General features: G+C 51.1%; 57 protein-coding genes and 2 riboswitches (2 of these 59 cut by a window edge). Of the genes, 18 read left to right on the top strand and 39 right to left on the bottom strand.

The genetic code is table 11. The annotated features are described in order from the left end of the window. The 4 genes from AK95_RS24140 to AK95_RS24125 all read right to left on the bottom strand — a co-directional run. Window positions 1-1,384: the 5' portion of a phage tail sheath family protein gene (locus tag AK95_RS24140; protein WP_071222450.1), read on the bottom strand. It extends 83 nt beyond the left edge of the window; the window shows 1,384 of its 1,467 coding nt (coding positions 1-1,384); the start codon lies at window positions 1,382-1,384; the stop codon falls past the left edge of the window. A gap of 2 nt (window positions 1,385-1,386) precedes the next feature. Then, window positions 1,387-1,596, bottom strand: a complete 210-nt coding sequence (locus AK95_RS24135) for a YqzN/YkzM domain-containing protein (RefSeq protein ID WP_071222449.1) — start codon at window positions 1,594-1,596, stop codon at window positions 1,387-1,389. 10 nt (window positions 1,597-1,606) lie between these two features. Continuing rightward, window positions 1,607-2,446 (bottom strand): hypothetical protein, encoded by an 840-nt coding sequence (locus tag AK95_RS24130; RefSeq protein ID WP_071222448.1) that lies wholly within the window; start codon window positions 2,444-2,446, stop codon window positions 1,607-1,609. Window positions 2,447-2,909: 463 nt separating this feature from the next. Then, a complete protein-coding gene (locus AK95_RS24125) occupies window positions 2,910-3,386 on the bottom strand; it encodes an ArpU family phage packaging/lysis transcriptional regulator (RefSeq protein ID WP_071222447.1) in 477 nt (158 codons plus the stop codon). Window positions 3,387-3,683: 297 nt separating this feature from the next. Between AK95_RS24125 and AK95_RS24120 the strand changes: the two genes are divergently transcribed. After that, on the top strand, window positions 3,684-4,103 hold the full coding sequence (locus tag AK95_RS24120) for a transcriptional regulator (protein WP_071222446.1): 420 nt from the start codon (window positions 3,684-3,686) through the stop codon (window positions 4,101-4,103). A 71-nt stretch (window positions 4,104-4,174) separates the two neighbouring features. Further along, on the top strand, window positions 4,175-4,600 hold the full coding sequence (locus tag AK95_RS24115) for an ImmA/IrrE family metallo-endopeptidase (RefSeq protein WP_071222445.1): 426 nt from the start codon (window positions 4,175-4,177) through the stop codon (window positions 4,598-4,600). Between the two features lie 184 nt (window positions 4,601-4,784). On the opposite strand, the gene AK95_RS24110 is transcribed toward AK95_RS24115, so the two are convergent. Next, complete coding sequence (locus AK95_RS24110) at window positions 4,785-5,516, bottom strand: hypothetical protein (RefSeq protein ID WP_071222444.1); 732 nt, start codon at window positions 5,514-5,516, stop codon at window positions 4,785-4,787. A 113-nt stretch (window positions 5,517-5,629) separates the two neighbouring features. On the opposite strand from AK95_RS24110, the gene AK95_RS35385 reads away from it, so the two are divergent. Beyond that, the gene (locus tag AK95_RS35385; RefSeq protein ID WP_071222443.1) at window positions 5,630-5,827 is read left to right on the top strand and encodes a putative holin-like toxin; all 198 of its coding nucleotides are present in this window, start codon (window positions 5,630-5,632) and stop codon (window positions 5,825-5,827) included. Between the two features lie 194 nt (window positions 5,828-6,021). On the opposite strand, the gene AK95_RS24100 is transcribed toward AK95_RS35385, so the two are convergent. The 7 genes from AK95_RS24100 to AK95_RS24070 form a co-directional block, all read right to left on the bottom strand. Then, on the bottom strand, window positions 6,022-6,801 hold the full coding sequence (locus AK95_RS24100; protein ID WP_071222442.1) for an AraC family transcriptional regulator: 780 nt from the start codon (window positions 6,799-6,801) through the stop codon (window positions 6,022-6,024). A gap of 6 nt (window positions 6,802-6,807) precedes the next feature. Next, window positions 6,808-7,404 carry a LysE family translocator gene (locus tag AK95_RS24095; protein ID WP_071222441.1) on the bottom strand — a complete coding sequence of 199 codons (597 nt, stop codon included), beginning with the start codon at window positions 7,402-7,404 and terminating at the stop codon, window positions 6,808-6,810. A 138-nt stretch (window positions 7,405-7,542) separates the two neighbouring features. After that, on the bottom strand, window positions 7,543-7,902 hold the full coding sequence (locus AK95_RS24090; RefSeq protein ID WP_071222440.1) for a DMT family transporter: 360 nt from the start codon (window positions 7,900-7,902) through the stop codon (window positions 7,543-7,545). A gap of 4 nt (window positions 7,903-7,906) precedes the next feature. Further along, window positions 7,907-8,476, bottom strand: coding sequence for a TetR/AcrR family transcriptional regulator (locus AK95_RS24085; RefSeq protein ID WP_071222439.1), 570 nt, complete (start codon window positions 8,474-8,476; stop codon window positions 7,907-7,909). Window positions 8,477-8,784: 308 nt separating this feature from the next. After that, the gene (locus tag AK95_RS24080) at window positions 8,785-9,591 is read right to left on the bottom strand and encodes an energy-coupling factor transporter transmembrane component T family protein (RefSeq protein ID WP_071222438.1); all 807 of its coding nucleotides are present in this window, start codon (window positions 9,589-9,591) and stop codon (window positions 8,785-8,787) included. After that, window positions 9,588-11,270 carry an ABC transporter ATP-binding protein gene (locus tag AK95_RS24075; protein ID WP_071222718.1) on the bottom strand — a complete coding sequence of 561 codons (1,683 nt, stop codon included), beginning with the start codon at window positions 11,268-11,270 and terminating at the stop codon, window positions 9,588-9,590. Before AK95_RS24075 ends, AK95_RS24080 begins: the two co-directional genes overlap by 4 nt. Next, window positions 11,263-11,892, bottom strand: a complete 630-nt coding sequence (locus AK95_RS24070; RefSeq protein ID WP_071222437.1) for an ECF transporter S component — start codon at window positions 11,890-11,892, stop codon at window positions 11,263-11,265. Before AK95_RS24070 ends, AK95_RS24075 begins: the two co-directional genes overlap by 8 nt. A gap of 91 nt (window positions 11,893-11,983) precedes the next feature. After that, window positions 11,984-12,096: riboswitch (TPP riboswitch) on the bottom strand. Window positions 12,097-12,260: 164 nt separating this feature from the next. Between AK95_RS24070 and asd the strand changes: the two genes are divergently transcribed. Beyond that, entirely contained in the window at window positions 12,261-13,064 is an 804-nt protein-coding gene (gene asd, locus AK95_RS24065) for an archaetidylserine decarboxylase (RefSeq protein ID WP_071222436.1), read from the top strand. Window positions 13,065-13,139: 75 nt separating this feature from the next. Here asd and AK95_RS24060 read toward each other — a convergent pair whose 3' ends face one another. The 3 genes from AK95_RS24060 to pdxR all read right to left on the bottom strand — a co-directional run bounded on the left by AK95_RS24060 (window position 13,140) and on the right by pdxR (window position 17,101). After that, window positions 13,140-13,973 (bottom strand): SDR family oxidoreductase, encoded by an 834-nt coding sequence (locus tag AK95_RS24060; protein WP_071222717.1) that lies wholly within the window; start codon window positions 13,971-13,973, stop codon window positions 13,140-13,142. 816 nt (window positions 13,974-14,789) lie between these two features. Beyond that, window positions 14,790-15,575 carry a helix-turn-helix domain-containing protein gene (locus AK95_RS24055; protein ID WP_071222435.1) on the bottom strand — a complete coding sequence of 262 codons (786 nt, stop codon included), beginning with the start codon at window positions 15,573-15,575 and terminating at the stop codon, window positions 14,790-14,792. 59 nt (window positions 15,576-15,634) lie between these two features. Next, entirely contained in the window at window positions 15,635-17,101 is a 1,467-nt protein-coding gene (pdxR, locus tag AK95_RS24050; protein WP_071222434.1) for a MocR-like pyridoxine biosynthesis transcription factor PdxR, read from the bottom strand. Between the two features lie 124 nt (window positions 17,102-17,225). On the opposite strand from pdxR, the gene AK95_RS24045 reads away from it, so the two are divergent. Both AK95_RS24045 and AK95_RS24040 read left to right on the top strand, forming a co-directional pair. Further along, the gene (locus AK95_RS24045) at window positions 17,226-17,840 is read left to right on the top strand and encodes a pyridoxamine 5'-phosphate oxidase family protein (RefSeq protein ID WP_071222433.1); all 615 of its coding nucleotides are present in this window, start codon (window positions 17,226-17,228) and stop codon (window positions 17,838-17,840) included. Between the two features lie 125 nt (window positions 17,841-17,965). Next, window positions 17,966-19,264 carry an aminotransferase class I/II-fold pyridoxal phosphate-dependent enzyme gene (locus tag AK95_RS24040; RefSeq protein WP_071222432.1) on the top strand — a complete coding sequence of 433 codons (1,299 nt, stop codon included), beginning with the start codon at window positions 17,966-17,968 and terminating at the stop codon, window positions 19,262-19,264. An 81-nt stretch (window positions 19,265-19,345) separates the two neighbouring features. Here the strand turns inward: AK95_RS24040 and AK95_RS24035 are convergent, their stop codons facing one another. Next, a complete protein-coding gene (locus tag AK95_RS24035) occupies window positions 19,346-20,020 on the bottom strand; it encodes a hypothetical protein (RefSeq protein ID WP_071222431.1) in 675 nt (224 codons plus the stop codon). A 262-nt stretch (window positions 20,021-20,282) separates the two neighbouring features. Here AK95_RS24035 and AK95_RS33910 point away from each other — a divergent pair, with 262 nt between their 5' ends. Continuing rightward, window positions 20,283-20,399: a sporulation protein YjcZ gene (locus AK95_RS33910; protein ID WP_083397722.1), complete on the top strand. Its 117-nt coding sequence runs from the start codon at window positions 20,283-20,285 to the stop codon at window positions 20,397-20,399. Window positions 20,400-20,529: 130 nt separating this feature from the next. Here the strand turns inward: AK95_RS33910 and AK95_RS24030 are convergent, their stop codons facing one another. The 4 genes from AK95_RS24030 to AK95_RS24015 all read right to left on the bottom strand — a co-directional run bounded on the left by AK95_RS24030 (window position 20,530) and on the right by AK95_RS24015 (window position 25,106). Beyond that, window positions 20,530-21,750 carry an ABC transporter permease gene (locus tag AK95_RS24030; protein WP_071222430.1) on the bottom strand — a complete coding sequence of 407 codons (1,221 nt, stop codon included), beginning with the start codon at window positions 21,748-21,750 and terminating at the stop codon, window positions 20,530-20,532. Continuing rightward, window positions 21,747-22,499, bottom strand: coding sequence for an ABC transporter ATP-binding protein (locus AK95_RS24025; protein WP_071222429.1), 753 nt, complete (start codon window positions 22,497-22,499; stop codon window positions 21,747-21,749). Before AK95_RS24025 ends, AK95_RS24030 begins: the two co-directional genes overlap by 4 nt. A 118-nt stretch (window positions 22,500-22,617) precedes the next feature. Next, the gene (locus tag AK95_RS24020; RefSeq protein WP_071222428.1) at window positions 22,618-23,964 is read right to left on the bottom strand and encodes a DEAD/DEAH box helicase; all 1,347 of its coding nucleotides are present in this window, start codon (window positions 23,962-23,964) and stop codon (window positions 22,618-22,620) included. A 257-nt stretch (window positions 23,965-24,221) separates the two neighbouring features. After that, the gene (locus AK95_RS24015; RefSeq protein ID WP_071222427.1) at window positions 24,222-25,106 is read right to left on the bottom strand and encodes a LysR family transcriptional regulator; all 885 of its coding nucleotides are present in this window, start codon (window positions 25,104-25,106) and stop codon (window positions 24,222-24,224) included. A 207-nt stretch (window positions 25,107-25,313) separates the two neighbouring features. On the opposite strand from AK95_RS24015, the gene AK95_RS24010 reads away from it, so the two are divergent. After that, window positions 25,314-26,594, top strand: coding sequence for an adenylosuccinate synthase (locus AK95_RS24010; RefSeq protein WP_071222426.1), 1,281 nt, complete (start codon window positions 25,314-25,316; stop codon window positions 26,592-26,594). Here the strand turns inward: AK95_RS24010 and AK95_RS24005 are convergent. After that, entirely contained in the window at window positions 26,581-27,333 is a 753-nt protein-coding gene (locus AK95_RS24005) for an alpha/beta fold hydrolase (protein ID WP_071222425.1), read from the bottom strand. The two genes, AK95_RS24010 and AK95_RS24005, sit on opposite strands and share 14 nt — an antisense overlap. 147 nt (window positions 27,334-27,480) lie before the next feature. Here AK95_RS24005 and AK95_RS24000 point away from each other — a divergent pair, with 147 nt between their 5' ends. Together AK95_RS24000 and AK95_RS23995 are read left to right on the top strand one after the other, a co-directional pair. After that, a complete protein-coding gene (locus AK95_RS24000; protein WP_071222424.1) occupies window positions 27,481-28,422 on the top strand; it encodes a helix-turn-helix transcriptional regulator in 942 nt (313 codons plus the stop codon). A gap of 44 nt (window positions 28,423-28,466) precedes the next feature. After that, a complete protein-coding gene (locus AK95_RS23995) occupies window positions 28,467-29,300 on the top strand; it encodes a nucleotidyltransferase domain-containing protein (RefSeq protein ID WP_071222423.1) in 834 nt (277 codons plus the stop codon). A gap of 11 nt (window positions 29,301-29,311) precedes the next feature. Here AK95_RS23995 and AK95_RS23990 read toward each other — a convergent pair whose 3' ends face one another. Further along, the gene (locus AK95_RS23990) at window positions 29,312-30,085 is read right to left on the bottom strand and encodes an SDR family NAD(P)-dependent oxidoreductase (RefSeq protein ID WP_071222716.1); all 774 of its coding nucleotides are present in this window, start codon (window positions 30,083-30,085) and stop codon (window positions 29,312-29,314) included. Between the two features lie 94 nt (window positions 30,086-30,179). Further along, window positions 30,180-30,638 (bottom strand): chemotaxis protein CheX, encoded by a 459-nt coding sequence (locus AK95_RS23985; RefSeq protein WP_071222422.1) that lies wholly within the window; start codon window positions 30,636-30,638, stop codon window positions 30,180-30,182. Between the two features lie 418 nt (window positions 30,639-31,056). On the opposite strand from AK95_RS23985, the gene AK95_RS23980 reads away from it, so the two are divergent. Together AK95_RS23980 and AK95_RS23975 are read left to right on the top strand one after the other, a co-directional pair. Beyond that, a complete protein-coding gene (locus AK95_RS23980) occupies window positions 31,057-31,959 on the top strand; it encodes a LysR family transcriptional regulator (RefSeq protein WP_071222421.1) in 903 nt (300 codons plus the stop codon). A gap of 53 nt (window positions 31,960-32,012) precedes the next feature. Then, the gene (locus AK95_RS23975) at window positions 32,013-32,822 is read left to right on the top strand and encodes a histidinol-phosphatase (RefSeq protein ID WP_071222420.1); all 810 of its coding nucleotides are present in this window, start codon (window positions 32,013-32,015) and stop codon (window positions 32,820-32,822) included. Window positions 32,823-33,054: 232 nt separating this feature from the next. Here the strand turns inward: AK95_RS23975 and AK95_RS23970 are convergent, their stop codons facing one another. Next, window positions 33,055-33,963, bottom strand: coding sequence for a metallophosphoesterase (locus tag AK95_RS23970; RefSeq protein WP_071222419.1), 909 nt, complete (start codon window positions 33,961-33,963; stop codon window positions 33,055-33,057). 96 nt (window positions 33,964-34,059) lie between these two features. Between AK95_RS23970 and AK95_RS23965 the strand changes: the two genes are divergently transcribed. Then, window positions 34,060-35,439 (top strand): aldehyde dehydrogenase, encoded by a 1,380-nt coding sequence (locus AK95_RS23965; RefSeq protein WP_071222418.1) that lies wholly within the window; start codon window positions 34,060-34,062, stop codon window positions 35,437-35,439. A 71-nt stretch (window positions 35,440-35,510) separates the two neighbouring features. On the opposite strand, the gene AK95_RS23960 is transcribed toward AK95_RS23965, so the two are convergent. The 5 genes from AK95_RS23960 to AK95_RS23940 all read right to left on the bottom strand — a co-directional run bounded on the left by AK95_RS23960 (window position 35,511) and on the right by AK95_RS23940 (window position 40,543). Continuing rightward, entirely contained in the window at window positions 35,511-36,197 is a 687-nt protein-coding gene (locus AK95_RS23960) for a potassium channel family protein (RefSeq protein ID WP_071222417.1), read from the bottom strand. Between the two features lie 217 nt (window positions 36,198-36,414). Then, entirely contained in the window at window positions 36,415-37,215 is an 801-nt protein-coding gene (locus AK95_RS23955; protein WP_071222416.1) for an AAC(3) family N-acetyltransferase, read from the bottom strand. Between the two features lie 116 nt (window positions 37,216-37,331). After that, window positions 37,332-38,096 (bottom strand): succinate dehydrogenase iron-sulfur subunit, encoded by a 765-nt coding sequence (sdhB, locus tag AK95_RS23950; RefSeq protein WP_071222415.1) that lies wholly within the window; start codon window positions 38,094-38,096, stop codon window positions 37,332-37,334. Window positions 38,097-38,115: 19 nt separating this feature from the next. Then, on the bottom strand, window positions 38,116-39,858 hold the full coding sequence (gene sdhA, locus AK95_RS23945) for a succinate dehydrogenase flavoprotein subunit (protein ID WP_071222414.1): 1,743 nt from the start codon (window positions 39,856-39,858) through the stop codon (window positions 38,116-38,118). 16 nt (window positions 39,859-39,874) lie between these two features. Beyond that, window positions 39,875-40,543, bottom strand: coding sequence for a succinate dehydrogenase cytochrome b558 subunit (locus tag AK95_RS23940; RefSeq protein ID WP_071222413.1), 669 nt, complete (start codon window positions 40,541-40,543; stop codon window positions 39,875-39,877). Window positions 40,544-40,891: 348 nt separating this feature from the next. Here AK95_RS23940 and AK95_RS23935 point away from each other — a divergent pair, with 348 nt between their 5' ends. Beyond that, window positions 40,892-41,809: a LysR family transcriptional regulator gene (locus AK95_RS23935; RefSeq protein WP_071222412.1), complete on the top strand. Its 918-nt coding sequence runs from the start codon at window positions 40,892-40,894 to the stop codon at window positions 41,807-41,809. 36 nt (window positions 41,810-41,845) lie between these two features. Here the strand turns inward: AK95_RS23935 and AK95_RS23930 are convergent, their stop codons facing one another. Both AK95_RS23930 and AK95_RS23925 read right to left on the bottom strand, forming a co-directional pair. Beyond that, window positions 41,846-42,520: a potassium channel family protein gene (locus AK95_RS23930; RefSeq protein WP_009592874.1), complete on the bottom strand. Its 675-nt coding sequence runs from the start codon at window positions 42,518-42,520 to the stop codon at window positions 41,846-41,848. A gap of 16 nt (window positions 42,521-42,536) precedes the next feature. Beyond that, window positions 42,537-43,877 (bottom strand): TrkH family potassium uptake protein, encoded by a 1,341-nt coding sequence (locus AK95_RS23925; RefSeq protein ID WP_071222411.1) that lies wholly within the window; start codon window positions 43,875-43,877, stop codon window positions 42,537-42,539. A 65-nt stretch (window positions 43,878-43,942) separates the two neighbouring features. After that, a riboswitch (cyclic di-AMP (ydaO/yuaA leader) is annotated at window positions 43,943-44,087 on the bottom strand. Between the two features lie 291 nt (window positions 44,088-44,378). On the opposite strand from AK95_RS23925, the gene AK95_RS23920 reads away from it, so the two are divergent. Further along, entirely contained in the window at window positions 44,379-46,067 is a 1,689-nt protein-coding gene (locus AK95_RS23920; RefSeq protein ID WP_071222410.1) for a CPBP family intramembrane glutamic endopeptidase, read from the top strand. Here AK95_RS23920 and uvrC read toward each other — a convergent pair. Together uvrC and trxA are read right to left on the bottom strand one after the other, a co-directional pair. Beyond that, window positions 46,039-48,042, bottom strand: coding sequence for an excinuclease ABC subunit UvrC (uvrC, locus tag AK95_RS23915; protein ID WP_071222409.1), 2,004 nt, complete (start codon window positions 48,040-48,042; stop codon window positions 46,039-46,041). The genes AK95_RS23920 and uvrC overlap by 29 nt on opposite strands. Window positions 48,043-48,177: 135 nt before the next feature. After that, window positions 48,178-48,495, bottom strand: a complete 318-nt coding sequence (trxA, locus tag AK95_RS23910; RefSeq protein WP_009592891.1) for a thioredoxin — start codon at window positions 48,493-48,495, stop codon at window positions 48,178-48,180. A 253-nt stretch (window positions 48,496-48,748) separates the two neighbouring features. On the opposite strand from trxA, the gene AK95_RS34300 reads away from it, so the two are divergent. After that, the gene (locus AK95_RS34300) at window positions 48,749-48,904 is read left to right on the top strand and encodes a hypothetical protein (RefSeq protein ID WP_006212594.1); all 156 of its coding nucleotides are present in this window, start codon (window positions 48,749-48,751) and stop codon (window positions 48,902-48,904) included. A gap of 117 nt (window positions 48,905-49,021) precedes the next feature. Here the strand turns inward: AK95_RS34300 and dnaI are convergent, their stop codons facing one another. The 3 genes from dnaI to AK95_RS23895 form a co-directional block, all read right to left on the bottom strand. Then, the gene (gene dnaI, locus AK95_RS23905; RefSeq protein WP_071222408.1) at window positions 49,022-49,975 is read right to left on the bottom strand and encodes a primosomal protein DnaI; all 954 of its coding nucleotides are present in this window, start codon (window positions 49,973-49,975) and stop codon (window positions 49,022-49,024) included. A 32-nt stretch (window positions 49,976-50,007) separates the two neighbouring features. After that, a complete protein-coding gene (locus AK95_RS23900; RefSeq protein WP_071222407.1) occupies window positions 50,008-51,513 on the bottom strand; it encodes a replication initiation and membrane attachment family protein in 1,506 nt (501 codons plus the stop codon). Window positions 51,514-51,711: 198 nt separating this feature from the next. Further along, window positions 51,712-52,011 (bottom strand): YuiB family protein, encoded by a 300-nt coding sequence (locus tag AK95_RS23895; RefSeq protein ID WP_015737411.1) that lies wholly within the window; start codon window positions 52,009-52,011, stop codon window positions 51,712-51,714. A 250-nt stretch (window positions 52,012-52,261) separates the two neighbouring features. On the opposite strand from AK95_RS23895, the gene hemQ reads away from it, so the two are divergent. Further along, complete coding sequence (gene hemQ / locus AK95_RS23890) at window positions 52,262-53,011, top strand: hydrogen peroxide-dependent heme synthase (RefSeq protein WP_071222406.1); 750 nt, start codon at window positions 52,262-52,264, stop codon at window positions 53,009-53,011. Between the two features lie 147 nt (window positions 53,012-53,158). On the opposite strand, the gene AK95_RS23885 is transcribed toward hemQ, so the two are convergent. After that, the gene (locus AK95_RS23885; protein ID WP_071222405.1) at window positions 53,159-53,422 is read right to left on the bottom strand and encodes a hypothetical protein; all 264 of its coding nucleotides are present in this window, start codon (window positions 53,420-53,422) and stop codon (window positions 53,159-53,161) included. Next, a complete protein-coding gene (locus AK95_RS23880) occupies window positions 53,422-54,615 on the bottom strand; it encodes an NAD(P)/FAD-dependent oxidoreductase (protein ID WP_071222404.1) in 1,194 nt (397 codons plus the stop codon). The genes AK95_RS23885 and AK95_RS23880 overlap by 1 nt, the downstream gene beginning before the upstream one ends. Window positions 54,616-55,094: 479 nt before the next feature. Between AK95_RS23880 and AK95_RS23875 the strand changes: the two genes are divergently transcribed. Beyond that, window positions 55,095-56,096, top strand: coding sequence for an NAD(P)/FAD-dependent oxidoreductase (locus tag AK95_RS23875; protein WP_071222403.1), 1,002 nt, complete (start codon window positions 55,095-55,097; stop codon window positions 56,094-56,096). Between the two features lie 199 nt (window positions 56,097-56,295). Here AK95_RS23875 and sda read toward each other — a convergent pair whose 3' ends face one another. After that, window positions 56,296-56,322 carry the end of a sporulation histidine kinase inhibitor Sda gene (gene sda, locus AK95_RS23870; RefSeq protein ID WP_006212600.1) on the bottom strand. The gene runs 117 nt beyond the window's last position, so the window shows 27 of its 144 coding nt (coding positions 118-144); its start codon lies off the right edge, out of view; it ends in the stop codon at window positions 56,296-56,298.

The following is a 56,322-nucleotide window of genomic DNA, read 5'->3' as shown; positions in this document are numbered from 1 at the left end:
CCGGCGTGTTCACGGCAGAATCGCCATAGTACGCTGGATCGAGAATGACGTCATAGCCGTCCGGCTCGATGACATTGCTCATCGACAACGAAGCGAGATATTCCTTTACGGCACCGATCAGCGCCAGACGGCCTTCCTCCGTATTGTTCACCTTGCCGATGTAAGTCTGCTCTGCAGCCAGCTGCAAATCCGCATGGATCGCGTCCATCACGCGGATGGAACGGATTTTTTTCCAGGCATTGTTTTGGCCTTCAGCCGGATTCACCAACGTGTTAATACCGCGCAGCGCCTTCACCTGACGTCCGTCGTAGAAAAGCACGAATACGCCATTGCGTACGGCCTGCTCCTGCTCGGAACGCGTCCAGCGGCGGGTCACATCCTCGAATGGCGTTACCGCATATGTAGCGGATTGATTCAAGCGTTGACCCGCAATAAGCCCGGCAACATAAGCAGCCGTCAGGGCAGAACTGTAGTTCACGCCGGACAGACGCACGCCCGTACCTACATTGATAATCCCTTCATGGTTCAATGCAAGCGAACGGGCCGCCGCCAGTTTGGCTGCATCCTTGGAGGTATCGTCCGCAGCGCTTCCGCCGAATACGGCCATCACGCCGCGTCCTTCTTGTCGAAGACGCTTCACCCAGGCCGCAAAGCTCTGCAGCAAAGCCATATCCGCAGCATAATCCAGGGCAAGTACGTTGAATTCCTGGCCTTCGACCGCATCCTGCATTTCGATATAATCTGCATTCGTCAGGCCGCCGTTGCCGCTCTTGCCTCCGGACAGCACAGCTCCGTTCACATCAGCAGGAACGCCGGCCTCCTCTAGTGCAGTAGCCGTTACCCAGAGATTCTCATCGTCTTCATTGATCTGCGCCGCAATCGACGCTGCTGTCCCGTCCAGGCTTGTATAGGTGCCAAGCAGCTTGGCGCCTTCATAGAGGCGAAGCTCGCGTGCAGTCGGGTCGATCAGCGATGGCTGCACGGTTACGGAAAAGCCGTTGCCACGACTGCCCGGATATTTCGCCTGCAGCTTCAGCACGTCCGAAGGCGTAGCTTCCTCATTTTGCAGCGTTACGCTAGCCGCTGCCGCGGTGTTATCTGCCAGGCGATAAGCCAGCAGTTTCTTCGGCCCGCCAAGCAAGGCCAGATAAAGCGTTTCGTAAGCCGTAGCTCCATCCTGGCTATCCGCGGAATACAGCTCGGAAATCGCGAACTCGCTGCCGATTTCCACGAACTCGCGCATCGGCCCCCAGTTGGCTTTAACCGGTACGACAACCGTACCGCGGGATCCGCCTTGGATAGCCGACGCGGCGGCCGCCTTGAAATTCATATACAAACCCGGAAGTACCGGTTTATTTGTGCTTTCCCATGTTCCACCTGCCATGATTAGTCCACCTTCGCTTTCATAAATTGTTGGATTCTTTCTTTGACTTCGGTTACCGTGAACAGCTCTCCGTCTGCCCCATACATGGCACCCGCGAGCACTTCCGCCCGAACCTCGAACAGTTCCTTGGCGTGTGTTACGAGTTCATCTAGCGCATATCGCGGAGCGCTGATACTGCGGGCTTCTGTCTTGAGTGTTTTTTTTACAGCCATTGTGACCACCTCACTTTAAAATTGGATGTACGTTAATGCGCCTGATCAATGCAGCTTCCTCAGGTGAACGCATCTTCCGGTGCACCAGAGTCAGCTTCAGCTGCCCGTCCAGAATGGGATCGGCCTGCATATCGGAGGAAATCTCCGCAACGGATAAATAGCGGCGATTCTGTGAATCCAGCATCAGCTGGACCTGGGTACCAAGCTCCTCCACCAGCCTTGCAGCCGTGAGCTGCTCGTCCGCGGAATCAAGGGCGGCAATATGCCCGGTAAAGGTTTTGCGAACCTCGAACATCGAAGCTCCCGCCATCTTGGTCTCGCAGCCCGTCATCCGCCATAATACGGCGTGATCTTCCCGTCCTGCCGGCCATGCCGAATGATAGATTCTCCAAGGATCACCCAGTACTTCTCCTGTCCAAGCTGTCAAGGTATGCAGCCACTCGTCGGGTTGTCCGGTCGAACCGGCCCCGGATGCCTGAGGCACATAGACGCCGAATCGCATGATCCGGATCATTTTGCCTGAAACAGAATCGAACTTGTCGGCTTCCGGCACACCCAAATAATGAAGCTTGAATGCTTTCCCATCGGCTCCGATCACCCGCTTGCGATGTAGTCCCGGGATTAGAAGCTCCACCCAGCGATCCAACTGATGCAATTCGGAACGATCCGCATACAGCTTCAATCGCACCACCTGCCGGTATCCTGCCCATGAAGATTTCCAAACGTCCTCTCCCAGCGTCATGACGCCATAAAAAGGCTCGCTAACCCCATCCGGCGGATGTACGTCATATATTCGGCCTTCAAGCTCAGGTACGATAGCTAGAGCGACCTGCTTGATCGCCCCTCTCATTCCGCAGATGGCCGGGTGGCTTCCGGTCGGTTATGGGATAGCCAGCTTCTTGCGGCGCTCACATGCTTGCGCAACACGGCCCCCTCCTTTCCTTCATATATAGAGAATCGAAAACGAAGCAATCGAAGCCTAAGGCCGCAGCAAAAAACCGGTCCTTCATAAGGCCGGCTCACATCTACACTGTGTGTGTTCGGTATGCTCTGTTTAACTTCATTTCCGATAATACAATCTTACACCCCTAAATTGGATGCGCTGACGTCTTATGGGACGGATAATGCGGAACTAAAAGTGGAATGTTGGCGGAAAATAGTACGAATCTATGTTCGTATTTATTGCTGTTTTCCCCATTTCATTTTAGGTTCTGCCTCATGGTGCGGTATCTTCATCTTGAAATAGAAAAAACCGGAGGGCCTCATTGAGGTCCTCCGGTTTAGACTCGGTTTAATTATCCATCTCGGCATTATCAGTTCATTTTACTCTTTGCGGACTTGTCCAACTCTTGCAGCTTCAGCAGCCCCCTGTCTGCTAAAGCCAGCGCCAGTTTATAGAAGGCCCGGGTGCGGATCTTGGTATACGTATCCTTGCTGACCGGCGGTTCGAGGATATGGTTGTACACCTTGTAATCGAATACGTCGTCCTGCTTCATATAACGTTCCCGAATCAAAGTCTGTTCCCTCTCGCCAAGCCGTTCCACGATTGACTCGATGATCTCGCAATACTGCTTCCTGGCCGCAGGCATATCTACATTATATATGGCAACCGATGCCGTTTGGTCCGAGGTGACGTTGGTCGGTCCATGAAATCGTTCCGTGTAGGATGCCGTGACGCTCGCCTCCCTGACTTCGAATGTAATGGTTTTATAGATACGATATTTCTCGAATATCGCTTCAACAGCACTTTGGGTCTTTCTGCGATCCAATTCCGGTAAAAATGGATTCATTCGAAAAACACTCCCTTTTGATTGTCATTGTCGAGGTTTGCTTTGCCATTTGGCAGAAGTTAGTCTCACCTTAAGTGTTCGCATTTTGTTCGTATTTTTCATTAATATACCACTATTTGGAGACCCACGTAAACCTTCAAAAGGGTGAACTATTCACGAGAATTTGGAGCGTACCTTTCATATTCTTGCCTTTTGGCAATAATGCTCTCTTTTGTTTTACCTGTTGGCAAAGGTAGGGGATGTGTTTATACTATAAGTAGATGTTTCAGATGGACTATGGTGAGGAGTGGCCGGAACGTGGATCACATATTTGGATCATACTTGAAAGAGATGAGGGAGAACAAAGGCTGGAGCATCAATCAGCTGGCCCAAGCCGCCGATATCAGCGGATCGCAAATCTCCCGGATCGAGAATGGGCTAAGGGGCATCCCCAAGCCGCAAACACTTCGCAAAATGGCAGAGGCACTCGAAGTTCCCTATGAAGAGCTGATGAATAAAGCAGGTTATCTGCAGCAGGATGCTGCCAAGCACGAGAATATCTCGGCTCCCGCTTGGGCAACCTCCAGGGATAAACGGGATTTCAAGAAAATGCTTGAGGATGACGGTGAGCTCATGTTTGACGGCGTCCCTCTGAACGAGGAGGACAAGCAGCGCATCAAGGACGTTCTGACCGGACTGTTCTGGGAAGCCAAGCAAATGAACAAACGCAAGAAATAAATCTACATGGATAAGGAGATACATACCGATTACAACGATTCAACCAATCCCAATATTGCAGGTGAACCGGCATGGATGATCATTTACAACCCTTAATCCGTCAGCTGATCAAAAAACATCATACCAACTGCCCTTTTGAAATCGCGACTTCCTTGGGCATACATATTCGATTCGCAGATTTAGGCCAAACGACCAAAGGGCTGTATTTCCGTAAGCTGAGGCGGAGATTCATCGTCATCCACAATCAGCTGCCGTCGCCATGGCAGCGCTTCGTATGCGCGCATGAGCTCGGGCATGACCGGCTCCATAAGGGAATCAGCCGCTTTTTTCTGGAGGAGCATTCTTATTTCAGTCCGGGCAAGCTGGAGCGGCAAGCGAACCGCTTTGCCATTGCCCTATTGACGGCGGGGTTGGCTCCCGGACCGGGCGAGTCCTTACACGAGTTCTATCTACGAGCTGGCATTCCACAAGAAATGCTATATTTTTTTAGATTTTAAACGAACATATGTTCCTTATTTGAGTGAAGGATTCCAGATGGCCCTCCTACGAACAAAAAAACAACCCGCTCTTGACATGACGTCAAAAGCGAGTTGTTATGGAAGCGACGCCTCCCTTGGATAAGAGGGTTAGCAGCTAAGGACGGCAGCAGGTCTCTTCTATATTCCGTCCGTTTTACTCCGTTCAAATCGGTTCAAAGATGGCTACCTGTCGTTTGCCCACCTTCATATGCTGAATCCTTTGAAACCGGTCATGCTTTAATTTTTGCCCTTTGTCGGATATGACCGCAACCACGGAGCGGCCAGGATCCAGGATGGAATGAATGCCATTAAAGAAATCCTTCACCGGCTCATCGCTTCCGCCGCCCCAGCTAACCAGGTCACCATAAGGGAGATCGGTCATGACGATATGGGTTCCCTTGCAGGAGGCCAAGCTTTCCTCCGGTTGGGTTATATCAGCTTGAAAACAAGCCGTCTCTTCCACACGCGACGACCTTAACAGCTCCCTCAATCGGCCAGCGCTTTGCAGCGCATCCTGGTGAGACGGCTTATGATACAACGCCAACAGTTCTTTCAGCTGTTCGGTGCGTTGTTCCAGCCCCTCCTCGCGGAGCAACGACAGGTTTTTCGTGGCTATTCCGAGCACCTCTGCGTTAATGTCAGAGCCGATGACGCGATGAATGCGCTGCCCGTGCAGCAGCCCAACCACCGTTAACAGATACGCCCCGCCGCAGCAGGGATCGAACAAGGTATACGGCCCCTGTACCCCTTTTTTCTCCAATAGTTGAAAGCACCGCTGGGCAATCTCGCTGGCTAGTCTGACAGGAAACGAAGTCGTTCCCTGCGCATTATACAGAACCCGGCCGCTGGCGAAATCCTCGTAGCTGCGCTGGGCTGATTCATAGATATATTCCATTCGAATGATTCCTTCCATCCGGCTAAAGCCTGAGTAATTTCAAATAATCCAAATACAGATTAACATCTCTTGGACCTATCTCAAAATCCGGTTCCAGCTTGGGAGGCGATGCCATGGAAGTATACCAAACATTGACGCTAATGATTTCGTTCGCGACGCTGGTGTTGTTAATACTTTCGTTCCATAAGAAAAAACGTCTATCGACGTACATTCACAGAAGACAGACCGCGTTTAGAGGACGTTTTTCTTGCGATTATCGAATGAGTTCAGCTTCGCTGAAAACTTATAAATTCTATCTTAAAAAGAAATAGACCGCCCTTGGTCAGGATCACGGTCTATTTCTGATCGGATTTCCTATAGCCGACCGCTCTTATAGCGGTACGTTGTACGCCGGGATCGTGTTCGCGCACGGTCCCTTTTACATTCTATACACATTATAACGGAGTTTATTCACAAATGCCAAGCCTGGCTTGAAAAATCGCGCGAATGATCGGCACCTGCCGCCTCACTTATCCAGATGGGACATATAATCAAACGCCGTCGTGCCGTACACATTCTTGAAATGCCGGTTCAAGTGGGCAAGATCCGTGAAGCCGCACTGGGTAACGGCCTGATATACATCCCGGCTGTCCTCGATCAGATGCTTGGCGCGCTCCACTTTGCAGTTCAGATAATACTGATAAGGCGACAGCCCCGTATTTGCTTTAAAGTAACGAATGAATTGATACTTCGACATCCCGAACTCCCCGCTTAATTCATCCAGACGGAGAACATGATCCAGATGATCCTGCATCATTTCTTTGGCCTTCCGCGTAAATATGCTGTCCTTCCGGCTATCCGGGTTCAGAATACTCTCGTTAAAATGCCCTGCCAGACCCAGAAGCAGCTCGCTGCTTCTAGCCTCCGGCTGACCCGTGAAGATCGACCTCGTCACATCCAGAATGCTCTTCCGCAGCCCGGCGTGATATACAATCGGGGATTGGAACCGGACGATATCCTTTTTCTGAATCAATTCCAGAAATAGCTCCGGATGAATATAGATCATCACATAATCGATGCCCGTTCGTTCCTGCGACCAGCCATCATGATTCTGCTCGGGATGGAACAGCATAACCCCGCTTTGGTAAGAAGCCTGCTGACTGCCGTCCAGCGAGTACTTCTGAATGCCGCGCAGCGTGACGCCGAGGGCGTACTCCTCGTGATAATGCTTTTTATATTTGAAATCCGTCAGGCTCGCGGACAGCGCCGTAATGCCCAACGCTTTTTTATAGATAAACTGCTCCATCTTCCATCACCCCTTTATGAGCTCCGGTATGCCGGATACGACGATTGCCGAGTACAGCAGAAACAAAGCCAGGATCGTGTTGGTCGTTCTCCGATATTTTTGCATAATTCCTTGAAAAAGGCTACCGCACACGGCCCAGGTCATATACGCGGACAGCCCGATTAACGATACCGCGACAACAAACGCCGAGATGACAGGACCTGCCGTATAATACGGCATGACGTAGCTTGGAATGACCGTCAGCGTAAACAATACCACCTTCGGATTGAGAAACTGCATCAGAAAGCCGGACGTGAAGGACGCCGTTTGATTCGTGCCGGACTTGGATACGTCCATGGTATACACCTGATACGTGAGATACAGCATGAACAAGCAGCCTACGATCCGCAAGATTGGCAGTACGATTGGCATGCCTGTTGACAGAAGCTGGCCCAATACCACGGAAGCAGCGATTAATAAGAAAAAAGCGATGGAGGCTCCGGCAATGTAGCGCAAGGTCTTCTTCATGCCGGAATTCTGAACCGAAGACAAAATGACGATGTTGGATGGCCCCGGCGAGAAAGCCACGATAAAACAGTAAATAAAAAAAGAAGACAGGTTCATGATGATAGCTCCTAACAAAGGAATTTCCTTTGTCATTATAGAGCTGGAGGCGAAGCAGGGCATAGTACATTATTGCAGCAGAACTAGAGCCGCACAAATACGGCTCTTCACCGCAGATTTCGGTTTCTTCTATCGCCCTTAGTGACCGGACTGGTGCGTCTTCGGTTGTTCCTGCGCATGCGCGCTGCCGGATAGATTCAGCAGAACGACCCCTGCGATGATCAGCAGGATCGAGAATATTTTCAGACCGTTAATCTGCTCCGCAAAGAACATATAACCGATGACGGTAATGATCATGATGCCAAGTCCCGACCAGATCGCGTAAGCCACGGATATTTCAATCTGCTTCAAGCTCAGCGTCAGGAAGCTCAAGCTGCAAATATAGAATACCACCAGCAGCACGCTGGGCAGCGGTTTGCTGAACCCCTCCGACAGCTTCATGTTCAGCGTCCCCGCCACTTCAAACAGAATCGCCAAACTTAAATAGAACCAATGCATAATCTCAAGACTCCTCCCGTTTCTCTGCGGCAATCCCGAACAGCAAGATGTCCATAACGGACTGCAGCAGCTCCCCTAGCGGCAATTGATGCTTCACCGTCGCCCTCGAATCGTAAATCTGATGGAGCGATCCGAGATACAGATCGATGAACAGTGGCATATGAATTCGTTTGATGCTTCCCTCGGCCATGCCTCGCTCCATAAGCTCGGTGACAATGCCCCATTCCTCTCGGAAAAAGGTGTCCAGCTTCTCCCATTGCGCATAATGCGTGCGCTTCAGATCCGGCAGCATCCCCAAATCCATCTGCTCCATCTCCTGGGGCAGACAGATTAGAATCTGGTGTATCTTCTCCAGAACGGTAAGCCCCTCATCCTCCGCAATTTCACGTTCGCGCTGCTGGATGTGCCGGATCATCCCGTCAATGATATGTTCGACAATCTCTTCCTTGGATGAGAAGTGCTCATAGATCGTCCGTTTACTAATGGCAAGGACGCGGGCCAGATCACTGACCGTAAACGTAAATCCTTGCCGCTGAATTAAGCGGATCGTTTCATTCAATATTCGCTCGCGCAACTGACTAACTCCCCTTCTGGTACCATAAATACTGTATCGGTACCACTAGTATTATAACTCCTTGATCAGCATGAAATCCAGACATGATTTTTTAAATATAGCGGGGCAGAAGATAGCTAAACGTACTAGGAACGCCGGATACATATGATAAAAAACGTTCATAGACCGTACTTTCTCAGAAGGCAGACTGCTCATAACAGATGTTTTTCTTGCGATAGAAGGATGGTTAGCATTTGAAGTTTGAATCTCATAACAAAAAGAGCCCGCTTACGTATCGTAAGCAGACTCTTTTCGATTTCACCAATCCTTTAATCAAACCGCACGTCGCCAATGCCGAACCATGGAAAATATCCGGCTGCGGCATAAGCGAAAGCGGCCGCAACTGCAAGTAATCCTATAACCAGAAGATCATAGCGTGAATAACGCGACGGGTAATAATACGTTCGGGACTTCGCCTGATCGCCATCGAATTGCTTGGCCTCCATCGCGGCGGCCACCCGATGGGCCCGGCGGATGCTCTGTGCCAGCAGCGGCACCACATACAGTCCTGCGCGGTTCACCATGCCGCGAATTCCGCGGATCGGGCGGACTCCTCGTACCTTCAAGGCTTGGCGGCGGATCACATATTCCTCCCACACCATGGGCAGCAGCCGGATCGAAGCCATGAAGCTGTAAGCATACTTGGGTGCAAGCCTCAACTTCTGCATCAGGCTGTAGAATAAATCCACCGAGGACGTTGTCGTCACGAGCAGCAGCCCCTCCGAGGCAAAGGCAATTCCCTTAAAGCCCAAATGCAGCCCTCGGTAGAAGCTTTCTTCCGATACCCGGAACAACCCCCACTCCCACCAGATCGTTTCTCCCTTACCGAACAGCATCATGGAAGAGGCGGACGATATGAAGGCAAGCAGAAACGGAATGAAGAACAACAGCATTTTCCACGGCTTCACCCCGCTGAGCACCACGAGACAGACCATAAAGATCAACGCCTGGTACAAAACAAAATCAAGATCATGGGTTAACACCGTCATGAAAAACAGCGCACAGATCAGACCCAGCTTCACCACCGGATTCGCCCGGTGCAGCCAAGTGATCCGTACGGGGTTCCATATGTTCATGCATTCACCCCCGTGAGGCGATGATCGGCCGTGGTTAGATTTTCGCGAGTCTCATCAGTGCCATTCACTCCGCCCGCCTCCCGTCCGGATTCCGTCCCGGTACACCAGCGCGGGGAAGGCATGCTCGAGGTCAGTTGTCCCTCGCGGATTTCCCATATATGCGTGGCGACCCGCTGGGCGACCTCCATTTCATGCGTCACCATGAGAATGGCGGTTCCCGCACGGCGCAGCTTCTCGCACATCTCCAGAATCGCGAATGTATTCCGCGCATCCTGTCCGAAGGTCGGCTCATCCAGAAGCAGGACGAACGGCTGTCTTGCCATGGCCGTAGCCACGCTCAAGCGGCGCTTTTGGCCTGTCGACAGCTGGTACGGATGCCTGGCCTCCAAGCCATTCAATCCGAAACGTTCAAGACAGCGCTCGGCCTGCGCCTTCGCTTCCTCCGGCGGCACATGATCCACCAGCAGCGAGTAAACCACCTCATCGCCGATGCGCTCCGTCAGGAATTGAAGCTCCGGATTCTGAAACACGAATCCGATTTGGCGCAGCTGCTGCTCTCTCTTCTTCCGCACCTTCCTGCGCTTGCCCTGAATGACCTCTTCCCGGCAGAGCATGTAGGTCCCTTCGGCGCGAAGCAGCCCCATCAAACTGAGCAGCAGCGAGCTTTTGCCTGCTCCGTTCGGACCTACCACCGCAATGAATTGTCCCGGAAACACCTCGGCCGAAGGGAGGCTAATGACCGGTTTATCCCATCTCATTCCCCTGAAATTCGCCAGGTGAATGACAGGCTCCCCACGTTGAGCATACGGCGGAGCAGCCTCATGCAGGAGATTACGATTACCCTGCTCATCGCCAAGCGCATCGACCGGAGCAAACAGCTCTCTGCCCGCCCGGGTCTGCGCATAATCTTCCCATACGCCGGGATACCAGATTCCATAAGCTTGGAGTTCCCGCTCGTATTCTGCGAATATCGCTGCTGGAGGACCTTCGCCCAGAATCACGCCATCCGGGCTGAACAGCACGACACGATCCACGTATCTGGCCATTTCTTCGATCCGGTGCTCCACGATGATCAGTGTCCGCCCATCCGATACGGCCTTCACCGCGGACCAGATTTGCTCCCTTCCTTCCGGGTCGAGCAAGGCAGATGGCTCGTCTAGGAACAGCACCTCCGGCTCCAGCAGCAGAGCCGAAGCCAGCGCTAACCTTTGCTTCATGCCTTGGGACAGATGCCCGATCGGCATATGAAGCTCCTCAAGATCAAGCCCCACCTCGCGGAGCGCCGCTTGCATCCTCTCCTTCATCTCATCGCGCGGAACACTTAGATTTTCCAGTACGAAAGCCAGCTCTTCATCCACGTACGGCATGCAGAACTGGGTATCCGGATCTTGAAATACATACCCCCAAGAGCGCGGAACCAGCTGCGACTCGCATTTCATCGGCACCTCCGTTGCGCGGGGAATCATCCCGCTAAGCACCTGCAGCAGCGTGGATTTGCCGCAGCCGCTCGGACCGAGCAGCAGCACCTTCTCCCCGCGGACAGCCGAGAAGGAGAGGTCTTTGAACATCAGTCGTTCCTCGCCCGGATACTTCAGACGCAATCCCTCCACATACACGGCCGGTTCCGGAACCATCTCAGCGGACTGAGCCGGAACCAGGCTAACCGTGGCATTAGACATGGCGCGGATCATCCAGTGCTTCGTAATCCTTCTTCGACGCAGGACGCAGCAGGGATGTGACGCCCGTGCGGTCCAAGGCTTTGGCCAGCAAGAGCATGAGCAGGCCTGCAATGACGGCACCGCTGAGTACCCGCATACCGTATTTGGCCAGGAACATCCACGTCTGCAGGTCATCGGTATAGCTGTAATAGAAGTCCATGATCATCGATCCGATGGCTGCGCCTGCTCCGGCAATCGCCAGCGTCCACGCCGAGGTGCTCCGATAACGGAACGCCGCGAATACCAGTTCTGCCCCAAGTCCTTGAATGAGCCCATACAGCAGCAGAGTCAATCCCCAGCCGCTGCCAAACAGCACTTCCACGTGGGCAGCCGCCACTTCCGCAATGATGGCCACTCCCGGCTTACGGATTAGCAAGTAAGCAAGCGTGGCTGCAGCGAACCACATTCCGTATAACAACTCATCCGCTTCAAAGAACAGCGGTTTTAACAGATTGTAAACCGAACCCCAGAAGTGATAAATGACGCCAAGCACCAGCGATACCAGCACCGTCACCAAAATATCGCTTAACCGCAGCCCTTTTCGGGGCTGAACCCCCAACTTCTCTTGCATAGATGTTCCCATAACCACACATTCCCCTCTCCACCTCTATTTTTGTGTAAAAACAACAAAAAACCGTCTGGAAAAACGCGCAGACGGAAAAATAGGCCCTATGTAGGCAGGGTCGGATATTCTCTACGCTGGCATTACCCAGTTCAGATTAACGGTCAACAGCGGATAACAGCTGCAATCTCAGCCTGATTCACTCAAGCCCCCGTATTCCCTATTCGGTTTCATGTTAATCTTAAAATACACATTCGTTCTCCAATTAGCAAGAACCTTTTTTCAAAAATGGCTATTTATTGATTTCCAGCTCATTCTATGTCAATATCAGAGTGATTGGCTTTTCCACCAACGTTTATTGCTGACACCTATGCACAAAGGAGAATGACATGGCTAAACAATTGCTGCGTCTGATGACTGAGCTGTCCTCCCGCAAGTGGCTGTCCCGAATCATGGGGCATTGTTCCCACAGCCGGCTGAGCCGTCATCTAATACCTGCATTCATACGAATTTATCAAATTCCGGCCCATGAAGCGGAGAAAGAAATCCACGAATACCGCTCACTGAACGAATTCTTTTCCCGCCGGTTAAAAATAGGCCTGCGCGCCATAGATGACACCGCCGATGCCATGGTAAGCCCCGTCGATGCCACGATATCGGCGATGTGCGCCGTCAACGCCGGCACCATTCTGAGCGTCAAGGGACAGGATTATACCCTGAGCGAGCTGCTCGCCAAATCACCGAGAATGGAAAACTACATCAACGGTTATGCATTTGTATTGTATTTAAGCCCAACCGACTATCATCGCATTCATTCCCCTGTAACCGGTGTTCAGGCGGAAAGCGAGCATTTAAAGGGACGCGTTTACCCCGTGAACGATTTTGCGATGACCCATATCCGGCATGTGCTCAGCCGTAATGAGCGCCTCATTACCTATATTGCGCATGAGTTCGGCGAAGTTGCCGTCGTGAAGGTCGGAGCCATGAACGTAAGCAGCATCCGTTATGCCGACGAGAACGTGAAGAAATACGAGATCGGCGATGAACTCGCGTACTTTGAATTCGGCTCTACCGTCGTGCTTCTGACAGAGAACGGCACGTTTACTCCGCGCGGTGACCTGGAACCCGGCTCCAAGGTGAAGATGGGAGAGCTGCTTGGTTTGCTTCACCCGTCCCCGACCAGAAAAGGGTAACTCCATTCACCTTACCAAGCTTCACCAAGCATCGCATGACAAGTTAAGGCCATGAATCATTCGCTGCATGAATGATTAACGCCGGTCCAGCATCCGATAAACGATCCGCTGAAACAGCCGATCCGGCAGTACGCCCTTGATCCATGCGGTCAGCCGCGTACCTCTGGGCAGCGTATAGCGGAACCTCGGTTTGGACATGGACGCAATGTTTGCCACAAGCCTGGCTACCTCCTGCGGATCTCCGCTTCCCCTGGCTGTCCGCTCGGAATAGTCCAGCACGCCCTTCAGCAGACCGCTGTAGGGTGATCCTTCCTTTACCGTAAGCTCCCCAAAACTTTTATTCCAGATCGGCGTGCCATAGGCACCGGGCTGAATCAGTACGACATCGATGCCAAAGGGCATCAACTCCATGGACAGGCTCTCGCCGAACCCCTCCAGCGCAAATTTGGATGCCGCATAGGGACCATAACCCGGAAAGCCGACCACGCCGCTAATGCTGCTCATGAGAATGATTTTGGATCGTCCGGTCTTGCGCAGCAGCGGGAGCATATGCTGCGTTACCGATACGGTCCCGAAAAAATTCGTCTCCAACTGCTTGCGCCAGCCGCTGAGCGGTACTTCCTCCACCATGCCGCCTACCGCTTCGCCGGCGTTGTTCACCAGCACGTCCAAGCGGCCGAACTTCTGCTCTAACTCCCAAGCAGCAGCCTTGACATGTTCCTCTGAGCATATATCCAGCTGGAATACGTGAATGCGTTCGACAACATCTGCTTTTTCGGCTCGGGTCAACAGCTCTGCAGCCGCCTCCGGCCTGCGCAGACCCGCTGCCACGTCATAGCCCGCTTTTGCCAGCTCCAAGCTGATGAGCAGTCCGAACCCGCTCGACGCGCCCGTGATCAGCGCAACCATTCCTGCTCCCGCCGTTACCACCGAAACACCGCTTGGTCCGCCATTGCCACTTTACCCTTCACACCCTTCACCCTTCCGTTATCCGAACTGCCTGTCCGGTCCATTACAACCCTACGATTCGCGCTTTATACATATCCCTAATATAACAAATTTCCGTAATGCCAACAGAGTCCCTATCCGTATATGCATCCTTTTACAACGTAATCAGACATACTCCCTATTCCCATGTGCATCCATTAAATAGAACCACAAAGTGGAGCCTATGCTTCGATGCTTATTCCAAATACTTTGCGGGGACCCCAATACAAAATGCCCCACAAAGTGGAGCCTATGCTTCGATGCTTATTCCAAATACTTTGCGGGGACCCCAATACATATCAAAAAAGGGAGCCATTTAGCTCCCTTCGTTCATCCAGAAAAAAGCGTATATGATAACGGGATTCCACGTCCCCGTATGTAGGCCTAAGTCTCGTTAAAACCACACATTCTGATGATCCTGAGTCGTTGTCTTCATGCGGCGCAAGCGATTTCTGAAAATACCGCAGCCACCGCGACTGAAGAAACGTCCACGCACCCGTCTTCTTGGGCTCATTCCTCTCTCCCCCCTTCATAAGAAAAACGTCTATCGACGTACTCGCATAGAAGACAGACCGCATTTAGCGGAAGTTTTTCTTGCGATATCAGGAAGGCTCATGCTTCGAATTTATACTTTCTGATATCTTAAAATGAAGCTGTATGTCGTTTTTACCCTAAATCGCTTGCTATGAAACCCATTTGCCCTTCGACCCACCAGGTAAGTTATGGAAGGGCGGGAAATCACCGAATCTCGGATGGGCTCTTGCCCGTATACTGCTTAAATTGCCGGCTGAAAAAGAATATATCCCGGTAACCCAGCGCGTCGGCTACCTCCGTTACGTTCATCCCTTGATGCAGCAGCAGATGCTGCGCCCGCTCGATCCGCATCTGAATAATGTAGGATTGTACCGGCGTGCCGATCAGCTCCTTGAACTTGATCGAGAAGTAACGGGGGGACAACCCCGCTCTGGCCGCCAAATCCTCGACCCGATGGGGAACACCCGGGTGCTGGCGGACGTAATTCGCGATTTCATGGATCGCCTCGGACAGCTGATTGCTTGCTTTTTTGACCACCGGCTCAGCGAGATCTGCACGCAGCAGATGAATCATCAGCTGTTTCAGAATTAGCTGCCCCTCCTCCAATGATCCATAGGGCTTGTCCAGATACAAACGCACATAGCGTGCAAGCAAATATTCGAAATCCATCGTTTCCGTCAGCTTGCGATAAGATGCCGGAATCTGTTGGACCGGGTCAGTCACGTCAAAATGGATATATGTCAATACGAGCGGCTTCTGCGGATTGTGCGTCGCGCTCGTATGATCTCCTGGACGGAACAGGAAGCAGCTTCCTTTTCCCACGGCAAAGGGCTCGTCATTAAGCTCGACCGTGCCTTCGCCGCTCCATACATAGAACAAATCGTAGTTCTGCATGGGCCTTTCGCGTTTTTGCCATTTCCAGCCCGGCTCGCACACGATTTTGGCAAGCGCAGGCATGATTATAAACGAAGACGGCGATGCATTCAGCATCTCGTCATAACCCCCTCATCTCATTCAAAAATTGACCTCTTTTCCATCATACCCGTTTTTTATGTTTTTTGCATGTCCCGCCATGCCTGCGCCATCCGGGCAACCCCTTCTTCGATGCTGGATATGCCGAGATGCGAGAAGCCGAAGCAGGCGGCAGGCGGTCCGGGCGTACGATGATAGGCCGCTACATCCCGAAACATGACGCCGCGCTTGCGGGCAGCTTCCTGGAACAGGGCATAATCTTCCGCGGAGCGCAGCCAATTCGCGTAAACATGCAGGCCGGCATCGCCGGGATGAAGACGAAACAGTTCGGAGGCATGGGTATCCATCGCCTGGCGAAGCGCCCCATATCGTGCGCCGTACAGCCGGGTCATTCTTCTAAGATGCCGACCGTATCCTCCCCGTACAATAAAGCGCGCCAGCGCGCGCTGCTCCAATACGGATGGTGAGATCGGCTCATACAGAGCCTTGGCCTGCACGACCGCCTCAACCAGGCTTGGGGGCAGCACGGCATACCCGATGCGGAGCCCGGTGAACATCGTTTTGGAGAACGAACCGACGAAGATGACACGTCCCTCGTTATCCAGCATCCGCAGGGGCTCAATCGGCTTGCCGCCCCACCGGAACTCGCTGTCGTAATCATCCTCGATAATAAAGGCCTGTCGGCTTCGTGCCCAATTCAGCAGCGCCCTTCTTCGCTCCAGCGGCAGGACCGCGCCCGTCGGGTATTGACGGCTGGGGCTTACGACAAGCAGGCCGGCGTCCCAGTCACGCGGTATCAATCCAGCATCGTCGACGGGGGACGGCAGCGGAATCCCGCCGCTCAGGCTTATGCCCCGGTGGATTCCCTGATACCCCGGATCCTCCATCACCACGTGATCGCCGGGATCAACCAGCAGCTGAAACATCAGGACAAGCCCCTGCATGGAACCGCTGAAGATCACGATATGCTCGGGATCGGCCTGTATGCCCCGCGTAAAGCGCAGGTGTCCGGCTATCGCCTGACGCAGTTCGATATCCCCTTCCGGCGGCGCGCCGTTCCGCAGTTCGGCTCCCCCGCTTCCGCCTGCGTAGGATAACGCGCTACGCCACTCCGAATAGGGGAAATCCTCCATGGGCATCCTCGCATTCGCGAAAGAGATCGTACCCGGGGGAGGCTCCTCCAGCAGCTGCTGTGCCGAGACATATTCCCCGCTCTGACTCATCAGGCGTTGTCCCCAAGCGGAGAGCACCGGCGCTCGCTCGGCCAATGGCTGCTGGTCTGCCATGGCAGCAATCCCTTCGGCCACGTAAGTTCCGCTGCCCTGCCGGGATACGACGTAACCCTCGGCCATCAGCATGTCATAACACTGCGCGGCCGATCCCCTGGACACGCCGTACAGCTTTGCAAGCTCCCGCGTAGCGGGAAGTCGGGTTCCTTCCGGCAGCTTGCCACTATGAATGGCCGCGCGAATTGCGTGGTATAGAGCCAAATATTTATATCGATATTGTTCCACATAGCTCTCGAAAGGCAATCCCAGCTCCATAATGACGGCTCCTCTATTGTTATACTTTAAAATTGGACTATATAAATTACTCTAAATTGGCGCTTTTTACTTGTCAATGTTCATCGTATGCTGTTAATCAAAATGATAGGGGGAGCGTTTAACCATGAGAAGAGACGAATTTACGATGGAGGATCAACAAGAAATCGAGGACTTCCTTAGCGGCATGAGCTTTGGTTTCCTTGGAACAGCCGATGAAGAGGGAATTCCGCGTGTAACGCCATTGAACTACGCGTATGTTAACGGCGCGTTTTATTTTCATGGCAGCCGGATGGGGGAAAAAATGGACCATCTGCGCCGGACGCCCGCCGTGTGCTTTACCATCGCCGATGAGTATGCCCTGATCCCTTCCTATTTCTCCGATCCGGAGATGGCCTGCCCGGCCACGGCCTACTTTAAAAGCGTAACGGCTGTCGGCGAAGTGGTAATCGTGGATGATCTGGAGGAAAAAGCCCTTGCGATGGAGGCCCTAATGACTAAACTGCAGCCTGAAGGCGGATACCGCGCCATCGACGCGAATGACCGGGCTTATATCCCCAGACTGAAAGGGGTAGCCGTCATCAAGCTCGCTCCGCAGCGAATGAGCGCCAAATTCAAGTTCGGCCAGAACCTGAAGCCGGATCGGCTCCAGGCCGTAGTCGAAGGGCTTGAATGCCGCGGCAAGCAGCGGGATGGAGAAACCGCCGGACTGATATGCAAGTATCACCCTGGACCGCGTTAAAGCATTACAATTATCCGTGACGGTTCCTGGGGTAGGTGGTATAATGTTAGGCAATGAAAACGTAAAGGCATCTTGTCACCTGCACTTACCTTAACCAAAAGTATTCGGAAGGAAGGAATCAGTTCATGAACCCATTGGTTGGTCAATTGAATGGAAAAATGCAAGCCGGCAATCCGCATGTGTACGACATGCTCTCCACACTCGGCAAAGAAATCTATTTCCCGAAAGAAGGCATACTGAGCCAATCTGCGGAAGCGACGAGCCATGCGAAAAAATATAACGCTACGATCGGTATTGCAACCGAAGGAGGAGTCCCGATGCATCTGGGCGTCATCCAGGACAAACTTTCGGCTTACCAGCCGAAGGATCTGTACCCGTATGCCCCACCGGCAGGCAAGCCGGAGCTGCGCTCCGTATGGCGAAACAAGATGATTCAGGAGAACCCTTCGCTTGAAGGCAAGAGCTTCAGCAATCCGATCGTTACGAATGCGCTGACGCATGGTCTTAGCATCGTAGCCGATTTGTTCGTGGATGAAGGGGACGCCGTTATTTATCCCGATAAGAATTGGGAGAATTACGAGCTGACATTCGGCATTCGCCGCCATGGCATTCATGTAACCTATCCTCTCTTCACAGACGATATGAAATTTAACGCCGAAGGACTTCGTCAGGCTCTGCTGAGCCAGAAGGATAAAGGCAAAGCGGTCGTTCTGCTGAACTTCCCGAACAACCCGACGGGTTATACGCCTGGCGCTCAGGAAGGGGCCGCCATCGTGTCCGCAATCCAGGAAGCGGCCGAAGCCGGCATGAATATTGTGGTTGTTACGGATGATGCGTATTTCGGATTGTTCTTTGAAGATTCGCTGAAGGAATCGCTCTTTGGACGTCTGGCAGGCCTTCACCCTCGCGTGCTTCCTGTGAAGGTTGACGGAGCGACCAAGGAAGAATTCGTATGGGGATTCCGTGTTGGCTTTATCACGTATGCGGCAGAAGATAAAGACGTGCTGGACGCATTGGAGCAGAAGACGCTCGGCATTATTCGCGCTACGATATCCAGCGCCTCCCACCCTTCGCAAACCTTTGTGCTGGAGGCGCTGAAGGCGCCGGAATTCCATGAACAGAAGGAAGAGAAATTCGCCATCATGAAAGGCCGCGCCAACAAAGTGAAATCCATTCTCGACAGCGGCAAATACGGCGATGTGTGGGAATACTATCCGTTCAACTCCGGCTACTTCATGTGCCTGAAGCTGAACACGGTAAATGCCGAGGAGCTCCGTTCCCATCTCATCCATGAGTATGGCGTAGGAACCATTGCTCTTGGCGAGCATGATCTCCGGATCGCCTTCTCTTGTATTGATGAGGAGTATTTGGAGGATCTGTTCGACCTGGTCTATAAAGGGATTCAAGACCTGCAGAAGGCTTGATGATCCGCAAAGCAAACTCTTCAGCCCTCTCACTTCCCTGTAGGAAGTTGGGAGGGCATTTATTAATATTCAGGGACACTCCTACAATACACCGTTCATTCCGCCAAATATCCGACCTAAAACATTAAAATATATCATGATCAAAGACAATATAAGAGCTATAGGCAGAACGACTACTAATTGTATTTTATTTTTAGGAATGATAAACAATAAAACCAAGATTATGATTAGATATATTCCCATAAGCAACGGAATTAAATAGTAATGAGTGTGAATGGGTAAGTAAGCGTGACGTAATTCAAACCCTTCCGACAGCAAGACTGTAATTGGAAGGGCCGAAACAATATAAGAAAACAATCCATTTCCACGCGCATACCACATAGTATAAGCACACACGGGAGATACCACTGCGCACATTCCCCAAAACACAATTTCTCTCATTGGGAAGAAATGCAGAAAAACCACGGTGTAAGCATAATTCACGGTAAGCATCGATCCAAAAAAGACGAATATTTTTACAGCTGCTAATTTGGGCGAATAGCTGAAAACCGATAAAAGTGTTGCTACAAATACCCAAATACCAAGACGTCCACCGATATCGTCAAATATGGGGTTGATACCCGGGGTATCCACAAGTTTTGCTGCTAAACCCAAAATAACTCCGATCATCATTGCACTTACTATTGAAAAGATTTTTTGTTTTGTAGTTGATTTGTACCCTACTCTAATCTGATTCAACCTATTATGAATTTTCATTTCCCCCTCCATTTTTGTTATGATTAATTTATTTCCTAACACAAGTTAAAATCATTTTAGATTCGGTATGGTTAGGTGACTTATCCGACTGCCCCCGCCACAAATGGCGCCCATGCTAAGCGCACTCATTAAGACCGGAGAGAATCAATCCCCGGTCTTCATTTTTTCTTCTGCCACAAATAAACGCTCGCCCATACACATAGACCATTAGCTACATACAATACCGTGTACTACAAATCAACGAACTGAAAGGGGAATGAACATGGGTGCAGTTGAAGAAGTAAGATACGGCGGCGGATACGGCGGTGGATACGGAGTTGGAGCAATCCTGGTTCTCTTTATCCTGCTCGTTATCATCACTCGTTCTTTCTGGGTGTAACGACAACTAGATAACAGCCTAACAGAAATCGCAGGTCGCCACACCACGCACTGCGATTTCTGCAACCGGAATAACCCATACTATAATTACAATAGAAGGCCGGGACGTTAACGTCCCGGCCTCTTCCCGTTTATTCGTCGTCATCATCTTCACGTCGGCTCTTCCGGGCAGCAGCGCTTCGGAACAGAAATACAAGCACGATCCCTGCAGCCAGCGTACCCAATATACGTCCGGGGGCACTCAGGATGTCCGGAATGAGTGGGAGCCACAGGAGGACAGCCCAGAACAGCTGCACCTGGAAGATCAGCTTCCCTTCATTGACGCGGCGCGTACCTTCCGGAAGCGGGTAGACATGCAGCCAGAACGATTCCGGGTGAAGCTTTCGCAGTGCAGACAGTTGGAGTCCGATAATCATCAGGCTGACCAGATACACAATCGCCGATACCAGACTCTCCCGGGTTGCCATCACCAGAAAGGCTCCCAACAGTCCGACCCGAATCAGTATGCCCAGAATATCACTGCGCGTCAGGCTCTTAATCAGAAGAAAGCGATAGGCGCTTTCCTTCTTCCACGCCAAGCCCTTGCCCCATCCGGACAGCCATTTCCGCGCATGGACACGCTGCCCGCGCTGAGGCACATTCACGAACCAGCTCAACACCATCATCACCCGGCTCGCTTGTCGCTCCTCAACGGCGATTAATCGTTCCCAAGCGACCAGGTGCTTGCCGGGTACCGACAAGGCGGCAATATACGTGAGGCCGAGCAGCGCCATGAACAAGAGGGCGCGGCCCGTTGGATGCCATAACCAGGCGGCTAAGCTCAGCGCCGGAATGATCCAGCGGAGTGCCCGGTAGGCTGCTGCCGCGTTCCTTGACACCATAAGCTGCTCCTTCCAGCTGCCGAAGCTGGAGAGCAGTTTAAACAGCGTCAAAACAACAAACGTAGCCAGCAGCGGTTTTGGTGAAACATCGCTGCGTATGTATAGAGGCCATAGGATTAACATCACCAGTCCCAAACCGATGATTTTATAAATGACGCCGCTGAACCATGCTGTACTGAAGTATTTCTTCATCCGGGATTCCTGCGGAATGAGAAACACCGTATCCGCCGGACGCAGATAGGTACGGATGCTGCTGTTGATCATAAGGGGCACAAGGAAAATCATCATGATCCAGCGAATCGGCAGATCTGGCGGAATCTGCTGCAGTAGTGCAGTATACCAGGCAGCGAATGCAATCAGCAGAAACAGAAATACGACGGCTACCCCGCTCTGTATGACATAACCCAGATAGGGGAGAACTTCACCCCAAAACTGCCCGCGTCGTTTGACATACAGCTCACGCAGGTTCATTCGCCTTTACCGTCCTGAATCAACACATTAAACAGCTCCTCCAGCGACATCCCCGGCCTTCCGGCTTGGTCCTGAATTTCCTTCAGCGTTCCCTGAGCAATGATGCTGCCGCGGTGCAGCACGATGAACCGGTCGCAATAATTCTCAATCGTGGAGAGAATATGGGAGCTGAGCAATACCGAAGCGCCGGACGCCTTCAGCTCCAGCATGAAGTCAAGCAGCGAACGTATCCCGAGCGGATCAAGCCCAAGGAAGGGCTCGTCAATAATGTACAGCGACGGTCTGGCGACAAACGCGCACATGATCATCACTTTTTGGCGCATACCCTTGGATAAATGCGTGGACAGGCTGTCCATCTTCTCTTCCATGCGGAACATCTTGGACAGCTGCTCCGAACGCGACTCATAATCTTCACGGGATACGCCATAGGAGCGCGCCGTAAATTCCAGATGCTCGCGTACCGTCATCTCCTCATACAGCAGCGGGGATTCGGGAACAAACGCCAAAGCGCCGTGATAAGCTTCGGAATGCTCTGCCCGGCTCTTCCCTTGCACCTGAATGCTCCCTTTTTGCGGGTTCATCAGTCCGAGAATATGCTTCATCGTGGTGCTCTTGCCCGCCCCGTTCAGGCCGATCAATCCTACCATCTCACCCGGTTCAACCTGAAAGGTTACATCGTGCAGAACCGGTCGGTTCATGCTATACCCGCCGCTTAATCCTTGAACAGACAATACCGGCTGTTCACTCATTATCGATCACCTCTTATTCTGAAAAGTCCGGTCCCTGTGGATGTCGACCACATCCGTTGAATCGGACCCGAAAACAACATACCGGTTGCAAGCTCCGCATGGATGGAGCTTGCAGCCATTAGCTCCGTGGAGGCTTATTCTTCAGCCATTTCGGAGCGCCCTTGTTCTTGCGGTCCCGCTCCCTTTCACTCTGACGCTCACCCGAAGCCTTACCGCTTCCCGCCTTACCATTGGCGCTGGTGGAAGCAGGCTTTCGGGCCGGTTTCTCTTTTCGGGCAGTACCTCCGGCTGACCCACGTGGACCATGTCCTCGATCGGCTGGTGTAGCACGAGGAGATCTAACCTTCCCGCCATACAGAGCGCGTTCTTCAATCGATATGCCCAGCTCGCGATTGAACTTGCGCATGATGAACGTCTGACGGTCCGTTACGAGCGTTATCGCCATGCCGCTCCGACCCATGCGTCCAGTACGTCCTGCGCGGTGTGTATAATGCTCGGCGTCAATAGGCGGATCGTAATTGATGACCATGCCGAGTCCTTCAATATCAAGTCCGCGGGCAGCGACATCGCTAGCCACCAAGAGCTTGGTACGCCCTTCTCTAAACGCATTCAAAACCCGGCTTCTGGTCATCTTGTCGGCATCACCATAGATGGCAGCCGCATTTAAGCCGAGGTAGTTCAGCTTCGCTTCAACCTCTGCCAAATTCTCCGTGGCATTGACGAAGACAATCGCACGGTCGGGATTGTAATGCCGGACCACGCGGCGCAGCATGTCCAACTTGTCACGCTCTTCGGTCACAAAATAATAATGCTCCAGCGCGGACGGCGTCCGCTGCTCGGGATCAATCCCGATTTCGACCGGCTGATCCATCTCCTTCTTAACGAGCTCTGCCGTCTCCGGACTCACCGTGGCGGATAAGAATACCAATTGACGGTCGCGTAATGCACTGCGCAGAATGCGATCCACATCGCCGGCGCCGCCCAGATTAAACACCTGATCCACCTCGTCCACTACGATCGTGCTTACTTGGTGCATCTTCAATTTCCGGATTTCGATCAGCTCCCGCACACGTCCCGGCGTCCCGACGATCAGCTGAGGATGCAGCTTCAGCTTCTCAATCTGACGCTTGGCCGCGGCGCCCCCGATGAGACCGAGCACACCGATTCCGCGGGCTTCCCCGTAACGCTCGCTCTCTCTCACAATCTGTACGGCAAGCTCTTGTGTCGGAGCAAGAATCAATTTCTGTGTTCCCTTGATCTCCGGATCGATGCCCTGAAGAACAGGCAGCAAATAAGCAAGCGTCTTGCCTGTGCCTGTCTGGGAAGTCGCAAGCACGTCCTTGCCTTCGAGTATGGGTGGTATAGCCTCAGCCTGAACGGGAGAAGGCGTGACAATGCCAAACTCCGTTAATCTGGAGGACAAATCCTCGGCTATTCCTAATGTATGAAATGTAGTTGCAGTCATATGTTAGTCCATCCTTTTTTTTAGATATCAGAAGTCTATAATTCCAAAGCGCGTCTGCCTGATATCGCTAGAAAAAATCTTCCGATACATGTGGTTTGTTTACTTCATACGGTGGTAGCAGTCGTGTTTCCTACCAAGTTTTGATCACTCTGTTTCATTATATGCCAAAACAGGAGTCCTCACCAAATCAAACATCCTAAACGGCAATGAACAGCACTTTCAAATATGGCATTCGAATGGCTCGATTACCGACCTGGCTAAGGCAAAAGAGAAAGAAATGACTTGGCGGCAGCAGATAACGGAATGCCTCGAAGCGTTGCAATTCCTATGCTGCGCTCGGGAATCGGAGGATGGAGCGGCACCTCGATCAGCTGTCCTCCTTGCAGTTCCTCGTTAGCATAGTCGCGAATGACAAAAGCCAGTCCAAAGCCGCTCCGGGCAAACTGAACCAGCAGCTCAATGCTGCCAAGCTCGAACTCGGGTTTCAGCGTCACTCCCTGCCGCTCGGCATATTGATCGACATAGTTTCTTGTGCTCCCGCCCCTCTCCAGCATAAGCAGCGGGTAGTTCCCGATATCGCGAAGGGACAAGGGGTGCTGTAACTGTGCCCGCTCCACAAATGACTTGCCGGCAACTAAACAATCATGGATCGGCGAACTCGCGCGAAAATCGATTTGTTTATCGATGGCCGGTAAATGAACGATGCCAAAATCAATCTTCCCTTCCTTGAGAAGGGACAGCGTTTCCGGGGTTGTGCGGTTGGAGATGCGGATGCGTATATCCGGATAAGTGGCGTGGAAATACTCCAAATGCGGCAGCAAATAATACTTGCACAGCGTATCGCTTGCTCCAATATTAATTTCGCCGCTATGCAAGTTATGCATATCCGCAATCGCCTTTTCGCCGATCTCGATAAAGCTGAAGGCCTGCTCGATATAGCGAAACAGCACATCACCCTCCGACGTGAGTTTAACCCCCTTGGTTGTACGAAAGAACAGCGGCCCTCCGATCGTTCCCTCCAAATGCTTAATGGTATGGCTGACGGCCGGCTGGGTGATATGGAGATGCTCCGCTGCCCGCGATAAACTGCCAAGCCGGGCGGTCCAATAAAAGACACGATACCACTCCATATTGATTTCCATTATGATTACCTCGATTTTATCCTATGATAACGGGAATTCTTAACGAAAGATCAGCTTAGAATTCACCTGTTATCCGTATTCTTCTCTACAGAATCGTATAACATAAATGAAACTAATGTCTACTATTACTAATATCAATTTTATTTATGATAATTCAGCTCATATAATGAGCCCTGTAAAGAAAAAGACCGTAGGAGGCGAATATGCTTGACAGTTACAGCCATAGTAGGAGCCAATTGGGGAGATGAAGGCAAAGGAAAAATGACGGATGTTCTTGCGGCGCAATCGTCGTATGTCGTCCGATTTCAGGGAGGGAGCAATGCAGGACATACCATTATTAACGATTATGGGAAGTTTTCGCTGCACATGCTGCCGTCAGGTGTATTCTATCCAAACGTAACAAATATCATCGGTCCGGGAACGGCTTTGGATATGGAGGTATTGATCAAGGAGCTGCAGGAGCTGGAAGCAAGGAACGTCCCCGCCCCCAAACTGTTTATATCGGAGCGCGCCCAAGTCGTGCTTCCTATTCATCGGCTGCTGGATGAACTGGAAGAAGAACGGCTCGGTGCCCGGGGATTCGGTTCTACGAAACGCGGGATCGCGCCATTCTATGCTGATAAATATGCAAAGCTGGGCATTCAGGTAGCTGATCTGTTCCATCCCCAGCGGCTTCGTGAACGGCTCGAGCAGATGCTTGCCATCAAGAACGTGCAGCTGCAGCATCTGTACGGGAGAGAGCCGCTAAACGTTGATGAGATGACCAAGCAACTGCTGGAGTCCTTCCGGCTCCTGTCTCCATATATCGAGGATACCACCACGATGCTGCAGCAAGCTTATATGAAAGGCGACCCTATTCTCGTGGAGGGCCAATTAGGTGCACTGCGGGACCCGGATCACGGGATTTACCCGTTCTCCACCTCCTCCTCCACGCTGGCAGGCTATGCACCGGTCGGAGCTGGACTGCCGCCGTACGCCATCAGCCAAGTCATTGCTGTAGTTAAGGCTTATTCAAGCTGTGTCGGCGCCGGCCCGTTCGTGACCGAACTGCATGGGGATGAAGCGGATGAGCTCCGCCGCCGTGGCGGCGATGCAGGCGAATACGGGGCAACGACCGGCCGGCCAAGACGAATGGGATGGTTTGATACGGTAGCCACCCGTTACGGCTGCATGGTGCAGGGCGCTACCGAAGCCGTTCTCACCAACCTTGACGTCCTGGGGTACCTGGATGACATCCCCGTATGCGTTGGCTACGAATTAGAGGACGGAAGCATCATTGACCATTTTCCGGTAACGGCCGATCTCCAGTCTGCAAAGCCTGTTCTGAGAACACTGAAGGGCTGGAAATGCGACCTGTCGCATATCCGATCCTTTGACGAGCTCCCGGAAGCCGCACAGCAATATGTGCAGTTCATTGAATCGTCCATTGGCGTTCCTATCAAGACGATATCCGTCGGCCCGAGACGGGATCAGATTATGATGAGATAACCGGGTGACGGCCTTCGTTCACTTGATTTGCGAAGCCATCCAGTATCCGCTGGACTCCACGGGGATCGCTCAGCATTGGCAAATGGCCGGTGCTGAGGCTTTCCACCCCATCTGCAGACAGATTGGCTATCATGCTTTCCTGCGTGGATAATCCGAACTCTTTGTCTTGGGTGAGCTTCACATAAAGCTTTGGCACATCGGGAACAGACGCTTGAACGCGATCCGTATAGACTCTGCGGGATTCCGGAACAAACTCCGCTGCGATTCGGGAAGCCTGCTCCTCCGGCAGATCACTGCACAGCCCATTACGGATTGCGGATTCAGGCGGCTTCGTGCCAGCCGTTTTCAGGATGATCGGCATGATGGCCCTCAGAGGAAACGGAAGCACCGAAACAAATGAACCTCCGCGCTTAGGAATCGCGGCACCGATGGCTACAAAACCGGCAACACGGCCTGTGAACCGGGAGGCCAGCTCCATAGCCAATACCCCGCCCAGGGAATGCGCCACAATGACAAACTTGTTCGTCCCCCACGTTCTCACCTGCTCCGCCATATGGTCTACGTATTCCGCCAGCCCCAAATGATGTCCCGAAACCACATTCCGATCCCGCAATGGGTATTCCACTTTCAAATACGGATGACCCAGCCCTTCCACAACGCAATCCCATACTCCTCCGTTCAATCCTGCTCCGTGTATAAAAACAAATCCCAGCTCTTCTTTAGTCATGTCTTGTTTCATTCTATATTCTCCTCCCTTAATGGACCCTGCTCCAAGGATTCAGCGTGAACCCTTGCTTCTTGAGAACATCATATCTTTTAAATAAGACAAATATTGTCTTATTTAAAGAATAAGATAAAATAAATGATATGAGACGGAGGTATTCCTATGCAGAAATCCCAGCGCCTGATTCAATTAATGATGATGATCAATGCAAAAAAATCGTTTACGGTAAAAGAGCTGGCCGATGAATTCGGGCTCTCCGTCAGGACCCTGTCAAGAGATTTGGATGAGCTGAGCGGGCTCGGCGTTCCCATCTACTCCGTGCAAGGCCGAGGGGGCGGATACAGATTGCTGCAGGAGCGGATGCTGCCGCCGATCAGTTTCACGGAAAGCGAGGCGACCGCCATCTTTTTTGCGTGCCAATCCTTAAGCTATTTCAGCACGCTCCCGTTCGGTGACGGAGCCGCCACGGCCCTCCACAAGTTCTATCATTATTTGCCGGCAGATACCAAGGAGCAGATTGACCGTCTTAAGGATCGCGTTATGATCCACAGTCCATTCCGTGCGATGTCCAGCGAGATTTTACAAACGCTAATGGAAGCCATCATGGTTCGGCAAGCGGTCACCATCTCCTATCGTTCATCCGCAGGAAGCAGTCAGCGGCATATTCAGCCTATCGGCTTGTATGCAAGCTCGGGCTACTGGTATTGTCCGGCCTACTGTTTTACTCAAGAGGATATCAGACAGTTCAGAGTCGACCGGATCATTGCTGCCAGCCTCAATGAGTCCATAACGATCCGTCAAGATATCGCCAGCCAAACGCTGCGTGACATACCGGAAACCGGGGATGGGGAAATGAAGCCGTTTGAGGTACAATTAACTTCCAAAGGGGTTTGGCTGCTTGAAACGGATACTCGCCTTGGCCCCCATATCCATAAGAACAAGGATGGCAGCGGAATTATTCAGCTTGAATTACCAGCAGCCGACATCTTCTTCTATTCGGACTATGTGTGGCGTCTCGGAGAGGATGCTACCATCATCTCCCCAGCTGAAGCCGTTCAATGGACCCGCGAAAAAATTGAATCCATGAGGCAAAGGTATACATAAGGGTAGATCAATTCCGTATACAACATTTAAGGAGGAGAACATGCATGAGTGCAGAAGTTGATTCTTTGATCCAGCGGATAACGGAAGAACTTCGGGAGGTGCCCGGCGTTATAGGGATCGTACTCGGGGGATCCAGAGCCAAAGGAACTGCCAAACCGGATTCCGATATCGATATCGGCATTTATTACGATGAATCACAAGGGTTCAAGGTAGCGAACATCGCTAAGGTGGCAAAGAAATTAGATGACGAGCATCGGGAGGGGATTATCACTTCATTGGGTGAATGGGGCGCCTGGGTTAACGGGGGCGGATGGTTAATGATCGAGGGCTATCATGTGGATTTCTTATTCCGTGATGTACACCGCGTGTCCGGCATCATCGACGACTGTTCCGCAGGCTCAGTATCGGCGCATTACCAAACCGGACATCCGCATGCTTATCTGAATGTGATGTATATGGGGGAAATCGCGATTTGCCGTATACTGTGGGATTCGGATAACCGAATACAGACGCTGAAAGCCAAAACGGTTCCTTATCCAAAAGCATTAAAGGATGCAATCGTTGGCTTCTTTACCTTCGAAGCATCCTTCTCCTTGATGTTTGCGGATAAAACAGCTGCCAGCGATGATATTAGCTATGTAACCGGCCACTGCTTCCGCTGCATTTCGAGCTTGAATCAAGTGCTGTTTGCCAAAAATGAGTTGTACTGCATCAATGAGAAGCGTGCGGTGGCCATGATCGAAACCTTTCCCATCAAGCCAGCCAATTATAAGCAGCGCGTGGACCGAGTAATCACACTGCTCTCATCAGATGCAGAAAAAACAAAACAAGCCACTGCGCTGCTTCAGGAGCTTGTTGCCGAAACGGAAGCGTTGTAGCGCCGCAGCCGTTATTTCTTATTCATCCATTTGTAAGACACGCGGTCTGCAAACCTCGGAAACAGCTGGTACAGCCTTATGCCCAGTGAGGCCAGCCTCGGAAGATTGAGTTCTTCCTTGCGCTTTCTCACCAGCTTCACGACCTGATCCGCAACATATTCGGCCTTCATCATAAACCAGCTCACATTTTGGACATAACCGCCTGTCGGATCGGCCAAGGAAAAAAACGGGGTATCGATGGGGCCGGGGTTTACAGTAGACACGGTTATGCCTGTGTTCCTCAGCTCCTGCCGGAGTGAATTGCTGAACCCAAGCACGGCATGCTTCGTGGCCGAATAGGCGGTGGATTTGGCCGTTCCGATTTTTCCGGCCATGGATGCAATGTTTACGATATGGCCGTCACCCCGCTCCAGCATTCCCGGCAGCACGGCTTGCGTACAGCGCACGATGCCCATATAATTGACGTCCATCATGTCCTGAAACTCTTCTTGGCGCATGTCCATAACAGCTTCGAACTTGCCGTAGCCGGCATTGTTAATCAGCACGTCGATTCTGCCATGGCGACGAAGAAGGCCTTCCATGACAGATTGCACCTGCTCGGGGCTCTGAACATCCATAGTTGCAAGCTCATGGGGGCCCGGCATTCGCGCACCCACCTCCTGCAGACGTTCTACCGAACGGGCACACAGCACCACATATGCTCCTTCTGCAGAAAGCTTCTCCGCGATCAAAGCGCCGATTCCGCTGGATGCTCCCGTTACGACGACAACTTTATTTTTTAACATGATTTCATTATCCCTTTCTTCGCCGGCACACCTCATGATTCCTCATTTTTGACAGAGACTTGCATGCACGGCTATTGGGTTCATTACTTCTATTTTATGAAATCATGACTTGAATATCCAGCTCCCCGATTCCTTCCATTCTCAGCGGAATACAAAGGGCTTTCTTCTGAATAAGACTTGACGTGCTATCCGATTTCATTACCTTGGGAGGCGTAATATCCACGCTGACGCCCTGGTTCGATAAAATGGTGCTGGCATTGCCGCTTATCATGTTTCCGAGCTCTGAAATCGCGCTTTGCCCCATCTCATCCATCTCGGTAATGACATAACCGCCCATCATCACCGATACCATCTGCAGAGCTACCTGCTCCTGAATTCCAAATACAATGTCACCGTTCATTTGGCCTGTCATGCCAATTTGGATCCAGATATGATTCTCCAAATATCCGATCTCTTTGACCCCAAGATTCCCCGTGGAAGGTGAAACCTGTATGACTTGTTCGATCACGTGTCGTGCGGACTCTAAAAAAGGATTGATGACTTCCGCTTTCATTCCTCATTACGCCCCTTTCACTGGGTTGTTGGTCAGGGTCCCAAAGTCCCACCTATATATTTAAACATTATAATGGATACCTTGTAATAAATCATCACAAAATAGCGACAGCCCTCATTCCAACAACTGTATTGCCATGTCAGCTATCGCTTGAAACGCTTTAGTACGAAGATATTCCTTTCGCTTAAACGGGCCTTTGGTCTCACCTTTTTTCTATGTCTACTTTACTATTATCGGAAGGTTTCCCCATCTTTTAATAATAATTAAATGGAAATTAAAATGTTTTTCATTTTTTCGGCCGAAAACAACCAGGTTTGCTCCCTTCGTTGCTCCACCGGGAAGAATAACCTATAATTTAAATAATACAGATTGCACGCGATAGATGAGCGGAAGAATATATCAAGTAAGGAGGAAGGCTATGAACATCAGCCAATTGGAAACGCTTATTACCATCTCCAAAACGATGAGCTTTCGCAAAGCGGGAGAGCTTCTTAATCTGACACAACCGGCGGTATCCGCCCAGATCAAGAGCCTGGAAGAAGAATTTAAAACGGTGCTGGTGGACCGGAGCCAGCCCGTAACGTTAACCGACCGGGGACAGGTCTTCGTGGACCATGCCGAACAAATCCTCGGGATCGTCGATGAGCTGAAGCAGCGGCTATCCGACCTTGATCAAACTCCCCAGGGTCATATTCAGCTGGGTACAACCACTTCCATAGCGATTCAGATCCTGCCACGGGTACTTTCCTACTTTCAGGATCAATTCCCTCATATTAAAACAACCATTCAATCCATGGCCTCTTCGCAAATCTACCACAGCGTGGAGAACGGGCTCATCGACATCGGGATCGGTTATCTGATCGAGCGCAATCCCAACTTAAGCACATCCATTCTGTACTACGATACCTTTGAGCTTGTCGTATCCCCTCAGCATCCGCTAGCCAAACTCTCCACGGCAAGCATGGATGTGCTCGGCGGAACCCCCCTTATTCTGCTAACGCGCGATACCGTTGGCCGCCGCTTCGCAGACGACGTAATGAAGAAGCACGGCATTGAGCCGCAGGTTGTTATGGAACTGTCTAGCAGCGAAGAAATTAAACGGATGGTCGAGATCAATTTGGGCGCAGCGATTATATCGAAGCAGTCCGTCGCGACGGAGCTGCGTAACGGCACCCTGCAGATTGTTCCCCTGAGCGAGCTTGAAGTCAGCCACCCTGTCGGCGTAATCTATAAGAGCGGACGATACGTCAGCTCCGCTATGCGTCAATTCCTCAGTGACCTGAAAGGCATGCCCGAAACACAGTTCATCAGCAGCGAATAACGCCGCATCAAATCTAGATTGATAATCAATCAAGCGTTATAAAGGAGGTCAACATGAAATTTGATCTGCACACCCATCATTTCCGCTGCGGTCACGCAGACGGCAACATTCGAGATTATATCGAGGCAGCGATTGCGGCAGATTTACAGGTAATCGGAATCTCGGACCACACTCCATACTTCGGGAGCCCGGAAGAGCAGCCTTTTCCGGCCATCTCCATGGCAAAAGCGGACTTTGCGGGGTACGTACAAGAAGTTCTGGACTTAAAACGGGAATATGAAGGTAAAATCAAGGTCCTGCTGGGCATTGAATCCGATTATTTTCCGAATCATGCCCAGGTTTATCAGCAGGCATTAACAGCCTACCCTTTTGACTATATCATCGGCTCCATCCATCACGTCAGGGATGTTAGCATCTTCAATAAAAACCGCTGGAAGAAACTGACCCCGCAGCAGCAGGTTGCGGATAAAGAGGAATACTTTAATCTGATCCGCCAATCCGCGCGAAGCGGCATGTTCCAGATCATCGCCCATATGGATGCCATGAAGGGGAATTATCCGCTGTTCTCCGAAATCAAGGCCGACGAAGCAATCGAGGAAACGTTGAAAGTCATCGCGGAATCGGGCCTTGCCATCGAGATCAACACGTCCGGCAAAACCAAGCTGTGCGGCGGCTGGTATCCATCCAATGCCATCTTGGAGGTCGCGCACCATCACGGCGTTGACGTCACCTTCGGCTCCGACGCTCACAAGCCGTCAAGGGTCGGAGATGAATTTGACGAAGTCGCTAAAGTGCTCAAAGAAATCGGATACACGGAATGGGTATATTTCGAACAAAAGCAGAAGGTGACCGTACCTCTTTAATGGGGTACACCTCCTTCTGTTTTTTTGTATTTTTATAGGAAGCACAGTAAAATAGGCAAAAAAAGTGGACCCGTTACCGGGTCCAAAACATAATATATATTCTCAAAAGGGGGTCATGTGATAAGTTTAACCCGCGGCTGTTAGAGTTTGATAACAGGTATATTTCATTTGTGTAACAAATTCCAAGTGATCCTTTCATCTTGAAATGTTCAGATCACATATTTCAGTCCCATTATGCCATGGAACGCAAGGTAAGCACCGTAAGCTCAGGTTTGCACAAGAAACGAAAAGGAAGCTGCGTCGTGCCGATTCCCCTGTTTACATAGAGCAGCATTCCTTGCGAACCTGTAGTATATAGTCCTTGCACATAACGCTTTGCCCCGGGCGGCGTGATCACCTCTCCAATCCAGGGCAAACGGATCTGGCCCCCATGGCTGTGCCCCGACAGTTGGAGATGGAATGAATAGGCCGCAGTCGTGTCTGCATAATCCGGCTCGTGCATTAAGAGCAGCTTGAACATCCCGTCGGGTAAATCTTGAATGGCCGCAGCCGGATCCGGCTGCCCCCAGAATACATCGTCCAAACCTGCCACGGCGATGACAGCACCCTCCCGCCTCAGCTTCACGGCCGTGTTCCGCAGCACGTGAAATCCGGCCTCTTCCTCCAAAGAGATTAGAGTCTCCACGTCTTCGTAATCATGGTTACCCAATATGGAAAAAAGGCCGAGAGGAGCTTTCAGCTCGGTGAACGGTTGAATGGCAGCCCTCATAGCCTCTGTATTGCCGTCCACCATATCCCCCGTGAAACAGATCATGTCCGGTTTCTCTTGTTGAATGGCTTGTACCAAGCGTGCCACATCTTTTGCCCCGGTGTGAAAGCCCAGATGCAAATCGCTAAACTGAACGACCTTCATCCCGTCAAAAGCCTTGGGCAGTGAAGGAAGCGCCAAAGTCAGTCTTGAAATGTCCAATTGATGAGGCTCCCATAACGATGCGTAAGCCCCGCCTGCAACGCCAACGCCGACCACGGCGGAAACACCCATCTTCAGAAATTGGCGGCGCGACATCTTCGTCTGCATGACTTCTCGCTTTCCCCCTTCATGGGCTGTGCCATGCGGGGCTGCCGAGGATGGATTTCTCATAGATGGACATCCTCCTATATAATAATAAAGAGTACAGACTTTATCGTCCTTATGGTTATTCATATACATAGAATAGCAACAGAAAGGGGTTTACATATGACTGTTAACGATTCGATCGCAGCATTAGTTTCAGCTCAGCGGCGTTTTTTTCATAAAGACATTACCAAGGAAGTGGATTTCCGTCTGCAGCAGCTAACCAAGCTGCGCCAAGTTCTGATAGCCAGGGAAAACGATATCATGAAGGCCCTTCGCAAAGACCTGAACAAAAGTGAACAGGAGGCCTTCACGACGGAGATCGGCGTTGTCTATAAGGAGCTTTCCTTTATCATAAAGAATCTGAAGCGCTGGGCCAAGCCGCAGCGAGTCAAAACCGCACTGACGCATGTAGGCAGCAAGGGAATGGTTTACCCTGAGCCCTACGGAACCGTACTGATTATTGCTCCCTGGAATTATCCTTGGCAATTGGCCCTCTCTCCGCTGATCGGAGCTTTGGCCGCCGGGAACACCGCGATTATAAAGCCCTCCGAGCTGACGCCTAACGTATCCGGACTCATTACGTCCATCATCACGGAGACGTTTGAGCCGCAATACGTGGCTTCGGTGGAGGGAGGACCCGAGGTAAGCACAAGCTTGCTGGAGCAGCCGATGGATTATATCTTCTTTACCGGCAGCACCCATGTCGGCAAAATCGTCATGCAAGCCGCCGCCAAGCAGTTGATCCCGGTAACGCTGGAGCTTGGAGGCAAAAGCCCCTGTATCGTCCACGAGGATGCCCCTCTTGCCCTGGCGGCAGCACGTATCGCATTTGGCAAATATACGAATGCCGGCCAAACCTGCGTCGCGCCGGATTATGTGCTCGTACACAGCAAGATCAAGGAGAAGTTCATCGCGCACCTGAAAGACGCCATCACTTCGTTTTACGGCGAGAACCCTCTAACGAATCCCGACTATGGGCGCATGGTTTCGGAGAAGCATTTTGACCGGCTGTCCGGTTTTCTGAACAATGGAACCCTTCGCCATGGCGGGAACATCTCTAAGGAAAACTTGCGCATCGAGCCCACCGTTCTGGACGATATCACTTGGGATATGCCGGTTATGGAAGAAGAGATTTTCGGCCCCCTGTGTCCGATCCTGACTTATGAGGATGTACACGAAGCTGTCCAGGCGATTCATCACCGTCCCAAGCCGCTCGCTCTTTACTTGTTCACGGAGAATGAGGACGTTCAGGATTACGTGCTCTCCTCGGTTTCTTTTGGCGGGGGATGTGTCAACGATACGCTGATGCATCTGGCCACTCCCTTCCTTCCATTCGGGGGTGTCGGCGAGAGCGGGATGGGCGCCTACCACGGGGAACACAGCTTCCATACCTTCTCTCACAAGAAAAGCGTGCTCAAGCAGACCAACCGGTTCGATTTCAAATTCCGCTATCCTTCCAAGAACGGACTCGGCATTCTAAAAAAGCTGATGAAGCCGTAGCTTTAACTAAGGTCTTGCACGCTTGACCACTAGCACAAATAAAAAAGGCGCATCGTCAAAGATGCGCTTTTTTACATGGATGAATGCTTTCTTCGATGCGGCTTACTGGCCTTCGCTTTCTCTTCACTGCCAGCCACATCCAAGCCGTCATCGCCCGGTGTGAAAATCCGGCGCAGCGTTCCCAGCATGGACAGCGCATACGCAACGGTAATGAAGCTGAAGGCAATCTCCAGCACTACGACAAGCCGGGACGTATTGTCGATAGGGGCTACATCGCCATACCCGACCGTCACAAACGTTGCCATGCTGAAATACAGGAAGGTAATGAACTGGCTCAGCAAATCCTGGCCGATATTCTCGCCTTCGAAGGAAGTGCCTCCGAACAGCTTATAGATCGACATATACACCATCGTGAAAAACAAAATGCACATCCCCGCCGCCATGCTGATCCGAACCAAGGTTGTTTTCATATCAACATGCTGATGGACGGAGTCTGCAATCTTGTCGAATATGTACAGCACATAGAAAATAACGGAGCATAATGCAAACAACAGGATCAGAGCGCGCATGCCGCCATCTCCGGGCACCACGTTCATCAGATCGATCCACCCAAGCAAATCTTCAACCGATACCAGGACATAAATGAGCAGTGGAGCAAGCAGCAAAGGCCTGCTGGACCACTTCTTGTCCATACTGTAGAACAAATAAATCAACAGCAGGAAGCCCGTCAAATTGAGCAGCCACATCCACCATGACATTTTCAAGTCCCTCCTTTGGCTTGAGGTCTGAAGCTGCAGATCGTACCATTACACCTTTATTACCCTTGTAACGGTATTTATGCACCTGGAGGTCGCTGGTAGTTTCGCCCCTGCTCACTTTATACAACGTTCATGTCCGGCCGAGCCCTCATTAAAAAATAGCGCCAAAACACGCATGCGAGACGAACGAGAGCCGTGCAACTGCCTGCTTTAGCATCTAACGGTTCTTCTCCAACCACTGCGCGGCATGGTCCACCATGGTCCGCTGTTCAGCCAATACGCTGTCTGCCTTTCCTACACGGCCATGCTTATATGCACCGGGGCACTGCGCTTCAAACGAGGCTCCAATCGCTTCAAAATCGTCGGAATGATAGTTGATATCCTGGAATGCCTCCCACTCTGTAATTCCCTGTACCCTGCGTACTGGCGCGTGCGCGGTCACCACCTTCTTGCCTGCCCAGTCCGCGCGATATTCGCTAAGGTGGAAGGATGTATTATTGGCATAGCCGCTGCCCAGCATAAGCACGTAGGCCCCAGCTTCATATAAACGCGCCAGCGGCGAGACTTCTCCCAAGCCGTAATTCAGCGAATGGGGTTGCATAAGCGCCTTCGCATCCCTGCCGCGTGCAGCAAACGAAACATGCGGGTGTAGGCTTCGGATGACCCCTTCTTGCTTGCGGAACACTTCCGGTATGATCCCCATCCCTGATGTGACGGTCAGAGCCGGATCATAGGGAGGCATGCCTTCGCGGATCAGATCCCACCATTTCGGGTCGGCCGGAGGATTCCCCCATGTCTTCGGATCGGTTAAGTTCGCAGACTGCGTCGGCATCACCAGTGTACCTTCATCGCCCAGTACGCCCTCCAGTGCCAGTATAACCGCCTCCGGACCGCCGACGATCCATCCGCCAAGGCTCTTAAGCGAGGAATGAACCAGCAGGGTCATTCCCTTCCTTACGCCCAGAGCAACCAGGTCATCGCTAATATCTTTTATCGTAATCGGTCTTTCAATGATCAAGTAACTCACCTCGATTTCAATATCCTAAAAAAACACATGATTTCTATCATACAACAAAAAAGCGCCTGTACCGAAGCCATGCCCCGGTCAGACGCCTTGGTGTTAAAATTAACCGATTAAACGCTAAGCCAGCGCTTAAACAGGTGTTTGGTTGTATCCTTGTTCATTTCCGCAATCGACGTGGTCAGCGGAATGCCCTTCGGACAAGAACGCACGCAGTTCTGCGAGTTGCCACAGCCCTCGATGCCTCCGTCCTGCATTAGCGCTTCCAGACGCTCTTCCTTGTTCATCTCGCCTGTCGGGTGAGCATTGAACAAACGAACTTGGGAAATGGCGGCTGGTCCGATAAAATCCGTTTTTTCGTTGACGTTCGGACAAGCCTCAAGACATACACCGCATGTCATGCATTTGGACAGCTCGTAAGCCCACTGGCGCTTCTTCTCCGCCATTTTGGGTCCGGGGCCAAGGTCGTAGGTGCCATCGATCGGAATCCACGCCTTCACGCGCTTAAGCGCCGTGAACATGCGGCTGCGGTCGATTACCAAGTCTCTCACAACCGGGAAAGTCTTCATCGGCTGAATTCGGATCGGCTGTTCCAGCTTATCGATCAGAGCCGCACACGCTTGGCGCGGCTTGCCGTTAATGACCATGGAGCAAGCTCCACACACTTCTTCAAGGCAGTTGGAGTCCCAGCATACAGGTGCGGTCGTTTGGCCCTGCGCATTTTTGGGATTGCGCTGAATTTCCATCAGCGCACTTATAACGTTCATGCCGGGACGGTACGGAATTTCGAATTCCTCAGTATAGGATTTCGTCTCCGGATTGTCCTGACGTGTAATGATAAACTTAACGCTCTTTGAGGCGGCTGTCGTTTGAGACATCGTAAATCCCCCTTCCTTCTTACTTGTCTTTCGAATAGTCGCGAATACGCGGCGGGATTAAGGAAACATCCACTTCTTCGTATGAAATTTGCGGTCCATCAGGCGTCCAGGTCGCTTTGGTTGTCTTGAGGAATTCTTCATCGTTACGATCAGGGAATTCCGGCTTATAGTGAGCGCCGCGGCTTTCGTTCCGGAGAAGCGCACCCAGCGTCATGGCTTCGGACAGCTCCAGCATGTTCCACAGCTGGCGCGTGAACGCCACGCCCTGGTTATTCCAGCGGGAGGTATCCGTCATATTGATATTGCGGTAACGCTGCTTCAATTCCTTGATTTTGCCGATGGTAGCTTCAAGCTTGTCATTGTAGCGAACCACCGTCATGTTGTTGGTCATCCATTCGCCGAGCTCTTTATGGATTACATAAGCATTCTCGGTTCCTTCCATTTTGAGCAGGCCTTCGTATTTGGTCGTTTGCTCTTTCGCAGCGCGATCAAATACTGTGGAGGAAACATCCTCAGCGGACTTCTTCAGGCCTTTGACATATTCAATCGCCTTCGGTCCGGCCACCATACCGCCGTAGATGGCGGAGACCAGGGAGTTCGCTCCCAGACGGTTCGCACCGTGGTATTGATACTCGCATTCTCCGGCTGCGAACAGCCCCGGAATGTTCGTCATTTGGTTGTAATCGACCCACATGCCGCCCATGGAATAATGGACTGCCGGGAAGATCTTCATCGGGATTTTACGCGGATCATCGCCCATGAATTTCTCATAGATTTCAATGATGCCACCAAGCTTCACGTCCAGCTCTTTCGGATCTTTATGGGAGAGGTCAAGGTAGACCATGTTCTCGCCATTGATGCCAAGTCCCATATCAACGCAGACGGAGAAGATTTCACGCGTCGCGATGTCGCGCGGCACCAAGTTTCCGTAAGCTGGGTATTTCTCTTCGAGGAAGTACCATGGCTTCCCGTCTTTATAGGTCCAGATCCGTCCGCCTTCGCCGCGTGCCGATTCCGACATCAAGCGGAGCTTGTCATCGCCTGGAATGGCTGTCGGGTGAATCTGGATGAACTCGCCGTTGGCATAATGAACGCCTTGCTGATAAACGGCACTGGCCGCTGTTCCCGTGTTGATCACCGAGTTGGTCGTTTTTCCGAAAATAATACCAGGACCACCGCTTGCGAGAATGACTGCTTCAGCTTTGAACGACTTGATCTCCATCGAGCGCAGATCCTGAGCAGCGATACCGCGGCATACACCTTCGTCGTCGATGATCGCATTCAGGAACTCCCAGTTCTCGTACTTGGTCACAAGACCCGCGGTTTCCCAGCGGCGAACCTGCTCATCAAGCGCATAGAGCAGTTGTTGTCCGGTCGTTGCGCCGGCAAACGCAGTCCGGTGACGCTTCGTTCCGCCGAAACGGCGGAAATCGAGCAGTCCTTCCGGCGTACGGTTAAACATAACGCCCATGCGGTCCATCAAGTGAATAATGCCCGGAGCCGCTTCACACATCGCTTTAACCGGAGGCTGATTCGCAAGGAAGTCGCCGCCGTACACCGTATCGTCAAAATGCTCCCAAGGAGAGTCACCCTCACCTTTCGTATTCACGGCGCCATTGATGCCGCCTTGCGCACACACGGAGTGAGAGCGTTTAACAGGTACAAGTGAGAATAGATGAACGTGAGCTCCTGCTTCTGCCGCTTTGATGGTTGCCATCAGCCCGGCGAGGCCGCCGCCCACTACAATAATATTAGATGCCATTTTTCGTTCACTCCCCTTAACTTAAGACTGTCTTAACTACATCGATCGCTGCCGTCGCCGCCTGGAATTCGGAGCCGCGGAATGCTGTCATAGCAAGAACAAACAGCACGCTCATCAATACGAACAAGCCCATGCAGATGTAAGTGGATACCTTCTGCGCGCGCGGACCGACGGTAATGCCCCAGCTGACGAGGAACGCCCACAGGCCGTTAGCGAAGTGGAAGGTTGCGGAAACAACGCCGATGACGTACAGAGCAAACAGAACCGGATTGTTCATGATGCCGTGCATCGTGGCGCCCAAATCGTCATGCGTGATTTTGCCGATCATGATTTGGAAACGCGTATCGTACATATGCCAGATAACAAAAACGAACGTAATAACGCCGGTGATCCGTTGGATGGTAAAGCGGATGTTCCGTTCATAGTTGTAATTGCCCACGTTGTTATTCGCCTGGTAAGCAATGTATAACCCGTAGACGCCGTGATATAGCAGTGGCAGCCAGATCAGGAACAGCTCGAGGAAAAATACCAGCGGCATGCTGTTCAAAAAATGGACCGCGCTTGCGAAGCCTTCCTTTCCACCCTCGAAAGCCTTAAAGTTGGAAATCATATGGCTGAGCAAAAATGCCCCAAGCGGTATGACACCGAGTAAAGAATGCAGCTTTCTGGAATAATACCCTTTCATCAGTTGACGTTCCCCTTTCCAATGTGCAGCGTTTTCATTTTCAATCTTTCCTATTTTCAGAACAATTACACTTACCCTGTCCTAAAGAGGTTGTTCACAAGGCCCACTTTGGATTACGAAGTGAATCAGGAAGCCACTCGGCATCTAAACCGACCTTTATGAACTAGCATTAAACCGTTGCAACGACAAAAAGCTGCCGATTTCGGCAATCGTGTGAACAACTTGTGTCATGTTTCATGTTACTCCTTTTTTTCTTATAATGGAATTGCAATATAATTATTAATCGTTATAATCTATACGCATAAGCAATGTTTTGCACGCATGTCTATTTTATATAGGAGGAATTCCATGTTCGAAGAACTGGACATGTTCGCCGTCGTTGTAGAGCAATCCAGCATAAACCAGGCCTCCAAGCTGCTTAACTTGTCCCAGCCGGCCCTGTCCCGGAAAATAGCCAAGCTGGAGGACCAGCTCGGGCTGCAGCTGTTCAACCGCCGGGGCAAACGGCTGGAGCTTACCTCCATCGGACAGATTGTCTACACCTTTGCCCTGGAGCAGCGGCAGCAGCAGATCAAATTCATGCAGACGTTAGCCCATTACCGGGAGGGGGATCAGATCTCGATCAACTTGGGGGCCAGCCTGACCACCCTTCAGACGACCTTGCCCCCGCTCGTTAACGCATTCATGGAGCGACATCCCGCGGCCGAAATCAAGCTGATTACCGGCAAGACCCATGAAATCGTTTCTTATGTAAGAGATAAACGCGTCGATGTCGGCATTGTCGCCTCCTCCATCAACCAGCCCGGATTAAACTGCATCCCGTTGTTTGATGACCATCTGGAGCTTGTCATCCCATCTTCACATCCGCTGGCGGAGCTCGACGATGTTGGAATCGAGCAGCTCCAAGGCTTGCCGATGATCATTTTCTCGACTGGAACCTGGTATCGCAAGCTGACGGATGACCTGTTCCACCGCTGGGGCATTATGCCGGATATCCGCATGGAGATCGACTCCTTCGAAGCGATCGTCAGGCTCATCCCGACCTGCAAGGCGGCCGCGCTTCTGCCCAAATCCTATCTCAGGCCGCAGCTGTTATCCGATAACGGGCTTGTCGACATTCATATTCCGGCACTCATCGAAACCCGGCGGACGACTTCGCTGATCTACGGCCAAGCCTCGGATTTAAGCAAGGCAGCCAGCCGCTGGATTGACGAAACGGAAATTCTGTTCCGTAAGCTGGAGGAGGATAAAACCAAGAAAACCTGACGATATGCATGACCGTCAGGTTTTTTTCTTCTATATTTATTTTTCGAGCATATTCACGACCTCAGACTCAAAGCGATCCACATTATCATTCGAACCGATAACGACCATAATGTCGCCGGAGTTCACCACGTCCATGGCTGTCGGCGCTACGATGATGCCGGATTGTTTATTCAGGGCCACCACGCTGACACCGTAACGAACCCTCGTATTGAGCTCGCTAAGCGTTTTTCCGTCCATGCAGTCCGTGACCGTCATCTCCACAATCAGATAGTCCTTGGATAATTCGATATAGTCAAGCAGATTGGGCGTGACAAGCTGGTGAGCGACCCGGATCCCCATATCCCGTTCCGGAAAGATCACCCGGTCGACGCCCAGCTTCTCCAGCGCCCGGCCGTGCAGCACCGAAATCGCCTTGGCAACGACCATGGCGACACCAAGCTCTTTCAACAAGATGGCGGATAAGATGCTCATCTGAATATCGTTTCCGATCGCAACAATGCCGCAATCGAAGTTACGGATACCGAGCGATTTAAGCACCTCTTCATCGGTAGCATCCGCTACCACCGTGTGTGTCAGCAGCTCGCTCATATCCTCGACAACCTCTTCATTTCGGTCGATGCCGAGCACCTCATATCCCTGTTCCATCAGTTCAAGCGCCAGGCTGGCGCCAAATCGTCCCAAACCGATGATTGCAAATTGCTTTGGTTTCATGTCTCTCCAGTACTCCTTATCCAATAATCATTTTGCCTTCCGGATGACGATATAATTCTTTACCCTTTTTCGGCCCCAGTGCATAAGCAAGCGTCAAAGGCCCCAATCGCCCTGCAAACATCGTAATGCTGATCAAAACCTTCCCGAACACCGTCAGATCAGGCGTTAAGCCCATGGATAGACCCACCGTACCGAAAGCGGACGTCGTTTCGAATAGAATCTCCAGGAAATCCCCTTCCTCTGTCGTCGACAGAATCATCGATACGGTTAGAACGAGCAGCAGTGCCAGTAATGCAATGGTCAGTGCCTTCAGCACACGCTCCTGGGCCAGGCGATAACGGAACATGACGATGTCTTCACGCCCGCGCATCATGGCGATGACCGCCCCCACCATAATGGTGAAGGTTGTTGTTTTGATACCACCCCCGGTTGAACCTGGGGATGCTCCGATAAACATCAGAATAACGATAAAAAATTGCGTGGCCTGTCTAAGCCCCGTAATATCTATAGTATTCGCGCCAGCTGTACGCGGCGTTACGGATTGGAATAACGCGCCGAAGAATTTTCCGCCCCAATTCAGGGAGCCGAGCGTCCTCGGATTGGTGAATTCAAAAATAAGAATGACGATAAATCCAACCAGCAGCAAGGTAGCCGTCATGGTGAGCACTACTTTGGAGTGCAAGGAAAGTCTCCGCTGTTTCCGGAAATCAATCAGATCGGATAATACGATAAAACCGATGCCGCCCGAGACAATCAAAAACATCACGACAACGTTGACTACAGGATCATAGACATAACCGGTCAAACTCCGAAAATCGCCAAACAAATCGAAACCGGCGTTGTTAAACATCGTGACCGCATGAAAAACGCCATAATAAATCGCTTGGCCGATCGGCATATCAAACGCCCAGCGGATCGACAGAATCAAGGCACCGCAGGCCTCGATGATCAGGGAGTACAGGAGCACTCTGCGAATCAGCCTTACGATTCCTTCCATCGAGGACTGATTCATCGCTTCCTGCAGAATGAGGCGATCCTTGAGCGATATGCGCCTTTTGAGAGCCAAGGCAAACAAAGTGGCCATCGTCATGAATCCGAGCCCGCCGATCTGAATCAGCAGCATGATCACGATCTCTCCGAAGGAGCTGAATGTCGTTCCTGTATCCACCACAACCAGACCCGTTACGCAAGTTGCCGATGTCGAAGTGAACAAGGCATCGATAAATTCCAGCGGTTCACCTGTACTTGTGGATATCGGCAGCATTAACAGCGCCGTCCCGATGAAAATAATAGCCGCGAAACCAAGCACGAGAATCTGCGGCGGAGACAACCTGAGCCAGTTCAATTTAGAGTTCAATCGGTCACCTTCTTAAAAAAAATCAAGAAAAAAAGACACTGGAAAACGCAGTGCCCTTTACGGTCTGGTTCCTGTGCTGCAGCCTACGAGGTTAGCTGACGGATTCGGGCATTTTCACAGGTCGCCCTATTCATTATTCTGGAAATAATGAAATTCACCCCAATTACATGGTTCCCCCATTTTCAGTACGAAATTCGGCTGGAATATTCGGTTCCTTGAAGCATGATGTGATTATAACGCAATCCGGTACGTAACCCAATGCCGTTTTTCACCCAAAAAATCTTTAAAAGAGCGCGAATTGGGCATATTCAAGAATACAAGCATAGGGTTCTCTAACGTTTTCGAAACCTTTCATTCATTTTCATCGATTTGTTTCATTATTCCGGATATTGGGATAAGCTGCTTATGACTTTCATAACTATGTTATATTGACTCTATGCGTTCTTAATCAGGCATATCGAATACCAGTGGGAGTATCAACTTTCTTAGAGGAGGAATTTCATGAATCGTGCAAGAGAGCCCTTGAAGCTGAAGCCCAATCTGAAGCAGCTCATCGCGCCTGCCGCAGTCGGCCTGATTCTGTTCCTATTATTTCAGGTGTTTCCGTCGACGAATTCGGATTCTACCGAGATGGCATCTCCGAATATCATATCCAAGGAGCAGGCTCGGCAAGCGGCTTCAAGCTTTGCTCAGGAGTTTTTGCAGTTTACGGCTGCAAAAACGGATGACACGCTGGTTACATATCAATCCAAATCGGAACTTTACGGATATCTGGCGAAGGAAAAAAGACTTTCGGAATACAACAAAACCTATGAAGCCAAATATCCCTATGACGTATACCGCGTTCGCTTCAGCGAGCCGGGCGGCGATGCCCTCAATGTGGACGTGCACATGCAAAATTCAGGCATCGTTGGCTTCTCATACGATTACACCCGCTCCAGCTATGACCGGATTGAGCTGAACAAGGGCGATGTACAAAGGCAGATGCTGCTTGTCGTCGAGGACGGCATGTCATTAGCCGAGAAGCAGGCTCTCGCTGAGCCTTGGCTCCAGCGAGCGGGCTATGATCCTTCGCAACTGGAGCTGGTTACCCGGGAAGGGGAACCCCGGCTCCGGTATGTGGATCCGGAATCCAAGATCGGCGATTCCAGATTGGAGCACCGTTTCACCTTCGAGCAGGGGAAATTACGCTCCTATGAGCCATCTTTTTCGGTCCCGGCCGCCCATTCCGCCTATGTCAACAAGCAGACCCAAGATGCCACGCTGCTGACGCTCGCAGGGTATGGCCTGTTCACCCTCATCCTTGGCATACTTGCGATTGTGTACAGCGTGAAGACCAGAGCCTACACGTCGTTTAAGCGCGGCCTGTTCCTATCGGCGCTGCTGTTTGTCATTCAGATGCTGAATACGTACAATCTGATTCCCGTTTTCAAATCCGAGGGGATGTCGCAAACCGGCATACTCGGGATGATGATTTTCTATGCGGTCTATTCGCTCATCTTCTCAGCTCTGCTCTACTTCTCCCTTGTCGGGGGGAGCGGGCTATGGCTCAAAGAAGACGGGCTCAATCCATGGCCGCGCGCCAAAGAACCCGGATACGGTCATTATGTGCTGGACAGCATGAAGCTGGGGTATATGTGGGCTTTCATCCTGCTTGGGGTCCAATCCATTATCTTTGTCGTTCTGGGGCTAACCTTGAATACATGGTCCACCACGGATGCCACACAGTCGCCTTATAACATGCTCTATCCTTGGCTGTTTCCGCTGATGGCTTGGCTGGCCGGCATATCCGAGGAGGCCGTCTATCGGCTGTTCGGGATCAAAATGCTGAAAAAGATTGTGCGCAATACGTTCGTGGCCAGTTTGATCACCTCGATCATCTGGGCGCTCGGGCATACACTCTATCCGATATACCCTGTAATTTCCAGGCCCATTGAACTGGTTATCATCGGCTTGCTGTTCAGCTACATCTTTTTGAAATACGGGTATTTGGCGGCCATGTTCTCCCATGTCATCTTTAATAGCATCTTGATGGGCATTAGCCTGATCCTGCTCAAGGATACCAGCAACTTGCTGATGGGTGCTTTCTACATGGTGCTTCCGGCGATGGTCGCCTATGCGATTTACCGTTTCAATCCAACAAAAAAAGAGAAGCCGTATGTCACGACTCCTCCTCACGAAGTGCCTTAAGAATTTCCGTTGCTAATTTCTCACCGATTGAAAGGGGCTTGAAGTCTTCGACTGAAGCCTCTTTTATTTTTTTGACTGAGCCAAAATGCTTTAACAGCAGCTTGCGGCGCTTCTCTCCAATGCCCGGGATGGAATCCAGCTTGGAGGATACCATCGATTTGCCGCGCTGTTCGCGGTGGAAGGAAATCGCAAAACGGTGAACCTCGTCCTGAATGCGCTGCAGCAAATAGAACTCCTGGCTGTCCCGGGGAAGCGTAACCGGCTCCGGCGGGTCTCCGACCATGAGCTGCGCTGTCTTATGCTTAGCATCCTTCACAAGCCCGCAGACCGGGATAAACAGCCCCAGCTCATTCTCAAGCACATCGATGGCGGCGGAAATCTGCCCCTTCCCTCCATCGACCACAATCAGATCGGGAAGCGGCAAATTCTCCTTCAAGACGCGCTCGTACCGCCGCCGGATGACTTCACGCATCGTATCATAATCGTCCGGTCCCAGCACGGTACGGATCTTGTACTTCCGGTATTCCTTCTTGTCCGGTTTCCCATTGGTGAATACAACCATGGCCGATACCGGATTGGTCCCCTGAATGTTCGAGTTATCAAATGCCTCGATCCGGTTCAGCGACTGGAGGCCGATCACTTCGCCCAGATTCGCCGCGGCAACCGAGGTGCGTTCTTCATCACGTTCAATCAAGCGGAATTTCTCGTCCAAGGACACCTTCGCATTATCCGATGCCATGCCCACCATCTGCTTCTTCAAGCCTCGCTGCGGCACATGCACCTTCACGCCGAGCCATTCCTGCAGGGCGGCAGCCCCTCCGGCTGCATCCACGATGCCCGCAGCTTCCGCCTGCTCCTCCTGTGCCTGGGCAAGGGCAGCCTGCTGCGCATCCAATGTCCCTGCGGAAAGCGGATTCGCCGAATCCACGGCTTCCTCTGGGCTTCGCACACCTGCATCCGCAGCCGTTCCCGTAACCGGCTCCGAATCAGCCTGGTCTATCAACAGAGGCTCAGGCAGCAGAATTTCCTGCGGCAATGCAGGATTATCACTGTAATACTGGGCAATAAAAGACATAAAGTCGCTGTGCGCATCGCCGTAGAACGGAAAAACGGATTTGTTGCGCTGCACCATTTTCCCTTGGCGCATGTACAGAATCTGCACGCACATCCAGCCTTTATCCACAGCATAACCGAATACGTCGCGGTCCCGCGTATCCGTCGTCGTAATCTTCTGCTTCTCCATCAGCGTATCAATATGGATGATCTGATCCCTCAGCTCTTTGGCTCGCTCGAAATACAAATCCTCCGCGGCCTCCTGCATCTTGCGCTGCAGCTCCTTCTTGATCTCCTCATGCCCACCGCTAAGAAATGATGTAATCTCCCCGGTGATCTGCTCATATGCAGACTTTGGAATTTCCTTCACACATGGAGCCAAGCATTGCCCCATATGATAGTACAAGCACACTTCTTTCGGCATGACGCCGCATTTGCGCAAAGGATACATCCGGTCCAGGAGCTTCTTGGTCTGCTGTGCCGCATAAGCATTGGGGTAGGGGCCAAAATATTTGGCTTTATCTTTAAGCACCCTTCTGGTCACTTCCAGACGGGGATGCTCTTCATTCGTTATTTTAAGATATGGATAGGTTTTATCATCCTTCAGCAGCACGTTGAATCTCGGCTGATGGGTTTTGATCAGGTTGCACTCCAGAATCAATGCTTCCATGTTGCTGCCGGTTACAATGTATTCGAAATCGCGGATTTCCGAAACCAGCATCTGGGTCTTCCCGTTATGGCTTCCGGTAAAATAAGAGCGTACCCGGTTCTTCAGCACTTTGGCCTTGCCCACATAAATAATCGTGCCTTCATGATTCTTCATCAAGTAACAGCCGGGCTGGTCCGGCAGCAATGCCAGCTTGTGTCGAATATTTTCCAGCGCCTTCTCCTGGTCCTGAAGCTGTTTGGCAAAATCGTCCATGCTGTCCCTCCTCTCCAAGGAGATTATATAGTATTAACCATAAATATAAAACACTATGAATAACCACACAAAGCGCCTCCGGGTTTCACCGAAGGCGCTGTATGAAAGCAGATGGCGGTCTAGGACCATGCCTGCTTATTGATGTTTTGCAATGATGCCTTTCAAGGCTTCTTTGGAGTTCAGACCTACCACTTTATCGACAGGCTGGCCGTCTTTAAAGAAAATCATGGTCGGAATGCTCATCACGCCGAAACGTGCTGCGGATTCCGGATTCTCATCCACGTTCACCTTAGCAATTTTTACATCATCGCCGAGTTCTGAAGACAATTCGTCCAGAATCGGAGCAAGCATTTTACAAGGGCCGCACCATGGCGCCCAGAAATCAACTACAACCGTTCCTTGACCTTCAACTTCATTCACGAAGGTTTGGTCGGTAACATTGACGATAGCCATTGTATTCTCCTCCTCACAGGATAAGATCAGGTATAGTGCGAATCATAATTGTCGAATGGGTCGACGAATTTAGTATACCACAATCGGCCGGAAAAAGTGAAATATACTCACCTAAAGAAAGAGGATTTCACGGGATTTTTATGCAATCTTTACAAATGATTTGCGCATTGGGTATACTACTAGTAACAAGTCGGGTGACTGTCAAGTTTTTCGAGTTGGCACGGCATGTTCACCTTTTGAGGAGGCAAGCACCATGGATGTAAACGTACGCGTTAACGATCCACGGGAGCACATCAATGAAGAACCACGCAATGACTTTGGCGATTTGATGATGGGCTTCGTGGGGATGTTTGGTTTCATGACCATCATCTTTTTCGGATTCGTCATTATCAAGTTCTTGGTCGGCTAATACTTGATGACTCCTTGTGCGTAAATAAAAAGTCTGATCCCTGCCGCGTTCCATACGCTAACGGGATCAGACTTTTTACAATTCATGGGGGGGTCCAAAGGAAGCTTGCTTGCAATACTAGAATTTACCTCGCTGGTTCTCCCCGAATAGATGAACGACATCCACAAAAGGCGCAATCCGGTTCATCAAGCGCTGACCTTTGTGAAGCTCCTCGCCATCCTTGCTCGTGAAGCTCAGATGCTGTTCAAGCCCGTCGAGCGGATAGTTCGACGTATAGAAGGTCGGCAGCCGATTCATCCGGAAATTCAGGATGGAGCCGAGGACATGATCCCGAACCCACGGATTCAAATTCTCCGCTCCGATATCGTCAAAGATCAGCAGATCGCAATGCTTCATCGTCTCCACCATGTCCTTCAGCTTCTGTCCGTCCTGCATCATGGTCTTCAGATCTTCCACGAAATCAGGCATATACACGATAACGCCCGAATGGCCTGCTTTCGCGAGCTCATGCATTAGGTAGCCCATCAGGTAGGTCTTGCCCGTACCGAACGAACCGGTGAGATACAGGCCGCGCGGAGACAACCCATTCTCCTTCGTATCCCGGATGTATTTAAAGACCTGGTGCACGGCCGGTGCCCGCAGGCGGTCCTTCGCCATAATCTCCATATTGTCATAACCTTCGTTCAAGGCATGCTCATCGACATAAAAGCTGCGGATCCGTTTTTTGATCTGATCCTCATTGGTCTTCGCAATCTGCAGGGAACACGGCGCCTTCCGCTCATAGATCTCCACGGTTCCGTTCGTCCGCTGGATATCCAGCTTGCTGAAATGTCCCTGGAAATCATTCGGACACCGGTCCAGACCCGGGCATGCCTTGCAGTGGGCCTGATCTCCCGCATATTGATACAGTTTGCTTAAATTCAAACGAATGACCCGGTCATCGATCTCCGGGTATTCGCTCCGCAATGTTTGAATCAGAGGATTCCTGAGCAAATCTTCCATAATCTGCTCGGTTCTGCGCCGGAGCGCAGGACTTTTCATGCTTTCCAGCAGTTCACCAAGGGACTCCATCTCTAGCTCCCTCCTCTCTTAAGCAGGTTTCTTTATCCGCCCTTCTTGCTGCCGGCCTGCATTTCTGCCGCAAATCGCATCATTTCTTCGAATTCCTCATCCGATACGGCCTCCGCCTGATCGGATTCCAGAGCCACTGGAATTTCCGGCTTCACCTTTCCGCCTTTAGCGTATGTACGCGTACGTTGTGTGGTCGCCTTCTGCTTGCCTTTCATCTTGGCTTGATCGCGTATATACTGAACAGCTTTCTCATAGCTGTTTACCTGCTTCAGCAGCATATTGGAAGCAATGGCCTCCACGAAATTGCGGTTGATGCGCTGCTCGCCGCCTGCGGCCATGAGTGACATTAAATAATGAATGAGTACGTTGATGACTTCACCCGGCAGCTTGTAACTCAGATCGATCTTTTCGAAAATGTCCAGGAACTGCGCTGGAACCGAGCCCGGGAAGAAGGTCTGCAGGAGCCGGGTATAAGGCTCGTTGCGAAGCATCATATTATATTGGTGAATGTCGCACTTCGATTGGAACTGAGTCGGAACCTCCACATAGTATTCCATCTCTACCGCATGCTCCTGTGCCGGCTCTTCCGGATCGGCCGTCATCTCCTGCCGCAAAGCAACGACCTTGCCTGCCGTAATCTGCCGCTTCTCCTGCATCTTCATTCCCTGTCTAAAGTGAAGACTGGCTTTGTGCTGAAGATCATCCAGCACGACCTCGCCATGCTCGGTAAATATGCCGTCCTCGTCCAACAGGCGGCACAAATCCTGCGTGCTGAGATCGTATTTCCGCACCACGTAATTCACGATGCCCATCTGCTCATGGTCGTAGCGAAGACGCTCCACAAAGACTCGATTGCGGGATTCCCGCGGGAAACGGAGAATAATGTCCGCATAGTTCAGACCTTCTCCTTGCGGATTTGGCGGCGCCGTGGACTTCCGTGACACCGCGACCTCTTCCAGCGCTTGCTCCAGTTCATAATCAATGACATGCGTGTTCAGCTCAAAAATATCATAAAAGGGAACCGAAATGTTCTCCTTGTTGAAGGAAATACCGGACCATTCAAGGGGTTCCTTGCTCCAAAGCTCTTCTCTTAACGACAGAACGGCGAATTTCCCCACCTTGTCGCGAAGCAGCAGTGTCAGATGCTGAGTGTTAAAGAACTCCGCTGGACTGAGCGGTGCTTGCAGCTCATATTCATAGATATGGTCATCCGTTTCCGGGACAAACATCCGGCTTGTCTGCAGTAAACCTACCGCTTCCAGCTTCGAGGTTTGCTCAATGAGAAATCGGCGTCCTTTTTCACTAGGCTCAAGCCCTAATGTCAAGAATAATCTTCGCTGCTGTTCAATAGCCGAGTAACCCACCTTCTCCACCGGCACATGCGATACGAGAAGACGGTACAGACTGACAGCAAACGCGCCAACCATCGGTTGATAAATCGAACCAAGCATTTTGTCATCCAGGCCGCTTAAGCAGAAGTCACGGTATACGCAGTAACGGTGGTTCTCGGTAAAATGTAAAAAATTAGTCATGCGCATCGTTTATGCTCCCCCTGTCGCCCAAAAATAGACTTCCTCTATTCTATCATAAATCCGTCGTCTCGAAGTCGGTTCTTTCGCATCAAAAATTCTGGAATTCTTGCACCCGCCATTTGCATGCTTCCACAAATAATAAATGACGGCCCCCAGGTATTGCAGAGCCGCCATCAACACTACATTCAATTTGCGCAAGCGCGATTAAAACATTCTAAAGCCTTTAATACGCAATGTCTTAATGGTCCATCCGCTCATGTAGGCACCAATCAGACCTGCAACTCCCGTTAAGTAATCCACCAGTTGGAAGGATCCCACGTGAGTCCAGAACGACATTTGGCCCCGATCCCACAAGCTGTATACAACGACCGGCAAAATGACGATCACGAACAGAAAGCAAGGAAACCAGGTCGTCTTCATCAACATATTTAGGATAAAACCGATACCGAACATCATGACAAAAAACAAAATCATCAGCACGAGCACAGGAATAAATTGAAGCATGATCGCTGTTTTCACCTCTTCTTTATCACCTACGCGTAGCAGCTATTCTACTCTATTGCAGCAAGAAACAGCACACCAAGCTTTAGCTAATAGCTAGTTTACTAAAAATAATGTCACAGATCAACGAACAATCGTGAATACATTGTGTCGGCGTTTGCCCTTCCGACTGCGCTTACAGTACAATATAGGAAGTTAATGCAAGCGGCCATCCGCTTCAATTATAACGAACATAACGTTTAGGAGTGATCACATGAACGAAGCTGCAATGACGCTTGAGGGCTGGTATGCGCTGCACGATTTCCGCACCATCAATTGGCCGGCCTGGAAAGCTGCAGATGAAGAAGTACGTGCTTTTGCGCTGGACGAGCTGAATGCATTCCGCGAGGAATGGGATGCCGTCGAAGCTGCCCAAAAAGGCAGTACCGCTGTATATACCATCGTCGGTCAGAAAGCCGATTTTGTATTCATGCTTTTGCGCGAGACGCTGGAAGAGCTGAACGCGATCGAGAACGCCTTTAACAAAACAACGTTCGCCCAGTTCACCACCAAGGCTTATTCTTATGTAAGCATTGTCGAGCTGAGCAACTACCTGGCCGGCTCCTCCGATGAGGATCCGATGCAGAATCCGCATGTCATTGCCCGTCTGAAGCCGGCCCTGCCAAAATCGAAGCATATCTGCTTCTATCCGATGAACAAAAAGCGGGATTTGTCGGACAACTGGTACATGCTCAGCATGGACGAGCGCAAATCCATGATGAAGAGCCACGGGATGATTGGCCGCGGTTATGCCGGCAAGGTCAAACAGATCATCACCGGTTCCGTTGGATTCGACGATTGGGAATGGGGCGTAACCTTGTTCAGCGACGACGCGCTTCAGTTCAAGAAGCTCGTGTACGAAATGAGATTTGACGAAGTAAGTGCGCGTTTCGGCGAGTTTGGTCCGTTCTATGTCGGCAACCTGCTCGATCAGGCTTCATTTACAGATTTAATGAAGGTATAATTCCTTCTGCACATAAACAGCATGTACAAAATATCCCCACAAAGTGGAGCCTATGCTACGATGTTTTATTCCACATACTTTGCGGGGACCCCAAAAAACTTATAATGTCAAAAAAGGGATGCTCTCAACACGAGGGCATCCCTTCTTCTATTCCTCACCGTCGTCTTCATCTTGCTCTTGCTTGCGCAAGGTTTCAAGATATTCAGCCGTCGCCCGGTCCCGGGCACGCCCCTTATCCTTGAGCCGCTCAATAGCAGGAAGTATGAGAATGTCGACCTCCTGCTGAATGGTGTAAGCCAGATCGTACCGCTCCTGCGACTCCAGATAGGAGCCTACCTCCATGAGAGCGTTATAACGATCCAGCTCATCTCTGGTGAGCAGCCCCCGTACTTGAACGCTGCAGTGTCTCATTATAGAAACCTGCCTTTTTTCAGGACGAGCGGAATCCCTCCAATAATGAAGAGGTAGCGCAGATCAACCAACTTTTTCAGCTGGGCCGCTTTCCATCCCTGATATTTCTTATCCCCGACAACCGCAATGCCTTCGCCCCGTCCAAGAGAAGCTACCGTGCCTTTGTTATGGAACTCGAATTTGCGCATCGACTTGTCCCGAATGGCCGCAACGATATTTTGGGCACAGCACACGCCTTGCTGCATCGCCATTTGGGCGGTCGGCGGATAAGGTCTGCCTTCCTCATTAAAAATCAGGGAGTTATCGCCGATAATATAAATGTTCTCGTATCCGGGAGCACGCAAGTATTCATCAACCTTGACGCGGCCTCGCATCGTTTCGAAACCGGCTGCTTCCACCAGACGGTTCCCGCGGATGCCGCCGGTCCATACCACCGTTGCCGCCCGGATCTCTTCGCCATTGTTCAGAACGACTCCGCCTGGCAGGCATTCCTTGATCGCAATGCCCATCTTGAAGGTAACGCCTTTCTTCTCAAGAACGCTCATGGCGTACTCCACCAGTTCCGGTGCAAACCCCGGTAACGCGGCAGGAGCGGCTTCGACATTATAGATGTTCACCAGCGTCGGATCGACGTCGTATTCCTTGCACAGTCTCGGAATGCGGTCCGCCAGCTCGGCTACAAACTCGATGCCGCTGAATCCGGCTCCGCCAACGACAAAGTTAATGCGCTCCTGCGGTCTGCGCTCATTTTTATATAAAGCAAACTGATACTCAATATGCTCACGTATCAATCGTACCGAGTTGATGCTTCGGATCGTCATCGCATGCTCTGCGAGTCCTGGAATCCCGAAGGTTTCCGGCTCTCCGCCGAGTCCAATGACAAGATAGTCATAGGATAATGTTCCATCTTCAAGAATAACCTTCTTATCGTGAAGGCGGATTTCCTGAACCGAGGATTTGACCAGGTCGATTTTGAATTCGTCGATCAACTTGGAAATGGATACCCGGGTATTCTCAATGCTGTCTGTTCCTGCTGCCGGCATATGCAAATGCGTTGTAATATAATGATAATCATGGCGATTCACCAATGTAACATCGGCCTCATTATAATTCAGCTCTTTTTGCAGCCGCTGCGCTGTCAATATGCCTCCGTAACCCGCGCCAAGGATTACGATCTTCGGTATGCTGCTCATTCTATTGCTCCTTCCAGCTTACTCTTTATATATACAGTATGGTACACATGTTAACATTCTGTGAAATTGCATCCAAAAAAAGAGAAGAGCCCTAATCAGAGCCCGTTTCAACATTTGACCTGATGGTTCATTAAGGTTCAAAAACAGCTGTAACACTAAGGTTTCCTTACTTCGGCTACAGTTGACAATATATAGGACTACCCTGTAATGAACACAAGTTATCACGTTAATCATATGCATAAACTATGCAAATATCAAGAAATTTTTTGCCATATAATGTGCAAATCATTCCGCCATTTATCCCCTTACTTACTAAGTAAGCGTATCCATTCCAATGTTAGGTATTTTAACTCATTTCTCGTCTTTTCATGCCGCTTCGGGACGATTATAATAGGTAAGGAATTCGTGAATCAGCTTTATCCGGACAAGAACGTCTGTCTGATTCGAATATAAACTCATTTTATGGAGGTGCTTACCGCATGACAACGATGCCACAAGACAGCAATATGACGGATCTTTTGATTATCGGTGGCGGACCTGCAGGTATGTTTGCTGCTTTTTACGGCGGAATGCGCCAAGCTTCGGTAAAACTTATCGAGAGCATGCCTCAGCTTGGAGGCCAATTGGCTGCGCTGTATCCTGAGAAATATATTTATGACGTAGCAGGCTTTCCGAAAGTAACCGCTCAAGAGCTTGTGAACAATCTGTCCGCCCAAATGGAGCTTTTTAAAACGGACATTCGTCTTGAAGAGAAAGTACAAGCTGTGGAAAAACTCGAAGAACGTCATTTTGTCGTAAAAACGAATTTGGGTGAACACCACGCCAAAGCTGTTATCATTACAGCCGGTGTAGGAGCGTTCCAACCCCGTCGACTGGAGATTGAAGGGGCAGAAGCATACGAAAAGACCAACCTTCATTATTTTGTCAACGACCTCAGCCGCTTCAAAGGCAAGAAGGTTCTCATCAGCGGCGGCGGCGACTCCGCGGTAGACTGGGCGCTCATGATCGAGCCCATCGCCGAGCAGGTTACACTGGTTCACCGCCGTGACAAATTCCGTGCCCATGAACATAGTGTGGAGCAGCTCATGGCATCGAAGGTGAACATCATTACACCAACCGAGATCACCGAATTGCATGGTGAAGATACGATTACGAAGGTTACGCTTTCACATATTAAGACCAAAGAGACGCAGGAGATTGAAGTCGACGATGTCATTGTCAATTTCGGATTTGTGTCCTCTCTCGGTCCGATCTCCGAATGGGGAATCGCCATTGAAAGCAACTCCATTGTGGTGGATTCCCGTATGGAAACAAGTATCCCGGGCATTTTTGCAGCCGGCGATATTACCACCTATCCGGGCAAGGTCAAACTGATCGCTGTTGGATTTGGTGAAGCACCTACCGCCGTGAACAATGCCAAGGTTTACTTCGATCCTGAGGCCAGATTGGCACCGGGCCACAGCAGTAACATGAAATTGTAAAGGCAGCTAGAATTTTTAACTTCATCTACATCCATATTCATAGAAAAAAAGGTATCTTCGTTCCGAAAGGGGTTACACCCGCCCTGGAACCGAAGATACCTTTTCTATTCTTCAAACCATATGTAGAACTTGGTTGAAAGCTCCCACATTATATACGTATCATGTCGTAAGTTATCTATTCTATATACGAAAAATCTGATTAATGCAGGATGCTGCCGGAATCGGT

Source organism: Paenibacillus sp. LC231 (genome assembly GCF_001860525.1).
Lineage (GTDB): Bacteria > Bacillota > Bacilli > Paenibacillales > Paenibacillaceae > Paenibacillus_AQ.
The sequence above is the reverse complement of the archived record's forward strand: the minus strand, read 5'-3'. Positions and strand labels throughout refer to the sequence as shown.

What these genes read in the sequence shown, in the direction of transcription:
- AK95_RS24135 (WP_071222449.1), bottom strand. Translation starts at nt 1,596, where the DNA reads ATGGCTGTAAAAAAAACACTCAAGACAGAAGCCCGCAGTATCAGCGCT.
- AK95_RS24130 (WP_071222448.1), bottom strand. Translation starts at nt 2,446, where the DNA reads ATGAGAGGGGCGATCAAGCAGGTCGCTCTAGCTATCGTACCTGAGCTT.
- AK95_RS24125 (WP_071222447.1), bottom strand. Translation starts at nt 3,386, where the DNA reads ATGAATCCATTTTTACCGGAATTGGATCGCAGAAAGACCCAAAGTGCT.
- AK95_RS24115 (WP_071222445.1), top strand. Translation starts at nt 4,175, where the DNA reads ATGGATGATCATTTACAACCCTTAATCCGTCAGCTGATCAAAAAACAT.
- AK95_RS24110 (WP_071222444.1), bottom strand. Translation starts at nt 5,516, where the DNA reads ATGGAATATATCTATGAATCAGCCCAGCGCAGCTACGAGGATTTCGCC.
- AK95_RS35385 (WP_071222443.1), top strand. Translation starts at nt 5,630, where the DNA reads ATGGAAGTATACCAAACATTGACGCTAATGATTTCGTTCGCGACGCTG.
- AK95_RS24100 (WP_071222442.1), bottom strand. Translation starts at nt 6,801, where the DNA reads ATGGAGCAGTTTATCTATAAAAAAGCGTTGGGCATTACGGCGCTGTCC.
- AK95_RS24095 (WP_071222441.1), bottom strand. Translation starts at nt 7,404, where the DNA reads ATGAACCTGTCTTCTTTTTTTATTTACTGTTTTATCGTGGCTTTCTCG.
- AK95_RS24090 (WP_071222440.1), bottom strand. Translation starts at nt 7,902, where the DNA reads ATGCATTGGTTCTATTTAAGTTTGGCGATTCTGTTTGAAGTGGCGGGG.
- AK95_RS24080 (WP_071222438.1), bottom strand. Translation starts at nt 9,591, where the DNA reads ATGAACATATGGAACCCCGTACGGATCACTTGGCTGCACCGGGCGAAT.
- AK95_RS24075 (WP_071222718.1), bottom strand. Translation starts at nt 11,270, where the DNA reads ATGTCTAATGCCACGGTTAGCCTGGTTCCGGCTCAGTCCGCTGAGATG.
- AK95_RS24070 (WP_071222437.1), bottom strand. Translation starts at nt 11,892, where the DNA reads ATGGGAACATCTATGCAAGAGAAGTTGGGGGTTCAGCCCCGAAAAGGG.
- asd (WP_071222436.1), top strand. Translation starts at nt 12,261, where the DNA reads ATGGCTAAACAATTGCTGCGTCTGATGACTGAGCTGTCCTCCCGCAAG.
- AK95_RS24060 (WP_071222717.1), bottom strand. Translation starts at nt 13,973, where the DNA reads ATGGTTGCGCTGATCACGGGCGCGTCGAGCGGGTTCGGACTGCTCATC.
- AK95_RS24055 (WP_071222435.1), bottom strand. Translation starts at nt 15,575, where the DNA reads ATGCTGAATGCATCGCCGTCTTCGTTTATAATCATGCCTGCGCTTGCC.
- pdxR (WP_071222434.1), bottom strand. Translation starts at nt 17,101, where the DNA reads ATGGAGCTGGGATTGCCTTTCGAGAGCTATGTGGAACAATATCGATAT.
- AK95_RS24045 (WP_071222433.1), top strand. Translation starts at nt 17,226, where the DNA reads ATGAGAAGAGACGAATTTACGATGGAGGATCAACAAGAAATCGAGGAC.
- AK95_RS24040 (WP_071222432.1), top strand. Translation starts at nt 17,966, where the DNA reads ATGAACCCATTGGTTGGTCAATTGAATGGAAAAATGCAAGCCGGCAAT.
- AK95_RS24035 (WP_071222431.1), bottom strand. Translation starts at nt 20,020, where the DNA reads ATGAAAATTCATAATAGGTTGAATCAGATTAGAGTAGGGTACAAATCA.
- AK95_RS33910 (WP_083397722.1), top strand. Translation starts at nt 20,283, where the DNA reads ATGGGTGCAGTTGAAGAAGTAAGATACGGCGGCGGATACGGCGGTGGA.
- AK95_RS24030 (WP_071222430.1), bottom strand. Translation starts at nt 21,750, where the DNA reads ATGAACCTGCGTGAGCTGTATGTCAAACGACGCGGGCAGTTTTGGGGT.
- AK95_RS24025 (WP_071222429.1), bottom strand. Translation starts at nt 22,499, where the DNA reads ATGAGTGAACAGCCGGTATTGTCTGTTCAAGGATTAAGCGGCGGGTAT.
- AK95_RS24020 (WP_071222428.1), bottom strand. Translation starts at nt 23,964, where the DNA reads ATGACTGCAACTACATTTCATACATTAGGAATAGCCGAGGATTTGTCC.
- AK95_RS24015 (WP_071222427.1), bottom strand. Translation starts at nt 25,106, where the DNA reads ATGGAAATCAATATGGAGTGGTATCGTGTCTTTTATTGGACCGCCCGG.
- AK95_RS24005 (WP_071222425.1), bottom strand. Translation starts at nt 27,333, where the DNA reads ATGAAACAAGACATGACTAAAGAAGAGCTGGGATTTGTTTTTATACAC.
- AK95_RS24000 (WP_071222424.1), top strand. Translation starts at nt 27,481, where the DNA reads ATGCAGAAATCCCAGCGCCTGATTCAATTAATGATGATGATCAATGCA.
- AK95_RS23995 (WP_071222423.1), top strand. Translation starts at nt 28,467, where the DNA reads ATGAGTGCAGAAGTTGATTCTTTGATCCAGCGGATAACGGAAGAACTT.
- AK95_RS23990 (WP_071222716.1), bottom strand. Translation starts at nt 30,085, where the DNA reads ATGTTAAAAAATAAAGTTGTCGTCGTAACGGGAGCATCCAGCGGAATC.
- AK95_RS23985 (WP_071222422.1), bottom strand. Translation starts at nt 30,638, where the DNA reads ATGAAAGCGGAAGTCATCAATCCTTTTTTAGAGTCCGCACGACACGTG.
- AK95_RS23980 (WP_071222421.1), top strand. Translation starts at nt 31,057, where the DNA reads ATGAACATCAGCCAATTGGAAACGCTTATTACCATCTCCAAAACGATG.
- AK95_RS23975 (WP_071222420.1), top strand. Translation starts at nt 32,013, where the DNA reads ATGAAATTTGATCTGCACACCCATCATTTCCGCTGCGGTCACGCAGAC.
- AK95_RS23970 (WP_071222419.1), bottom strand. Translation starts at nt 33,963, where the DNA reads ATGAGAAATCCATCCTCGGCAGCCCCGCATGGCACAGCCCATGAAGGG.
- AK95_RS23965 (WP_071222418.1), top strand. Translation starts at nt 34,060, where the DNA reads ATGACTGTTAACGATTCGATCGCAGCATTAGTTTCAGCTCAGCGGCGT.
- AK95_RS23960 (WP_071222417.1), bottom strand. Translation starts at nt 36,197, where the DNA reads ATGTCATGGTGGATGTGGCTGCTCAATTTGACGGGCTTCCTGCTGTTG.
- sdhB (WP_071222415.1), bottom strand. Translation starts at nt 38,096, where the DNA reads ATGTCTCAAACGACAGCCGCCTCAAAGAGCGTTAAGTTTATCATTACA.
- sdhA (WP_071222414.1), bottom strand. Translation starts at nt 39,858, where the DNA reads ATGGCATCTAATATTATTGTAGTGGGCGGCGGCCTCGCCGGGCTGATG.
- AK95_RS23940 (WP_071222413.1), bottom strand. Translation starts at nt 40,543, where the DNA reads ATGAAAGGGTATTATTCCAGAAAGCTGCATTCTTTACTCGGTGTCATA.
- AK95_RS23935 (WP_071222412.1), top strand. Translation starts at nt 40,892, where the DNA reads ATGTTCGAAGAACTGGACATGTTCGCCGTCGTTGTAGAGCAATCCAGC.
- AK95_RS23930 (WP_009592874.1), bottom strand. Translation starts at nt 42,520, where the DNA reads ATGAAACCAAAGCAATTTGCAATCATCGGTTTGGGACGATTTGGCGCC.
- AK95_RS23920 (WP_071222410.1), top strand. Translation starts at nt 44,379, where the DNA reads ATGAATCGTGCAAGAGAGCCCTTGAAGCTGAAGCCCAATCTGAAGCAG.
- uvrC (WP_071222409.1), bottom strand. Translation starts at nt 48,042, where the DNA reads ATGGACGATTTTGCCAAACAGCTTCAGGACCAGGAGAAGGCGCTGGAA.
- trxA (WP_009592891.1), bottom strand. Translation starts at nt 48,495, where the DNA reads ATGGCTATCGTCAATGTTACCGACCAAACCTTCGTGAATGAAGTTGAA.
- AK95_RS34300 (WP_006212594.1), top strand. Translation starts at nt 48,749, where the DNA reads ATGGATGTAAACGTACGCGTTAACGATCCACGGGAGCACATCAATGAA.
- dnaI (WP_071222408.1), bottom strand. Translation starts at nt 49,975, where the DNA reads ATGGAGTCCCTTGGTGAACTGCTGGAAAGCATGAAAAGTCCTGCGCTC.
- AK95_RS23900 (WP_071222407.1), bottom strand. Translation starts at nt 51,513, where the DNA reads ATGCGCATGACTAATTTTTTACATTTTACCGAGAACCACCGTTACTGC.
- AK95_RS23895 (WP_015737411.1), bottom strand. Translation starts at nt 52,011, where the DNA reads ATGCTTCAATTTATTCCTGTGCTCGTGCTGATGATTTTGTTTTTTGTC.
- hemQ (WP_071222406.1), top strand. Translation starts at nt 52,262, where the DNA reads ATGAACGAAGCTGCAATGACGCTTGAGGGCTGGTATGCGCTGCACGAT.
- AK95_RS23885 (WP_071222405.1), bottom strand. Translation starts at nt 53,422, where the DNA reads ATGAGACACTGCAGCGTTCAAGTACGGGGGCTGCTCACCAGAGATGAG.
- AK95_RS23880 (WP_071222404.1), bottom strand. Translation starts at nt 54,615, where the DNA reads ATGAGCAGCATACCGAAGATCGTAATCCTTGGCGCGGGTTACGGAGGC.
- AK95_RS23875 (WP_071222403.1), top strand. Translation starts at nt 55,095, where the DNA reads ATGACAACGATGCCACAAGACAGCAATATGACGGATCTTTTGATTATC.